This window comes from Pirellulales bacterium (assembly GCA_035939775.1).
Lineage (GTDB): Bacteria > Planctomycetota > Planctomycetia > Pirellulales > DATAWG01 > DASZFO01.
On record DASZFO010000110.1, the window covers coordinates 1 to 43,139 of the forward strand.

Sequence of the window (43,139 nt, forward strand, 5' to 3'; positions counted from 1 at the left end):
CGCCGGCGCTCGTCGATGAACTGGGAAACCCGCCCCCAATGAGAAACCGTCCGGGAGTTAACCTGAGCCCCGCAGTCGCGCCAGAGCTGTCTGACTCCCTCGAATCCGAGGGCAGCTACGGCGCTGGCGTCGGCGGGTGGAGCGATTCGAGCGCCGTGTCAGGCGCAGCGCGCGGCGCGCTCGGCGACGCCGCTGGGATCGATATTCCGCGGGCCGGGTTCGTGGCCTGGATGCTGGCCGCGTATCTCGTCGTGTTGGTGCCCGTGAATTGGGGGCTGTTCAAAACGTTGCGGCGCGTGGAATGGGCCTGGATCGCGGTGCCGCTGATCGCGCTGGCCGGGGCAGTCGTCGTGACGAAAGCGGCGAATCTCAATATCGGCTTCGCCCGCTCGCAGACGGAAATCGGTGTGCTCGAATTGCATTCGGGCTATCCTCGCGGACATCTCACGCGCTACACGGCGCTCTACACATCGCTTTCAACGAGCTACGACGTGCGGTTCAACGATCCGTATGCTCTCGTGCGGCCAATGGTGCTCGAAAGCCAGGTGCGGCCCGGAGCGACTTGGGAACCGACGACCTACACGATCCGCCAGGAGGCCGATCTGCGGCTGGGAGGTTTCGGCGTCTCGTCGAATTCGACCGCGATGCTCCACAGCGAGCAGATGCTGGACCTGCCCGGAGCGCTTTTCTATTCCTCGGCCGACGGTCCGCCGATGGTTTACAATCGAACCGGCCTGACATTCGATCAAGGAGGCGTGGTCCGCTTGGCGCCGAGCGGAGAATTGCAAACTGCCTGGCTCGGCCCATTCGCGCCGGGCGAAGCGGGCCGGCCGTTGGAATTCCATACCGTGCCGGCGGAGACGCCGCCGCTGCCGCAATGGCACGACGACCCAGCGGCCGCGCCTGGCATACCGCCCCTGAGACTGAGAAAGCTCGCGGCGATGGTCGTAGATCGAAACGGTTTGAAACCTGGAGAGATGCGATTGGTCGCGTCGCTCAGTCAGCCGCTAGGCGGAATGGAAGTTGATCCGGCGGCATCGCAAACGACCCGCGCCGCCGTGCTGGTCGTCGCCCATTTGCACTACGCGCCTCTCGACGAGCCGCTAGCCGATCGCAATTCGCGTCAAGAGCCGGTGCCGTCAATCCGCGAGGAACCGCTCGACCCCGACGCTCCCCCCGCGGGTTTATAGGGTGACGGAGTGGCAGATTGAAAAGGTGACAAATTATCCTCATCATCATGGCGACGACCAGCCACACTGCGCCGCGTAAACGCGGCGGCTAACGATTGTCGCTCGCGGTTCTGTTCCGTTTCGTACTTCGTCCTTCGCACTTCTCTAACCCCTCGCCCATTCCGTGATCGAGCTGCGCGACTTCTCGAAGCGCTACGGCGATTTCAAGGCAGTTGACAAACTGAACTTGAAGATCGAGGCCGGGGAAATGTTCGGCTTCATCGGGCCCAATGGGGCCGGCAAGAGCACGACGATCCGCTTTCTCGCCACACTGCTCAAGGCCAGCCACGGCGAAGGGATAGTGAACGGTCACAGCGTCACGCGTGATCCGCTCGGCGTGCGGCGGAGCGTCGGCTACATGCCCGACAACTTCGGCGTCTACGACGGGATGAAGGTTTGGGAGTTTCTGGATTTCTTCGCCGTGGCCTATCAGATTCCGCGGGCGCGGCGGAAGCAAGTGATCGCCGACGTGCTCGAGCTGCTCGATCTGGTTCACAAGCGCGACGACTTCGTCAACGGCCTATCGCGCGGCATGAAGCAGCGGCTCTGCCTCGCCAAGACCCTCGTCCACGATCCGCCCGTGCTGATCCTCGACGAGCCCTCGAGCGGACTCGATCCGCGGGCGCGGTTGGAATTCAAAGCCCTGATGAAAGAGCTGCGGCGGATGGGCAAGACGATCCTGATCTCGAGCCACATCTTGAGCGAATTGGCCGACTGCTGCACGTCGATCGGGATCATCGAGCGAGGTCAGCTTTTGATGCACGGCCCGATTGAGGATGTCTATCGCCGAATTCGCCGCAACCGGCTGATCGAAATCAAATTCGTCGACCGGATGGACGTCGGCCTTTCGATCGTCCGCAGCATGCCGGAAACGCGCGACGTGCGCGTCGAAGACCACCGGGCCACGATCGAGTTGGAAGGGGACGATGCCAAGGTGGCCCAGCTTCTCGACATGCTCATGCAGCAAGGGGTGCGGCTGCGGAGCTTCAACGACAAAGACCCGACGCTGGAAGATGTTTTCATGCTGGTCACCAAGGGGCTGGTGACGTAGGCCAAAAAATTGTTGTGTTTGCCGTAGCGCGTAGGTATAGTGCGGTCAAGCTCGTCCCCTTTGCGACGCACCTTTTGATTGAAGCGAGCCGCTAATGAACCGACGCACCGGCGTAGTATTTTATCGTTTGCGGCGGCGCCGTCTTGCGATGGCATTTCTTTCGGCCGCGCTTTGGATTGGCGCGAGCGCCCGAGCACACGCGGGCCTCATCATCACTCCCGCGTTCGATAGCACCATCACCAGCGATCCCAACAAGGCGGCGATCGAAGGGGTGATCAATCAGGCAATCGGCGTGTACGAAACCCATTTCACCGATCCGATCATAGTCTCGATCGACTTTGCGGAAATGACGAGTGGACTGGGCCAAAGCAGTTACACCGTCTATAAGATTTCCTACCAGCAGTTCATCAACCAGCTTGTTGCCGACGCGAAAACGAGCGACGACGCCACGGCGCTTGCTCATCTGCCCAAGGGCGCGAACAACCCCGTCAACAACTCCACGAGCATCAACGTGAAGCCCGCCAACGCGAGGGCCATTGGAATCTCGCTCGGCGGCGGGTTCGACGGCACCGTTAAGCTCAATACGCACATCACCGATATTGGGAGTCCCGGCACGAGCGGCCAATACAGTTTGTCGGCAGTGGCCGAGCATGAAATCGATGAGGTCCTCGGCCTCGGCTCGGACGCGGGGGGCACCGGCTTCTTCACCGATCCCACTCCCGAAGATCTCTTCCGCTACACATTGGGCCCCGGCGGCGTCCGTAGCTACACGAACACGGGCGACAACGCCTATTTTTCCATCGATGGCGGCACAACCGACTTGGCGCGGTTCAACCAGGGCAACAATGCCGGCGGCGATTACGGCGACTGGTGGAGCAACAACGGCGGCGGCAATCCGGGAACGAATCCTCCGGCTCGCGTGCAAGACGCCTTCGCCTATCCCAATCGACATCCAGTCCTCGGCGTTGAGCTGCGAGCGCTGGACGTCATTGGATACAACTTTGTTCCTGAGCCCGGCTCGGTCACTCTGCTCATCCTGGGATTGGCTTGCTTCGCCCTGCGCTTCGCTAGCAAGCGGTAGACCCAGTCTACGGTCTGCTTCGTTCGTCGCTTCCTCCCTTATACGACTGTACCTTCACGGTGAACGGCCCGGCGCCCCCAACGATCCAGCGGACGTACATTGCCCCCATGCTGGGAATTGTGTCTAGGCGGATCGCGCTCGGCCGGCGTTTTTGCTCCTTGGCGTTCTCGAAGAACTGATCGGTCGCGTTCAAGGCGGCCAGCACCTTGAGTTTCGGTCCCGAGAGTGTGACCAGATCGGGCGGGGTGATCTTGTTGGCCACGTCGGCCGCGGAGTGGGTCGGGATCATCCGCTCGTTCGAGATTACGGCCGTCACTTGTGACAAACCGCCAGCGAGCGGTTTCACTTCGATCTTCTGCACCTTCACCAGCGGCAGTTGGTCAGCGTGATACAGCGAGAATGCCATGTTGCGGTGGCATTCCTCCTCCAACAGAAACGACGGGGGCTGGCGGAGCCAGTTCTTTTTCAGCCCGCCGACCTCGATCCACCCATAGAGCGGATGCTCGACTTCGTGCCAGGGGACGATGCCGTCGCGCATGAGCAGATCGCGATTGAATTCGTGCAGTTTGTCGTCGCCGCCAGAAAAGGTGTCTTCGCTGGATGCGCGCCGATAAAAGTTGAACGGCGTGAACAACTCGTTCGTCAGCGCGAATACACCCCGCAGCTTATAAAGCCAATCGATCTCGCAGCCGTAACATTCATAGAGATCTTTGGCGACGTTCATGTATTTGTAGCCGGGGAGCATTTTTTCGCCGCGATGGCCGATCGCGTCGAAGACCTCCAGATCCGCCGACTCGTACGAATCTCCCTTAACGCCCGGCCCGCAGAGAATCATCCCGCCGGAATTGTGATATGACTGGGCGCCGGCGATGTTGAGGTGGTCGATGATGAAATCGGCGACCATCCGATTCTCGAGGACCGAAAACGGATAGCGATACGCGCCGCTCTGGACGTAGTCCGGCTCCCAATGCCAGCCCCAATCGCGATTGGGATCGTAATAGTCGCGCCGGGCGCGATAGACCTTTCCTTCTCCGGGCCGATCGTATCGCTCTTGGCCGAGCAGCGTGTAGTCTCCTTTCTCGTCCGGCTTGGCGGGGACCATCATCTCGGGAAAACCCGGATCGGGCTTGTAGCGGCCGTTCGGATCGCGGACGCGCATCTCGGTCAGGTTGCCGTCCTTGTCCAGATCGTCGCGCGGGTCGTCGCGCACCGCCCCCTCGCGATCGTCACCGACCGGGCGCTGGCCTGGCCTCGGGCTGTGCGTGCTGTTCGGCCGGTACATGTGGGCGTCGCGCGAGTCGGGGCTCATCATCGACATCAGGTAGAAAGTCCGATCGTCCACTAACTGACGGACAAACGGCACTCGGTCGTACATCTCCAGGAGATACCAGGCGGTGTAGAGCACGACTTCGCTGGCTTGAATCTCGTTGGCATGGATTCCGCCGTCGATCCAGAAAGCGGGCTTGTCCGCATCATTCCCCTTGCGGAAGTTGGTGATGGTGAGCACCCACATCTCGCGGCCGCCGAAGGATTTTCCGAGGATCGAGAGCCGCGCGCGCTCGGGAAACGCCTTGGCCAATTGCTGGAGCAGCTTGCTTGCGGCCGCATGATCGTGATAGCGGTCCCAATGCGCCTCGACCTTGGGAGTGGCCGTCGCGCCTTGCGGCTGATAGGGAACTACGCCTTCGAGCGATGGATGGCTTACCGCTGTCGATGGCGCGTCAGCAGACGCCGGTGAATTGTCCGATGGTTTGTCTTCGCCGTGAGCAGGTAGAGCAGAATTAACGATCGAGCCCAACAGCAACGAAGCGAGGAGTAACAAATCCGGCCTGAAAGGCCGAAGGAGCCCAGCCCAGGGTGCAGTCCGCCGCGGCGGACGGAGCCCTGGGATCGAATCCCCCGGGCGCGCTGCGGCCTGAAAGGCCGCTCGGGGTCCAGCATCAAGCCATTTTGCCATCGGTCGATACGCTCTCGCGCCCTTTCAGGGCTTCTCGCTTTGGGGGCATCGCAACCCAGGGTTGCACTCGCCGTCCTTCCGGACTGCTTCGTTTCACCCTGGGCTTGGTTCCGCCGGCCTTTCAGGCCGAAGTCACTTGTGCCCAATTGATTAATCTGAAGTCACTTCAATTCAACGGTCGTGCTGTCCGAGCCGACCGCCGGGGCGGAGACCGTGATTTTGGCTTCTCCCGGCTTACCGTCGGGCGTGCGGATGAGCCAGGCCCACTCAGTCTTCTCGCCGCCGCGGAGGCGATCGAGTTCTTTCTGTGGCGTTCCCTTGAGGTACGTGCTTCCCTTCTGGGCTTCCAATTTGAGCAATAGCGGCCAGATTTCGCCGGTGATCCGACCCATCTCCGAAGCCGTGGGAAGATAGCCGGTGTTCGCCACGCTGACGGTGATTCGCTGGATGCCGTCGCCAAGCGGTTCGACCTTGGCCTCGTGAATCTTGATCCGCGGCAAGAGGCGAGCCAGCTCGAGCAAGAAATCAGTGTGCTTCTCGGCCAGCGGATCGAGTTGTTCCGCGGGTGGATTCAAGAGCAGAAATGGCTTAAAGCCTCCGACTTCGACCGTCCGATTTGGGAAGTCGGGATGCTTGATGGGGTTCCACGAAACAAAGCCGTCGATCTTCTGCCGCTCGAACCAGCGCAGGGCGTTCACAGAATCCGCGCCACGCGTCTCCTCCGGCTTCTTCTCTTCGCTCTTCTTCGCCTCGGCGGTTTTGTCATCCGCGGATTTCTCCATTGCGATTGCGATCTTCGGAATCCACCAACCGCGGGCGGCAAACGACCAGCGGCCAAATTGAAAGTAGGCCCATTCGGAGAACGAGCCTGCGCCGTTGGGAGACGGCGGCGCGTCGCTGCCCCCGTGCAGCTTGCGATACTTCTCGGCGATGAATTCGTATTCGGCCAGGTCGTCGCGCTGGACGTGGGTTTTGACCCTCCCCTCCTTGTCGTCGGGTTTCCAGAGGTGCATCATGTTGTCTTCCGGTGAAAAGCAGAAGACGACGGCGATGTTGTGGTGGTCAAACGCAAAATCGGCCACCGCCCGGGTTTCGACTTCCGAGACGGCATTCGGCCCGGCGCCCGGTTTGAAGTACGGGTAGCGAAACGGGAAGTTGCGGTTGAACGCCACGCCGCCTCCGCGTGCCGGACGATCGGCATCATCGTCGTCGTGCCGCCCCTCGACGTACAGGTCATACGTACCGTGCTCGTTCTTCAGCGGGTCCGCCTCAATCAGCACGCGCGGGTCGCCGGGGTGCGGCAGGTAGAGGCCGGTCGGATCGGCCACCCGCATCATCGTGATCCAGCCATCGCCGTTGAGATCTTCGGCCTCGTCGCCGCGGCCGGCATCGGGGTCGCGCTCGTCGGCCGCCTTTCGCAGATTTCCCTCGCGCTCGCGAAATGGCTTCTGGAAAAAGGCCTCGCTCGCATCGGGGCTGGGGCGCGGGATGATGTAAATCGTCAACTGGTCGAGCAGCACTTTCACCTCCTTGTCGGCGGCGGAGCGCTCGATGAGCCTCCGCGCCATCCGCACAGCCAACTCGCTCCCTACAAGTTGCGGAGCATGCACATTTCCGACCACCAGGATCGCCGGCTTTTCCGCCGTCTTGCCGGCGCCGATCGTGATCGCCAAAATCTTGCGGCCGCCGAGCGTCGTGCCGAGCGACGAAACTTCGGCGACTCCGTGTTTCGTCAGCGCTTCGACTTGGCGCGCGAATTCAGAATAATCGGCGTAGCCCTCGATCGCGCCCTGCGCAGCGCGCGCGTTTGTCGGCGCGAACGCGAGCAGTAGGATCGAGACGGCGCAAGTCGAGAACCAAACCTGCCGCCCGATTGCGATGAATAACATGATGCCTGAGTCCTTGCATTGCGACTGTCCGCAATTCCGACTCTGCTTTGCCCATGCGAGAAAAGCAAGCCCCGCGGCTTGATTTGCGGGGATTCGAAGAGTGTAGTCCTCACGCTCCGCCGTGAGGTTTGTCCTCACGGCGGAGCGCGAGGAGCCCGCTACTCGATCATGAACGGCTTGCCTGGCCGGTCGCCGTCTTGATCGCGGCGTTCCCATTCGCGGCGGACTTCGCCCAGCCCGTAGACGCAGAGTTCGAATTCGTGGCTCAACCGTTCGAGCAGAGCGTTTTCGTCGAGCTTGTCGTCGCTCGTCGGGATCGTGCTGGCGATGTAATATGCCCGCTTGCCATGCTCGCAGTAGTCGAGGAAGAAATCCTTCCGCGGGCCGCGCTGGAAATACTCGAGCGCCTCAGGATAGAGTCCGGTCCAAAACAGCGTGAAATCGCCGATGTGCCGGTGGACCGCGCGGCGGGCCTCGCCCACGCGGGCCTCCGCCTCGGCCAGCATGTCGGCCACGGCATCGAGCCGCCGCCCGCGGAGATTGCGGACGCTGAAGACCGCGTCGTTGCGGACGAAGCGCGTCAGCAGGTCGCCGAGATACTCGACCAGCGCCGGATCGGCCACGCCCAACCGCGTGCCGAAGGCGTATTCGGTCAAGCCGGCAAAAAAACGCCGCAGATTTCCCGGCTGACTATTCGCTGACGGATACATCGCCCTCTCCACATCTACCGGCCGAAACGGTTAGCGCTACCGCTCGGGCTTTCGCAATCGCGCTCGTCCGCCAATTGCAACTTATCGGCTGCTCGCGTGGTCATTCTTTGGAACAATTCGCCCAAGGAGGTCTTTTGATGGTGGAGCCGGGTCAAGTTGGGAGCTTGGATGCTGCTCCGCATGACTCAGAGCACCACTGTCGCACTCTCCGCCAGCGAGTCGTGTTACACTACTTTGATTGTAATTCGACGACGCGAGAAGTGAACAACGTTCCATGACTGAAATTCAGCTCTTTGCCAGTTCGGACGCCGACGCCTTGCTTCAGGCATTGCGGCATCTGAATCTCGAAAGCATCCTTCTGCCGGTGCTCTTTCAACTGGCGATCATCGTGCTCGCCGCCCGCCTCTTTTTCGTGCTGTTTCGCAAGTTGCGGCAGCCGGGCGTGGTCGGGGAGATTGTGGCCGGATTGGTCCTCGGTCCATCGGTGCTCGGCTATTTTTGGCCGGGTGCGGAGGCGGCCATTTTCCATCCGAAGGTCGCGGGAGTCGATCCCCAGATCTTCGATATCGTCTTGCAGCAGACATTTTCGATGATGGCTCAATTGGGGCTGATCTTCCTCCTGTTTTTGATTGGCCTGGGCTTCGATTTCAGTCATTTACGGCGGCAGGGGCGGGCGGCGGCGGCAATTTCGGCGGCCGGAGTAGCACTGCCGTTTCTCTTGGGCCTGGCGCTCGTGCCGCTGCTCATGCCGCACCTCGAACTGCATCCGGAGGGCGGGCCGGTTCCTCCGCTTGGCTTAGCGCTTTTTCTCGGGACGGCGTTATCGATCACGGCAGTCCCCGTGCTCGGGCGGATCATGATCGAATTGGGCATCACACGAACGCAGCTCGGCGCCGTCACGATCTCCGCCGCCGCGATCGATGACGCCGGCGGGTGGATTCTGCTTTCCACCGTGGCGGCGATCGTGGCGGGACGGTTCGAGATCGGCAGCGTCCTGCTGCGCGTCGGATTAACGGCTGGTTTCGCGATCGCGATGGTATTCGTCGCCCGGCCGCTGTTGTTGAAGTGGACTGCCGGCGCCATGCGTCGCGGCGGCGGCGATCTCGGCCTCAACGATTTGGCCCTGCTCATCGTCCTGATCCTCCTGGCATCGCTGGCCACCAGCTTGATCGGAATCTCGGCCGTGTTCGGGGCGTTTTTCGCGGGGGCGGTCCTGTCGAGCGACGAGCCATTCCGCGAGGCGGTAACTCGCCGGCTCAGCGATTTCATGACGGTCTTCTTCTTGCCGATCTTTTTCACTTATACGGGGCTGCGGACCGACATCGGCTCTCTGCATTCACTTTGGATGTGGATGCTGTGCTTGCTGGTGATCGCCGCGGCAGTCGTCGGCAAGCTCGTCGGCTGCGGCCTGGCGGCACGGTTGAGCGGGTTCTCGGCCCGCGAGTCGGGCTGCATTGGCGCGATGATGAATGCCCGCGGTTTGGTCGAGTTGATCGTGATCAACCTGGGCTACGAAATGCGTGTGATCCCCAAGAGCGTTTTCTGCATGTTGGTGCTGATGGCGGTCGTGACCACAATAATGACCACTCCGATCTTGCTGCGGCTGATGCGCGGGACCGAGTTGGAGCCGTACATCCTGCGCTCGGGATTCCTGGCGAAGACGGTCGCATCGCCAGAGGAGCGCGCCCCACATACTCCCTCTCCCTCTGGGAGAGGGCCGGGGTGAGGGGATGCACCGCCGGCCCTTAAGCAAACCTAAATCAAATGTGCCCTCGCACGGCCGAAGGACACTTCCCCTCACCCAACCTCTCCCAGAGGGAGAGGAGTTCGAACAACGCTCCTTAGCGCGAAGTGAAGGTGCTCGGCGTCACGCCGGATGGTCACGGATTGAGCGCCGCGAGCATCTCCGCGGCGAAGTTGCCGACATCGGCGAGCACCTCGTCGCGCGGCTTGCTCTCGGCCTCGGCAATGCGGCGGACGATCGCCGAACCGATGATCAATCCGTCCGCCACCGGGGCCAGCGTGCGAACGTGCTCCGGACGGCTGATCCCGAAGCCGATACAGATCGGCAGCGGCGTTTGCAGCCGCAGCCAGTTGACGTTGTCGATTAGATCGGGCGGCAACTGGCCGCGCTCGCCGGTGATTCCGGTGACGGAAACATAGTACAAGAAACCGGTGGACGACTCCGCAATCCGCAGCGCCCGCTCGCGCGGCGTCGTCGGCGTGACAAGCTGAATCAAGCTGAAACCTGCCGCGCGGCAGATGCGCGCCAGTGCCGCCGATTCCTCGACGGGCAGATCGGGAACGATTGCCCCGGCGATCCCCGCCCCACCAGCGTCCTTCACATATCGCTCCAATCCGTGGCGATAGATGATCGCATAGCTCAGCATCGTCACCAGCGGCGCCGTGAGCGCCGGCGTGACGCCGTGGGCCATACTCAGAATCTGGGCCAGCTTGACCTTATGGGCGAGGGCTCGGGTGTAAGACGCCTGAATCACCGGCCCATCCGCGATCGGATCGCTATAGGGGATGCCCAGCTCGCAAAGATGGCAGCCTCGCCCGACCAGCTCGCGCAGCAGGGCAGCCGAAAACTCGAGATCGGGATCGCCGGCCGTGATGAACGGCATCAGCGCTTTGCGACCTTCGGCTCGAAGCTGGCGAAACAGCGCATCGATCATAATTGTAGTAGGCACGCTCCGCGTGCCGTAACCGCCGCGGCACACGGAGTGTGCCTGCTACTTCAGTGAATGAGAGCTAATAGGAAACTCCGCGCAACCGCGCGATCTCCGCGGCGTCTTTGTCACCACGGCCGGAGAGACAGACGACAATCACATGATCTTTCGGCCGCTCGGTAGCGAGCCGCGCCGCCTCCGCCACCCCGTGCGAGCTTTCCAGGGCCGGCAGTATTCCCTCCTTGCTGGCGACCAAATCGAACGCCGCCAAAGCGTCCACGTCGCGGCAGCTTGTGTACCGCACTCGGCCCGTGTCTTTCCAATAGCTATGTTCCGGTCCGACTCCCGGATAGTCCAATCCGGCGGAGATGGAATGCACGTCGCAGGTTTGCCCGTCTTCGTCTTGCAACACATAGCTGAAGCTGCCGTGCAGCACGCCGGGGGATCCAAACGACAGGGGCGCGGCATGATCGCCGGACCGGTCCGAGCGGCCACCCGCCTCGACTCCCACAAGCTCGACCCCCGGCACTTCGATGAACGGATAAAACATCCCGGCGGCGTTGCTCCCGCCTCCGACCGACGCCACGACGAGATTTGGCATCCGCCCAAGCTGGGCGCGGCATTGATCGATCGTCTCCTCGCCGATCACCGATTGGAAATCGCGGACAATCCGCGGGAACGGGTGCGGGCCGACCACCGAGCCAAGGATATAATGAGTGGTTTCGACCGAACTCATCCAATCGCGCATGGCTTCGTTGATCGCGTCGCGCAGGGTGCGCGAGCCGCTCGTCACCGGCCGCACCTCCGCCCCGAGCAGCTTCATGCTGAACACATTCGGCTTCTGCCGCCGAATGTCTTCCTCGCCCATGTAGACGACGCATTGCAGGCCAAAGCGCGCACAGGCCGTCGCCGTGGCCACGCCATGTTGCCCAGCCCCCGTTTCGGCGATCACGCGGCGCTTGCCCATCCGCACGGTAAGCAGGGCCTGACCGAGCGTGTTGTTGATCTTGTGCGCGCCGGTGTGATTGAGGTCTTCGCGCTTAAGATAGATTTGCGCCCCACCGCAATGCTCGCTCAGCCGCTCGGCATGATAGAGTGGCGACGGCCGGCCGACGTAGTGCCGCAGCAGCCGCTTCAGTTCATTTCGAAACCGCTCGTCGCCGCGCGCCGCTTCGTATTGCGCCGCCAGTTCGTCGAGCGCTCGAGTCAACGTTTCGGGGACAAATCGCCCGCCATAATCCCCGAACCGTCCGGCCTCGGTCGGCACATGTCTGGCGGCGGGCATGTCGGCGGCGGAGCGGGAAGGCGGCATTGGAAAACCCTAAGCGAGGCGAGCGCGGTGCGTAAGCCCTCCATTGTTAATCGCCCGCCGCGCCGGTCAAGCCCTGCAAGGCGCTTGCGAGCGTGCCATTGTCGGCCCAGTCGGAATTGCCTGTCGACAAACTCCTCTCCCTCAGGGAGAGGCTGGGTGAGGGGAAGCGCCAAACGGCTCCACCGTCGCGTGCTTTGTTATTTCTGCAACGGCAATTTGCTAGAATCGGAAGTCAGTCGCTCAAGCTGATTCTTCGCAGGTCAATCCATGCCGGAAAAATACCGTCTGCAATCACAACAAACCGCCGATCGTGTGCACCGACTCCGCGAACAGGCGTTCGCAGACATTCTTCTCGCATGTGGAATTGATCCAGATTCGGGGCCGCGCCGAGCGGACGCAAGGCACCCTCACCCCGCCCCTCTCCCAGAGGGAGATTCGCATGCCCGAACTGCCTGAAGTCGAGACGATGCGCCGCGGCATCCTGGGGATCGTCGGTAGCCGAATCGCTGGCGTCGAGCGAGCGCGCTGCCGCCGCCGGCCGATCGCGATTGAACCCGCCCTGAATCGATTTCGGCGAACAGCGGTGGGCGCGACGATCGCGGGCATCGGGCGGATCGGCAAGCGAGTCGTCGTCCAGCTCGACCGCGACGCGGCAATTGTCTTCGAGCCGCGGATGACAGGGTTGGTGCTGCTGACCGAGCCGCCGACGCTCGAACACCTGCGGCTACGAATCAAACTGGACGCCGGTCCGGCAAAAGAGTTGCTCTATTGGGACCGCCGTGGTCTCGGTTCCGTGCGGCTGCTCTCCAATGCGGAACTCGCTGATCGCTTTGACGAATCGACCCTCGGCCCGGACGCGCTGGCAATTTCCGCCGAGCAATTGGCCGAGCGACTGGGCGCGAGTCGCCGCGCGATCAAGGTGGCCCTGCTCGATCAGCGAGCCGTCGCCGGAATCGGAAACCTGTACGCCGCCGAAATCCTGCATCGCGCCGGCATTCATCCAGCCCGGCGCTGTGATCGATTGAAAGCCACCCACTGGCGGCAACTCCAGTCAGCCATCGTCGAGATTCTCCAAACGGCCATTCGCTTCGAGGGTTCCACGCTTGGCGACGGCACGTATCGCAACGCCTTGAACCAGTCCGGCGGCTATCAAAACCATCATCGCGTTTACGACCGGGCCGGCGAACCGTGCGTCAACTGCGGCGCGGGCCGAATCGAGCGGATCGTGCAAGCCCAACGCGCCACCTTCTTCTGCCCCAAGTGCCAGCCCCGCCGTCAGAACGCCTAACAAGTCCGGCGGGGACTGTCCCATTTTGCGCAGTCCGCGGAGCAAAACGGGGACTGTCCCCTTCTCCCAGCCGGATTTGTTAGGCGCCGTGAGCACCTGGTGCGAGTTATTCATTGACAAAACCGTCCTATACTTTGATTGCAAGCGGAATGCGCTCCGACCTCTAATCCCCAATTCAATATGGCAACCGACACCCTTGAGCACGCCGAATCGCTGTTGGCGGCGTTGAAGCTCGATGATGGATTTCGCCCTCAAGAACCTCGCTCCGAGGAAGATAGTGGACTGAGTGCGACGCTGATCGAAGATCTGGCATTGAAATACCTCTCAGGAAAAGGCGCGGCGAGCGGTCGGGCAATTGCCGACCATCTTTGCTTGCCGTTGGTCGTGCTCGAAAATCGTTATGCGGCAATGCGGACTCGGCAGGAGATTTCGCCCGTCAGCTCGGGCATGCTAGGCGACCACGTGTACCGATTGACCGACCAAGGTCGCGACAGGGCGCTGCGCGCGATTCATGAATGTGCTTACGCCGGTCCGGCGCCGGTGCCGCTGGAAGATTATGTCAACTCGGTTCGGGCCCAAAACATTCGCAGCGAAAAGCCGCGTCGCAAGCATTTGGAAACGGCGTTCTCCGACATTCTTGTTTCGCCAGAACTTTTGGGCCAACTTGGGCCGGCGATCAATGCGGGCAAAGGAATGTTCATCTATGGCCCTCCGGGAAACGGAAAAACGACCATTGCTCAGCGAATTACCCGTTGTTTCGGGCAAACGATCTTCGTCCCTCACGCGATCGTCGAAGACGGCCAGATCATCAAGCAGTTCGATGGCGCATGTCATCAGCAGGTCCGTTCGGCGACGGAGAGCTTGCTGAGGAACGCCGAATTCGATCGTCGTTGGGTCCGAATCCAACGGCCGACGGTCGTGGTCGGCGGCGAATTGACGATGGATAACTTGGAGTTGAAACACAACGCAGTTTCAAACGTCAGCGAAGCGTCGCTGCAACTTAAGAGCAACTGCGGCTGCCTCTTGATCGACGACTTTGGGCGTCAGCGCGTGAACCCCGACGAGCTATTGAACCGCTGGATCGTGCCGCTCGAAAACCAGGTCGACTACCTGACGCTCGCCAATGGCAAGAAGATCGAGGTGCCGTTCGAGCAACTGATCATTTTCTCGACAAATCTTGAACCGGATAAGCTCGCCGACGATGCGTTCCTGCGCCGCATCCCTTTCAAAATCGAGATCGGGGCTCCGACCAACGAAGAGTTTCACATGCTCTGGCAATTGGTGGCAAACAAACAGCACATCGACTGCCCGCCGGAGATGGTGGATTACCTCATTCGCAAGCACTACGCGGCCTGTTCGCGCCCCTTGCGACGCTGCCATGCTCGCGATTTGCTCGAGCAAATCCAGCATTATTGCGAATACAATGAAACGGATCCGACCGTCAACGAGCAGCATCTCGACTACGCGGTCCGCAACTATTTCACCGCGTTGCGGGGCGACCAGACCGAGCGAGCAGTCCCCGAGCAGGCAAGTGAAACTGCTATTGATCGGTGCCAGACGCTAGCTCGAACTCGTTGACCAGCGAGCCGACGAGGAGGCTTCGAGAATCGTCCAGGGACGGTTCGTCGCTCGAGAAAGTAGCCGAATTGATCGGCTCGATGAGCGATAAGAACCCGCTGCAGGTGAGATATCCGATGGGGCGATGTTCGGCCACGACGACCATGATCAGGCAGCCTTGGGTCGAAAACGCTTCGTAGATCTCGGGAAACGCCGCATTGTGTGCGATGGTGACGGGTTGGGTGAGGGCTTCGCCTCCCTTGGAGTTCGGTTCCCACGCGGCGAATGCGTCGGTCGCCGGCGCCGGCGAGGCAACGCCGACCAATCGACCTTCGCGATCGACGAACGGCCACACGGGCGCCCCACTGCGCCGCAGAGCGGCGAGCATCGCCTGATTCGCTGAATCGCGATCGAGCACCGCGGGAAACGGCTCCATGATGTCTTGCGCGATTACGTTCGCAAACGGGCTGCCAGCGGCGAGTTCGTTCTGCCAACTTGATAGCTCTTGCGCAAACTCGTTTTGTTCAATGGCGCAGTCGCCGCCCGATTGCTTGGCGATCGACAACGTTTCTTGCCCCTGCTCCAAGAGTTGTTCGGAGCTGACGCCGACCCGCCACGGCACGATCGCCGTGGTCACTGATAGCCGAGCGCGCGATTCGCGATCGACCTGAGCGGCACGAAAACCATGAGCGACTTGCTCGGCAATGACGCGGGCCGCGGCCGCCGTTCGGCCCGGCAACAAAACCTGGAAAGTTCCGTCGTCGATGTAAGCCGCAATCGCCTGGCCGCTCGCGTTGTGTTGAATCGACTTTGCCAGCGCCGCGAGCAGGCTCCGTGCGGCGGATTCACCCTCCTCGCGACAAAGTCCCGCGAAGAAATCAATCGACGTGGTGATCAAAGTGTGTCCCAAGGTGACTGATTTTCCTTCGGTTGCAAACTTGCTCAGCTTGCGCAAAAGACCACGCACGGAATACATTCCGGGCAGCCGGCTTCTGGAAGATTGGGACCGCATTCGGTTTTCGAACTCAAGAATTCGGGCGCCGGCTCGAATTCGGGCCAACAGTTCGCCTCGACTGACCGGAACGCGCAAGGCATCGTTCGCGCCGGCGGCAAACCAAGCCGTCAAATCCATGGACGCCGCCGGGTCGTACAGGAAAATCCGATAAACCGGGTTGTCCGAGCGGTGCGCAAGCGTGGCTTGCGTGGGACCGGATATCGAACGTCCGTCGAAAAGGACAAAGTCGGTTTCACCGAATTGCCGCCATGCCGCGCTTTCACCGACGTCTTTGCTCGTTACAACCGTGTAGCCGACGGCGGTCAGCATCCAAGATAAGTCGTGCAGAACGCCTGTATCGGGGGAAACGATCACAATTCTCAAGGGGCGCGCAGGATTCGACATGGATTTACCTATTCAGATGCCCCGGTTTGGCCGTTTGGTCCGCTTTCAACTTTAGCATGGGACGGTCTCGTCCGCCGGAAACCGCCGTAGAATTGCGCCGGAACTCGCGCCGAGTGCTAGAGTTGGATTGAGGCGTTCCACGCCTCCGCTCGAGCGACCGGGAAACTGGCCTCGCGCTAATCTTGCTGAACAACGATTCGGGGACGAACCAACGTGGAGTTCCCCACCGCCTCGCCAACTTCATCGGTCTAGTCGTGCCGCCAATTTCCCTTTCCAGCAGTCCGCCGTCGGCTCCGCGCCTCGAGTTCTTTCAGGACGGAAGCAGCGAGCTGCACCGCGTTACGATCGAGCATAGTCCGTTCAGAATTGGGCGATGCGAAACCTCCGATCTCAGGATCGATTCAGTCCAGGTTTCGCGCGAACATGCCCAACTTTATCAACGAGGAAACATCTGGACCATTCGCGATTTGGGCAGCACCAATGGCACGCAAGTGAACGGTAAGTTGGTGCGAGAATCGTTCTTATCCGACGGGGATATTCTAGCGATTGCGGAAACCGAGTTGACGTTTGTCGCCTCGTCGGTCACACCGTTCCAGAGAATGGCGACGCAGCCGATTCTACCGCGGGAGTCGAGCAGACCGCCTGCGCTCTTGCCGTCCGAAATCGCCATCATGCGCGCGTTGACGGAAGCCACGCTTTGGCAGGCGATTTCACTGCAATTGGCGATGGTCGTTTCGCTAGGAAGTGGCGAGGTCGAAGCCTGTTTCGCACAATTGGCGGAGACGGCGAGCTTCGCCCATCCCGAAATGCACTTCCACGCAGTTCATGCCCTGGGCAGACATTATCGAGAGCTTTCTCGACGCCGCGCGATCGAATTGGCCCAAGCTCAACCCACGGCGAACCGCATTTTTGTGGCCGCCGACGTCGCCGATTTCGAATCGCCGGAGCAACTGTTTTCCGATTTAGAGCCACTGCGAGATCGGATCCCGCTCGATTGCGAGCTGGGAGTTACGATCTCGTTGCCGGGCATTCTCGATCCCACGGCGCTCGACGACGTTTATCGCGAGGTTCGCAGAGCGGAACTATTGCTGGGCTTCGTCAATTTTCAAGGCAGCACGGGTCAAGTGTTGGAACTCGAATCGTGCGCGCCGGATTATTTGGTCTTGTCCGACACGATGTTGAAGGGCGTGACGGCAAGCAGCCAACCTCTGCGTCGGTTGGAACTGGTGCTTTCGACCTGCGAGCAGCTCGGCATCAAGGCGGTTCTTCCGCAGTGCGCCTGCCAGAGAACGATTGCTCAATGCCGACAACTCGGTTACGAGTTTGCCGTGCAGACGATGACGGCGCACGAAAACGCTGACCGCCGCAACGTAGTGGCCCTTGCCGGCTCGCGAGGAGACCGCAACTGGTAGGGTCGGATTGGGATTGTCATGACCACCAGCATTCAACCTCGTGAAGAGGTCTTTCCGGGCTATCTGCTGACGGAACGGCTAGGCTCCGGTGGCTACGCCGAAGTTTGGCGCGCGCGCGCTCCCGGCGGAATCGACAAGGCCGTCAAAATCGTCTACGGCTACTACGACGATCAACTGGCGGCGCAAGAAATGAAGGCGATGGAGCGGATCAAGGACGTCCGTCATCCGTTCGTGCTGTCGCTCGAACGATTCGAAGTGGTCGACGGCCGGCTCGCCATCTTGACCGAACTTGCCGATATGAGCCTGGAACAGCGCGCCCAGCAGTGCCGCGCTCAAGGGTTGCCGGGCATTCCCCGTGACGAGCTGTTGCGGTTCATGGCCGACACGGCCGAAGCTCTAGACTACCTGGCCCAGCGGCATAGCTTGCAACATCTCGACATCAAACCGGCGAATTTGCTGATCTCGGGCGATCACGTGAAGGTCGCCGATTTCGGATTGGTGAAAGAGTTGGCGGCGCGCACCCAAAACTCCATGGTGGCGGGCATGACTCCCACCTACTCTTCGCCGGAAATGTTCGACGATGCGCCGTCGCCGCATAGCGATCAATACAGCCTGGCGATCGTTTATCAGGAAATGCTGACCGGCGTCTTGCCCTTCCCCGGGCGAACGGCTGCGCAGCTTGCCAATCAACATTTGCGATCCCAGCCGCAATTGGCGGCGCTTGCCGAGAGCGACCGGCCAGCGGTAGCTCAAGCTTTGGCCAAGAATCCTGCCGAGCGATTTCCATCGTGTCGTGCATTCGTGAAGGCGTTGGTCGAAGCGGTCGATCGATCCGCCACTCCGGCCGCGGCCACAAGCCAATCGAATGAACGAACTGGGATTCGCGGTCACGATAGGTTTTGCCCGCCAATCGCGACGGTGCCGCGAGGTTCCGACCCCGTATTGCCGTCGAGGTCCTCCGCGAGCGCCGCGACGGCCACGCAGCCGACCGAAGTGCAACCGCACGGTACGATTGACACCAAAGCGGAACTAAGATTCGCAGCCGAGGTGCGGCCCCGGGAAAAAATCGTCGACTTCGCGGCCCCCGTGGTTGCTTCGGCGGTGAAAACGACGCAGCCAACGCTGTATATCGCCGTCGGCGGGGTTGGCATTCGAATTCTTTGCCGGCTTCGCGACTTGCTGGCTCGTCGCGCAGACGCGTCGCAACGATCTTCGGCCGTGGAAATGATCGCGATTGACACGGATCGCGCAGAACTTAAGGATGCGTGCTCGGCGAATTGGACCAACCCACTTCCAGCGACCGACGCACTCTACTTGTCGTTAAAACTGCCCCAAGAGTATCGCGACGAGGGACGAGGCAGTTTCGAATGGTTGAGCCATCGCTGGCTTTACAACATTCCGCGTTCGCTGGAAACACGAGGCTATCGCCCACTTGGCCGACTTGCGTTGGTCGATCATGTTGACAAGGCATTGTCCCTCATCGATCGAAAAGTGGAGGGATTGGCGGCGATCCACACCGACGATGTCGATCAACAAGAGCCGACGGAAATTAGCGTCGTGTTGTTGTTGGGCATGGGGGGCGGCACGGGCGGCGGCATGGCCATCGACCTGGCAAACGCCGTACGGTCTCGCACGCAGGCTTCAGGACTCCGAGCCCAGGTTCAAGGCGTGCTGATTTGCACCTGCCTGGGAAACACCAGCGCTTCGCCATTCTCGGTCGCAAATACTTACGCTTTGCTCACCGAGCTGCAGTTCGTCTCCGTATTTGGCAATCAGGGGCCACAAGGAGAGTCAAGCGGTTTGCAGCAGTTGGAGTCGCGCAATCGGCCATTCGATCTGGTTTACTGCGTGACGACAAAACACGGCGCGGATCAAGCCGTCGACGACGGGCTGTGGTCGATCGCGAAGCAATTGTCTTTGGCGTCAGCCGATGGCGTTCGTCAAATGCTGCAATGTTGCCAACAGGCGGCAACTCCGAAAGAACTGGGAGGGTCGGAGCCCCTATTGTTGCGAACATTTGGAAGCGCCCCGAACCCCGCATTGCAAGCGGACGCGCAGCAAACGCTCGCCAGGGCGGACGTCGATTTGCTGCAATGCGGATATGACCGACGCACTTTGATTATCGTGCCGTCAAGCGCTAAGACGAATGAAGCGATCGACGCGTTGACCAAAGCCCGGCCGACAGCCGCGATCGTTTCCGCCGACGTCGACGAATCCGTTGTCTTTTGCGAAGGTTCGGGCATTAGCCCATCATCGTTGGCGCGCGGATTCGAGCGGGTTTATCCTGGAATCGCCGAGGCCGCCGGCCGTCTCTTCACGCGCATCGACATTGACTGGACTGCTTGGACGTTGTGAAGTCGTCGAGCTGTCCGGTTTAGCTTGAGCCCCCGCATTGCGGCCTGCCTTGCCGTGGTGTTTAATAACGGGTGCTTTGGCCGCCGTTGCGGCCGATGTGCCACGCGCGGCGCTGGTTCGATGAACTCTTGACCCGTCAGGGAGGCTATTGCCATGTCTAAAGCCCAAACGAATCGCCCCTGTCCCGATTGTGACGCGGAAACCGAATGGTTCAATCGCCGGGAATTCATGCGCTCTGCCGGTGTTGCGGTCGCGGCGGGTGCAGTCGGCGCCGCCATCGGCTCGTTGCCGGTGCACGTGCTTGCCGGCGAAACTGCTGGGTCGGTTCCTAGCATTTCGCAAAAACCGGAGTCGATCGTCAAGCAGCTTTACGATTCGCTCAGTGAAAGCCAAAAGGGCAAAATCTGCTTTGATTGGGATTACATGGACAAATTGCCGGGGGCGAAGAACCGCGGCCTGCTGCGAACTCGCGTGTCGAACAACTGGAATATCACTCCCACGATGATCAATTCCGAGTTTTACACCAAAGATCAAAAACAGATGATCCGCGAGGTCTACGAAGGGATCCTCAATCCCGACTGGATCAAGCGGGTGGACAAGCAAATCGAAGACGACGCCCACGGCTACGGCGAGCAGCAGAGCATCGCCATCTTCGGGCATCCGGGCGTTGACAAGTTCGAGTTCGTGATGACCGGCCGCCACATGACGATCCGCTGCGACGGGCATTCGGCCGATCACGTAGCCTTCGGCGGGCCGATCTTTTACGGCCATGCCGCACAAGGGTTCAACGAAAAGGCGGACCATCCGGGCAACGTTTACTGGTATCAGGCTCTGGCCGCCAATAAGGTCTACGGGATGCTCGACGAGCGGCATCGCAAACTGGCGCTGGTCGAGAAGCTGCCCAAGGAAGAGGCCGCCGGCTTCCGCGGTCCCGACGGCCAGTATCCTGGTGTGCCGGTCACCGAGCTTTCGAGCGACCAGAAGGAAGAGCTGCAGAAAGTGCTCGGCAAGTTGGTCGAGCATTATCGCCAGAGCGATCAAGACGACGCCTTGCGCTGCCTGAAGGTCCAGGGCGGGCTCGATAAATGCTCGCTGGCCTTTTATCGCGAAGGAGACATCGGCGACGACCAGGTCTGGGATTGCTGGCGGCTCGAAGGGCCGGCCTTCGTCTGGTATTTCCGCGGCGCGCCGCACGTCCACGTCTGGGTCAACGTGGCCGACGATCCGACAATCAAGTTGAACGCCTAGGAGGGGATTGGGGGCTGGGGACTGGGGGCTGGGGACTCGGGAAAAGGGACGGGAAAAACAACCGCCATCGGCGGCGTTCTTCTCCAGCCCCCAGCCCCTAGTCCCCAGCCCCTGGCCGCTGCGGCTCCGCCGCACCATGCACGATTGCCTGATTGTCGGCGGCGGCGTAATTGGACTTTCGCTGGCCTACGAATTGGCGCGACGCGGGATGAAGGTCCGCGTGGTGGATCGGCAACTCCCCGGCCGCGAGGCCTCGTGGGCGGCCGCCGGAATCATGCCCCCAGCGCCGAGCCGGCCCGATCTCACTCCGCTCGAACGGCTGACGGCGCTGAGCATGCGGCTCCACGCCGATTGGGCCGGACGGCTCCTCGAAGAGACGGAAATCAACTACGGCTATCAGCGGTGCGGCGGATTCCAACTGGCAGACAGTGATGCCGCGGTCGCCGAACTCCAGCGGCAAGCGGCGATCTGGCGGCAAGACGGGGTTGCCGTCGAGTCGCTATCCCCCGCGGCAGTCAGCGAGTTGGAGCCGGCGCTGGCCGAGGCCGCCGAGAGTGGCTTGCTCCGCTCGGCCCTGTTGCTCCCCGATGAAGTGCAAATCCGCAATCCGCGCTTTTTGCAAGCCCTCACCTCCGCCTGCGCCGCTCGCGGAGTCGAGATCACGGCCGGGGCGGAGGTCGAGGAATTCGACTGTGATGGCGGGCGAATGCGCGCCGTGCGAACGCGCCACGGGCAGCTTGTGGCCGATCGGTTTTGCATCACCAGCGGCTGCTGGAGCGGCCTACTGTTGGCACGGCTGGGGATTCCGGTCGCCGTTAAGCCGATCCGCGGGCAGATCGTGTTGCTCTCGATGCCCGATATGATCCTGAAGCGGATCGTTTACGTCGGGCCGCATTATTTCGTCCCGCGCGACGACGGGCGGATTCTGGTCGGCTCGACGCTCGAAGACGTCGGCTTCAATCGGCAGACCACGTCGGCCGTGATTCGCGATCTGCTCGATTTGGCGATGGCTTGGGTTCCCGCCCTCCGTGAGGCCGATTTCGAGCGCTGTTGGGCCGGCTTGCGACCTGCCAGCGGTGACGGACTGCCCTATTTGGGGCGCTTGCCGGGCTTGGATAATGCCTATGTGGCCGCGGGACATTTCCGCAGCGGGCTGATTCTCTCGCCGGCGACCGCCGTGGTGATGGCCCAGTTGATTCAAGGGCAAGAGCCGGCCGTCGATTTGCATCCTTTCCGGGCGGAAAGAGAGTTGGCGCATGGCCGTTGACACGCCTGCCCGAATCGCGATCCTGGGGGCCGGGCCGATCGGGCTGGAAGCGGCGCTCTACGCTCGATACTTGGGCTACGACGTCGATCTTTACGAGCGCGGCCGGGTCGCGGAGCATCTGCGGCAATGGGGGCACGTCCGGCTGTTTACGCCGTTTTCCGCAAACTCCTCTCCGCTCGGCGTAGCCGCTCTGGCGGCACAAGACACCGATTGGAAGCCGCCCGCTGCCGACGCGCTCTTGGCTGCCCGCGAGTTGGTCGAGCGCTATCTCGTGCCGCTCGCGCTATCCGATCTGCTGGCCGATTGTCTTCACGAGCGGAGCGAGATCGTGACAGTCGGGCGCGGCGCTTTGCTCAAGGGAGACCTCTCGGGCGAGGAGCGCGCGGAGGCCGATTTTCGCTTGCTGCTGCGATCGCACGGCGCGGCCGGCGAGCCGCTCGGCGATCGATTCGCCACGGCCGACGTGGTGATCGACGCGACTGGCGTTTTTTGTCAGCACAATTGGCTAGGACAAGGTGGCCTTCCGGCGATCGGCGAATCGGCCGCCGCGCCCCACATCGAGTACGGCCTGCCAGATATCTTGGGGCGCGATCGCGAGCATTATGCGCATCATCATACGCTGGTCGTTGGCGCCGGCCACTCGGCGGCGGCGGCGGTTGTCGCGCTGGCCCGATTAGGACACGAAGCGCCATACACCAGAGTGACCTGGGTGGTGCGGCGCGACAGCGAGGCTGATGGCGGTCCGATTCGCCGGATCGCCGGCGATCCGTGGATCGAGCGCGATCGTTTGGCTTGCTCCGCGAATCAGTTGATCGGCGGCGAGATCGGACATCTGTCGTTTTTGCCCGGCACCGCGGTCGAGCAGATCACGTGGCATGGCAGCGGCCATCCGTTTCAAGTTCGCCTCGCCGGCCGGCAAGCCGTCGAGATGGAGGTGGACCGGATCGTGGGGAACGTTGGATTCCGCCCGAACGGCCAGATTTATGCCGAATTGCAAGTGGCCGAGGATCCGGCAACGGCGGCGCCGACTCGCTGGTTTGCGGAGCAAGAACCGGCAGCGCTCGTGACCGCGGAGCCGGATTTTTACGTTCTGGGCGCGAAGAGCCTCGGCCGAGTTTCGCAGTTCACGATCGCCGACGGGCTGAAGCAAATCCGCCAGTTGTTCACGATCATCGGGGATCGTCCGGATTTGGATTTGTACTCGGGCCAAAGGCTGGCAGCTTATGTCCGAAGGTAGGTCGTGCGATGCACGCCGTGGCCGACGCTGCCAGCGTCGGCGAAAACCCGATGCCAGAGCCAGTTTTCACGTCTTGATTCGCATTCGTCTAAGAGGGAAAATCAGATAAGAGTTCTCGCTATGCGATAGTTTTGAGATCAAGCCGAAGAGGAGGCTGACCATGCTGGCTCCAAACCGGAATCCGACGTGGATAGGCGTCGTAATCGCGAGTATTGCCGCCTTTGGCGCGCTTTCGCTCACCCGCGCCGACGACGCCCCGCCGACGGAAAAGAAAGACGCGGCCAAGTCGCAGCCATCGCGGGCCGAGATTGGGCAGTGGATCAAGGACCTCGATAGCGACACCTTCGCCACTCGTCAGACCGCGGCCGAGATGCTCTATCAGACCGGGAAGCCGGCGATCGAGCCGGTCGCCGAGGCCTCCGTCGGCAGGAGTCTTGAGGTGACGATGCAGGCGATCAATATCCTCCACCGGCTGTCGCAATCCGCCGACAAAGAAACCCATGATGCGGCCAAAGACGTGCTCGAGCGGCTGGCGAAGAGCGAAAGCGCCGCGGCCGCTCCGGCTAAGCAAGCGCTCGCCCCGCCCCCCGCGGCCAATCCACCGATGGCAAACCCGGCCGTCGTTCGCGGCTTCGGCGGTTTCGGCGGCGGCTTCGGCGGAAACATCCAGATCATGCCCGGCGGCGCGATTCCCGCTGGCGGAATGCAGGTGTTTCGCATTCAAGCCAACGGGGCCAACGCCCATCGCGTCTCCGATGTGAACGAAAACGGCAAGCGCACCCACATCGAGGAAGACCAAAACGGGATCGAGGTCAAGGTGACGGAGAAGGTCAATGGGCAAGAAAAGACCGACACGTTCAAGGCCAAGGATGCCGACGAGCTGAAGAAGAAATTCCCCGAGGCACATAAGCTTTACGAGAAGTATATGAATGGTCCCGGCATCCAGATCCAAGCTCAGGCGATTCCAATCCAGATTGGCGGCCTCTTCCCACCCGGTGCTCTTCCGCCCGGATTCGCTCCTCCAGCCGCGCAAAACACCGAGGCGCAAAGACAAGCCGCGCGCGCGATCGCCGAGGCGCAGAAGCGGATCGCCGAGGCGACCGAGAAGCTGAGGAAGAACACCGGCTCGGCGCCCAACGCCGGCGAGTTGAAGCGAGCGGCCGATCAACTCGACGAGGCCCGCAAGCGCCTCGACGAAGCCCGCGACAAACTTGGCGACTAACGCCCCGCAACCCAGCCGAAGAACGGCTAACCGATCCGGCGGGGAGAAGGGGACAGCCCCCGTTTTGCTGCGCCGACCATCGCGGCGATGGTGCCCTCGCAAAAGGGGGACAGTCCCCGCCGGATTGGTTAGGCGTTCTACACGCGCGATTCGTCGATCGCCGCTTTCGGTTTCCCTGGTATCTGCTGCGGCGGGAGCACCACGCCAAAGCTGATGATATAGTGCACCGCTTGATCGACCGTCATGTCGAGATCGAGCACCTGGCTCTTGGGCACGAGGCGAACGTAGCCGCTCACGGGAACGGGGTTCACGTGCACCAGCACGGCGAGCACCGGTTCGCCGGCCAGCTCGCGGACCTCGCGCAGCCCTTCGCTGGCGACGAAGCCGATCTGCCATTGTCCCCGCGAAGGGTGCTCGAAGGCGATCACCCGTTTGAACTCCAGTTCCTTCTCCGTGAACATGTAGTCGGTCACTTGTTTGGCGGCGCCGTACACGCTGCGGACGACCGGAAGCTGCGTGATGCCATACTCGAAATGATCCCAGAATACTCGCCCCACGCCGGCCGCGAATAGGCTGCCGAGCACATACATCACCGCGACGAACACGATCAGAAAGATCGGCACGACGAACACCGGCCGTAGATAAACGATCTCGACATAGCGGCGATAAAACTCGCCGCCGCTCGTCGGCGGAGTCGCCGAGCCGAGCCCCTTGAGCACCGTGGTGTAGACGGCTAGCGGAATGAACTGGCCGTTTTCAAGCTGGCGGTATGACGTCGAATCCAAGACGAACACGCCCGGCTCATCCCCCGGCTTGGCGCCGGGCAGCTCATCCCGCACGTCGGCCAGCTTGAGCGCCAGCAGATTCCGAGTTTCCGTCGTCACCGGCTCGAGGACGTAACCCTTCACGGTCTGCCAAATCCAGACAAGGATCACGATCGTCAACAACGGCGGCAACAGCACGCCGAGGCCGCTGAGCAACGCGCTGCGAAACGGCCGCAGGCGACGCACCGGAATGGCAGGTTGATCGGGCACGAAACAAATTCGAAGTACGAAGGACGAAGGACGAAAACGGGAACTGCACTCAGCTTATATTACGGCTTGCTTCGAGGGGAGCGAAAGGGTAAGACACAGGTCGAAAGCTTATCGGGAAACACTTTTTGGGAGATCGACGATGCGCACCCGTCCTCGCACCGAACGGGCCAAGGGCCTCAAGCGGCGCCGCTGCCCGAAATGCCACGCCCTCTTGCACCCGCAACGCAAGCGCTGCAAGAAATGCAGCAAAGAACTCTAGGAACGCCTAACAAATCCGGCGGGGACTGTCTCCCTTTTGTGCGGGCACCATCGTCACGATGGTCGGCGGAGCGAAACGGGGACTGTCCCCTTCTCTCAGCCGGTTTAGAGCCTATCCGAATTCCGCCGGGGACTGTCCCCCTCTCCGCAGGCGGTATTCGGATAGGCACTTAGTTATGTGCTCTTAGCGCCTCACCACGACGCGGGAGCCCATCGATAGGATGTCGTAGACATCCTCGGCATCGCGGCTGTTGAGGTTCAGCCCGGCCGGGTGGATCGAGGCCGCGTCGGAGGTGCCGACGATCCCCATGTTGTTCCCCAGTCCGATCCAATGATGGATCGGCGAATTGGCTGCGCGGCTGGCGGCGCCGTTGCCGCCCGACCGGCCATCGAGCGATTTCTCGCCCACCTCGAAGTTTCCGTCCAAGCTGCGAGCCATTTCGCCGACCGCGACCAGGCTGAATCGCCCCGCGTAGCAATCTTCGACGATCAACGTAAGCTGCCTCTTTTCGAGATCGACAATCGCCGTGAACGGGCCGCGGACCACTTTCAATTCATCCCCCGGAACCAGCCGGTTTGGATCGTCGATCCCGTTGATCTTCGCCAAGAGCTGCCACGGGACCTTATACTGTGCGGCGATCGTCTCGAGCCGATCGCCCGCCTGTATCTTGTACGCCGGTTGCAGGAGGTGCTGGCGCGAATAGACCACCGTGCCCGCGAGCTGGCTCAGCAATTCGTTGAGCTGTCGAGAGTCTTCGGGGCTGAGCTGCGGGCTGTTGTACCACTTGGTCAACTTGCGAAGCGATTCGACGAGTTTGCCGTCGTTGAGCATCCCCTTCGCGCTCTCGAGCGCAGCGGCGAACGATTCTTGCGCCGGGGCAGGGGCCTTCATCGGGTCGCCGCGCGGCGTGAAGACCGCAGCCGGATCGGGCGGCTGTTGCGAGAACGGTCCTGCCGGCGCGCCTGCCGCGTCGTTTCGCGGCGCCTCGTTCCTCGACGCGTCCCCCTGGTGGAAAGGATCGCCCGCTGAGGGTTTCGACGGGTATCGCGCCGGCGCTTGCGAGACAGCCGGCGCGGCGAATTCGCCTCTGGAATCCGCGGCAGCGGAAGCGTCGGAGTTCGGCCGGCCGTAGGGATCCGATCCGGCCGCGTCCGTCCGCTCGCCGGGACGAGACATGGTCATCGGCGACTGACCGACTCGTGAGTCGTCAGCTTCGCCAGGTTGTATACCGACCGGCTTGGTCCAATCCCGGCCCGCGCCGGCCGGCGGCTCGGGCGCCGGACCTTTGTTGAGCACGACGTACACGCCGTACAAGATCGCGCCCAGCACAACCATCAGCATCATCGGTTTGAGCCAGCTCACAACCTCTCTCCTTGACAGCTTCACCACGGGCCAAAACCTGAAAAAGCGGCGGAATCATAGGAAAACCCGCCGCCTTATGCTATGCCAGTTGCCCTGAAATTAGAGTGCCAATGCGGCAGTTCAGGGCATTTGCGCTGGTGGGCAGCGCGGGCGGCAGTTGATCGACATCGGCGATGCGAAGGACGATTCGCGCGGTTGTCACCCTCGTTCTAGCAATCAACCCCTAGAATCAGAACTGGGATGTCGATGTCGGCGACCCCTCGCGTGTCCAAATCCCAAACGAACTGCTCGAAATAGGAGACGCCAGTCGACATTTCCTGCGAGAACGCTTTGACCGGAACGATTTCGACTCCGCAGTCGATATAGCCGAGTTTGTGGAAGATTGTCATCTTTGCGCACATGCTACAGATCATATGGACGTCGGTTTTAAATTGGACTTCCACCGCCAGTTTTCTCTTTACAAACTCGAATTCACGAAATGCACCGCCGTTTGGAGCATCGCATGCGACGCGAACGGTCTTCCAATCGGAAAACGAATCAAACTCCTTCTTGAGCGACCGACTCAATGATTGCGGATCGTACGGATTGCGTTGGGACGGCGCGCTGCCGTCGCCACTACCCTTGCGATGCTCGGATGCGGCCACGCGCGCGACCGCGTGATTCACCTCCGACAATAGGTCCGGGTAACGACGGGCGATCTCTTCTTTCCCATGCTTGAACGAATAGGTGCCAGCGAGTCGCATCGAAATCCTCCCATGTACGCGAGCAATTCAGCGGAAACGAAGTCGATTGTCTAATCTGTGTCTGCTGCCCCGTCACCGGCGAGGCGCCTCCACCAGTCAAAAACATTGGCGTACTCAAGAAACGTGCATAGCTCGGCAAGGCCGCTGGTCCGGAAAGTCGGCCGATTGACCTGACGCACAAACAGTGATCGCCGCGCATCATTGGAGACAACTGAGAATCTCGGGCGTATCGTCGGGAGCGTGAGGTGAAAGTCATTGAATCGCAAAAGACCTGAATATACCGGAGTCGAATGCTCGACCTCGAAGAGCGCCGCAATGTCGCCGGAGCCGCGCTTCATCCAAATAACGTCGACTTCGCAAAGAACGTCGGCAATCGGCGTCGAGATTGCAGGCAACTCACCGCGAATTGCGAATGGGCTCGCAAGGCCCCAGTCAAGCTTCGCGCGGTCGCTTGCGGGCACCCAGATGTCGTTGCCCTTGCGCGTGCCGATTGCGCCCAAGAGCGTTTGAACTTGCGAGTGCGAAAGCTGAAGTGCCGCAGCCGAGGCTTCCTGACTTGCGCGACTGCTAAGTTCATTCCAACCGAAATAGCTCTCGACATTAAACCGCCCTGCCTTGACGAGATACAACTCCGCGCCTTCGGGTTGTAGATAAACTTGGGCCTTGAATTGACCGTCGTCGGCAGGAGCCACGGTCTGAAACACGTCTTCAAAATCCGCGAACGGCACGAGCAGGGGTTCGCTCTGACCATCCCAAAGAAAACAGATCGTTGAATTATGTCCCTCAAGTTGCAACAGGTCGGTCTTGCGAAGGCCGTAGAATGTCCTTCGCCCAGGATGAACTTTTGAATACCGAATATATACGCGGCCGTTCCCGCCACCGAGATCGTACAGCGATTGGCTGTCCGGCAACTTTTTCGCCGACGGAAACCGTGATAACAAATCGGCGAGGAATTGCGTCTTTATGTCGTTTGGCATATCGGACTTGGCCAGCATCACCGCGACATGGCGGCCGAATAGCAGCAGCCGCGAGCGTGGCATCGCTCGCGAGATTCGACCGATGATACGTGCGACCTCGTCAATTCATCATCGGCCGACGTACCGCCCCGCATTTTGGCGATATGGGTCTGATCATCCCCAGCACGGGTCGGGTTGCAACGTCGGGTTCGATCCGCCGACAGAGTGGACGCGTGGAGTGTCTCATACATCGACATTCCGGTTTTGATTGTCGGGGTCGATTGCGAGAAGCGCCAAAGCCTCGTCAATCGCCAGTCGCGTCTCATCTTCCATATCGTCCATGTTTAGTTCCGTCGTGTCCAATAAGCGACGAAGGCACTTCTCAAGCTGGTTTTCGCGCGATTCCATTCCGCCATCTTGCCGGCGCCAAATTGGCGAGTCAATAGGCGCCACAAGCCATTTCAACTCAAAACAAAAGACAATATCGCATCCGAAATCCCGGTCCATCATTGCCGGAGGCAGGCGATCGTTCGCGCGACCTCGTCAATTCGTCGTCGGTCCCGTGTACCGCCCGAGGAACAGGATGCTGCCGGAATTCGTGTCGCGGATCAGGAAGATGAACGGATGATCGGCGACGAATCGCTCCGGCTCGCGGCGAACCGGCATCGCCATCACCCCGGCGACGATGCCCGTCGCCGCGGCCGCCTCGGTCCCCTTTTCGTCCACCTCGACGTACGCTTTGTGGATCACGGCCGAGATGAACAGGTCGTTGCCGCCGTTCATGCCCGAGAAATCTGCGCTGCCGGGCGTGAACGCCAGCGGCATGCCCATCGCCGAGAGGACATGCGACAACTCGACCTCGCGCGTGACCTTGTATTTGGGCATCGACACCACGACGGATTGATTCTTCAGCCCGCCGATCCATTTCCGAAGGTTTTCCGACGAGAGCGACTTTTCCAAGTCGGCCAGGCCATCGACCTTCGCCGGCAGAAGCACGATCATCGCCAAGTCGCGTCCCTTGTACGGCATCGCGAGGACTTGCAGGTCGGTGAGCCGCTGGTAGCCGAAGCTCGATTGATGGTGCATCATCTGCACATCGGCCGTCTTCGCGGCTGAAACGTGGAACGGTTGGGCGGAAGTGGCTTCCTTCCCGAACGGCGTCTGCCAATCTCCCTTGAAATAGATCGCGTTGGTGAGGACCAGCCGCGTGTCGGCGCCGACCGCGCTGGCGGGAATGAGGTCCTTGATCTTGTCGTTGGTTTGCTTCTCGACCCAAGCGTTGATCGTCTGCCGCGCCGCTTCGGTCTGCCGCGCGAAATCCACTTGGGCCAGCTCCGCGCCGAACTGCTCGCGCGTGACCGTCAGAAACGCGTCGAGAAACTTGTAGCCCTGCTGCGCCCAGAGCCGGTTGGCGATGCTGAGTTGGTACTCGTGCTTGGCGCCCCCGGAGTTCAACTGTTTGAGGATCGTCGCGAACGAGGCATTAAGCTGCTCGGCCGGTTGAGTGAAGTGCATCGTCTGGGCCATTTGTTCGGCCGTTTGACCGCGGGCGCCGGCGTACGTCATCGCCACGGCGAGCGAAATGCTCTCCGGCGAAACGAACACGTCGCCGCTCGATTCGGCCGACAGAAGTCGATACAAGTCGATCGCGAACTGATTGTTTCCCTCGACCAGTGGCGACGGCGCGCCGGCCGGCTTGGCAACCGCCCCCTGTACGCGGGCATTCCAGACAGCGCCAAAGACGCACGACGCTACGAGTAGGACAACGAGGACTTTCATGGGATGCTCCGTGGTAAAGGGTGCGGATTCTTCGATTTTGGATTTGCGATTTTGGATTTTGGATTTGCTCGCATTGGCATTATAGGCAATCTCCGCGGGCTTTGGCTTCTATTGCGGCGGATGGGTGTTGAGGCTAATTATTGTTGCGGCCGTCGATCGAATAGTAAGAAAAGGAACTTGAGCGATCTGCGGAGTTTGACCGTGGCGGGCGAGAATCTCGATCTATCGAGCGACGCATCGCGAGAAGCGGGTGAAAGCACTCGCCGGCGGCGGCCGTACGTCGGCATTCACTTCGCCTGCTGCGGCGTCTACGCCCATATCTCGCTGAATCGCGAGAAAACGGCCTATCTGGGCCACTGCCCGCGATGCCTCAAAAAGGTCGAAATCAAGATCGGCCCCGGCGGCACCGACGCCCGGTTTTTCACGGCCCACTAGAGACCAGAGGCCGGAGGCTAGGGGCCAGAGAGAAGCACGCGGACCTGCGGTCCGCCGCCCCAGCGCATATTGAGCGGATTTCGCGTTTCGCGTACCATCCGCAACCCGAATGATCCGCTCCGTGCGGTTCCGCGTCTGCGTGCCCTCCTCTCGAGTCCCGAGCCCCCAGTCCCGAGCCCCGTTCTTGGACTTCGACGTTCAACGCTTCACCCGATGCTGCATCGTCTCCGGCCGAGAACTCGCGCCGGGAGAGACGTTCTATTCCGCGCTGATCCCGTCGGGCGCGAAGGTGGTGCGGCACGACTATTCGGTCGAAGCCTGGCAGGGTCCGCCCGCCGATGCGCTCGGCTGGTGGAAGTCGCAGGTGCCCACCGCCGAGACGAAGAAGTCGCAGTGGGCGCCGAACGACGTGATGCTCGATCTGTTCGACGAGCTGGCCGACCAGCCGGATCGGGCCGACATGCGCTACGTGCTCGCACTATTGCTCATCCGCCGTCGCGTGCTGCGTCTGGAAGAGACCGAGAAGGACGAGCAGCAGCGCGAAACGCTGCTCGTCTATTGCCCGCGGCGCGAAACGGATTACAAGGTGCCGGTCGTCCTGCCCGACGCCGCACGGGCCGGCGAAATCCAGCAGACGCTGGCCCACCTGTTGTTTCGCGCCGCCGCGTGACTTCAGCAACGATCAAAATGACGAATGTCGAATGACGAATGTCTAAAGAATGCCTAATGACGAATGACCGAATGGGGAAACGGCCACGCGCCGCTCGCGATTCGTCATTAGTGCTTCGTCATTCCTTAGACATTCGTCATTCGTCATTCGGCATTCTCCCAAAACCGGCGATTACCCTCGCGACGCTGCTCTTGCTCTTCACCGCCAGCGGCTCAGCCTGCCCCTGGATGCGGACTGGTGGCGAGATTCTGCCGGTCACGCTCCCCGACACCGCCACTCTCGATCAGCTCACCGCCGCCGTGAACGACAACACAGCCCGAGTTCAGTCGCTCTTGGCGACCCAGGCGACGATTTCGCTGCCGGGCGCTCCTACGCTTCCCGTGAGTTTGGCGCTCGAGCCGCCGTTGCGATTCCGATTGCGAGCGAGCATCGCACTGATTGGCCCGGTGGTCGATCTGGGGAGCAACGACGAGCTGTTCTGGCTCTGGATCAAGCAGAGCCAGCCGCCGGCGCTGTATTACTGCCGGCACGATCAGTTCGCCGGCAGCGCCGCCCGCCGGCTCATGCCGGTCGAGCCGGAGTGGATCGTCGAGGCGCTAGGGCTAGTGCGGTTCGATCCGGCCGACCTGCCGCAGGGACCGACGCCGGTGGGGAGCGGCCGCGTACAGATTCGCTCCGTTCGGCACAGCTCGGTCGGCGAGTTGACGAAGATCACGGTCGTCGATCCGGCTCGCGCGATCGTGCTCGAGCAAGACCTGTACGATGTTCGCGGACAACTCGTCGCCTCCGCGCGCACCAGTGCGCATCGCCGCGATCCCGTGACCGGCGCGATCCTGCCACGGCACATCGAGATCGACTACCCGGGCGCTCAGTTGACGATGAAGATCGACATCGCCGATTTGCAGGTGAACGCGCTCGGGCCGCAGAACGCCCAGTATTGGATCAAGCCGGAATATGCCGGCTTTCCCGACATGAACCTGGCCGACCCGAACATCCTTGCCCAGCCGGGCGGATTCGCGCCGCAGCCCAGTGGATTCGCGCCGCAGCCAGGCCCGACGCCTTTGCCCGGCGCACAGTTCGGTCCGCCGTCGTCCGTGCCCGCCTGGCAACCATCGGCGCCGCCGACCTCCGGCTATGCTCCGCCGCAGGGCTCAACTCCGGCGACGCCAACCGGCTATCGCAGCCCGCGCTTCGCGCCCTATCCGTGACGTGGGGTTACGGCACACGGAGCGTGCCTACTACGTAGCACGCACACTCCGCGTGCCGTCCGCCGCGACGGGGTAGCACTCGCCAGCGCAGTCGGCCAGTGCCGGGGCCAGCCGAGCGGTGGCACTGGCCAGCAGCGTCGGCCAGTGCTGAATCTCCATGCAACGTCGGCCGGACCCAACCCTGTCGAGGTGCGGCAATCCATTAGGTCGTTAATTGGGGTGGGGGCCCGGCACTGGCAGACTGCGCTTGCCAGTGCCACCCGCCGCTCGCACTACCCGATCGCCGGATCGACCCCCGCTCGGCGCATCTTTTGGCGGGCCCGCGAGAGGGTCGGGCCGATGCTGTTTTCCGGCATCCCGACCAGCGAACTGATCTCTTGATACGTCTTCCCTTCGAGGTGGTACATTCGCACCACGTCGGCCTCGGGCCGCTCGAGTTCTTGCATCAGGCGGGCGATTTCCTCGCGATCGTGAAGCCGCTCGATTTCATCCGAAGCGCCGCCGTGATTCGAGGCCCCGCCGTGATTGGAGTCAAGGCCGTGGTTCGCGTCGACGGCGGTATCGTTCAGCCGCGAGGCCGATTTGCGCTTGAGCAGGTGATGCACCACCGCCCGCCGGCTGACGACCGTCAGATACGTCGCCAAGCTGCTCTCACCGCGAAAATGGCGGAGCACGGCAAAATCGTCGCGCACCAAAGCCAGAAACACCTCGGCACAGAGATCTTCGCGGTCTTCAGACGAAAGCCGGATCGAGCGCGATTGGGCGGAGTGGTTGATCACATGGATCACCAAGCCCATGAACCGATCGACGAAATCTTCCCAAGCACGAGGCTTTCGGGCCAGGCAACGAGCCAGTAGGTTGCGATCAATTTCGGAAAGCGCCACGGTGTCGATTCCCCCTTGCCCGGTAACTCCGGGGGGCAGGTCCGTGCCCGACTGGTATGATCCCCTGCGCGCACGCCGATTAACGGCGAACCGTTCAGATGCTGGCCAGCATCCGTCATAGAACCCTCTGATTTTACGCTCCCCCGCAGTTTGAAGCAAGACCGGAGAAGCAGGAGGCAGGCGGCAGCGCGGAGACGGGAGTCTGAATTGCGAACGTATGCGTGCGGCTTACGCCACGTAGCCTTTGCCCCAACGGGGCTACGTCCTCCAGCCCAAGGGTTTTCCGCCGCCGGCGGGCTACCCTGGGACACCGAAGCAAATCGCTACGTCGACCCCAAGGGGGTTGCGCCCGCGCCGCGCGCCACTTCGGCGCAACTCCATTGGGGTAGGAAAAAGAGTTTGACGTGATCGCGGACCCAGGGTAGGCCGCTGGTGCGGCCAACCCTTGGGCTGGAGGGCGCAACGCCTTTGGCGTAGGAACGCGGCGCAAAAAAAACTGCCCCGGAGCGAACTCCGGGGCAGCGATGGGTTCAAGATACATTGCACTCATGGCGGGCACTGGCCGACTTCGCTGGCCAGTGCCACACAACCGACGCTGGCAGCGTCGGCAACGCACTAGTTGATCTTCGTATCGTCGATCGCTTCCGAGCCGTTGCGGGTGACCAGGCCGAGGTAGGTTTGCCCGTCGCATTGGTCGGTGATGCCTTGGGTGTGGATATCGGCGAACACATGGCTGACGATGCCGCTGCCGTGGTCGCTCGACGGTCCCCACCATTCATCGTTCTGCAGCGTGATCGCCGTCGGGACCTTGGCCTTCGCCAAATAGGGCACGTTGGGAATGGCGCCACCCGAGGGGATCGACGGATTATAGCCCTTGTTGATGGCGATATTCGGCGTGGTCCAAGGAGCGGTGTCCACGTTGTTGATCGGGGCGTTGCCGGTCCCTGGAGCAACCGCGTTCGGGTCGTTCCCCACCAGCCAGCACATGGTGCCGTCGTACCAAGAGGCGTAGCCCGATTCCTTCGTCTCGGCGACGAGGATGGTCTTCGAGGTGCCGTCGGCGAAAGCTCCGTAGGTCAAGCCGCTGGCGGCGGTCAAGGCGAAGCCGCCGTTCTCCTTGATCACCTTGTTGTTGATGTGGGTGCCGAGCATCGCCTTGTAGTTCGTCGGGGCGACCTTGCCCTTGTAGGCGTTCTGGCCGGTGCCGGGCTGGTTCGAATCGATGTTTGCATATTCCGGAGCACCGTAGTTGGCGGGAGCGCCGCCGGCGGTGCCGATATCAATGGTCGTGTTCGAATTCGTGTAACCGTCGCCCGCCCACGAGGGGCAGACGAATGCCGGCAGCGTCACGCACGAGACGTGCTGATAGGTCGCGTTGCCGTTAACAATCGGCGGGTCGAAGGGACCGTTCGTGTCGGTAAAGCGGCTCGAGTTCTGGGAAATGGCCGAGTAGAGGTTATTCTCTTCGAGCTGGGGCAGGATGGAAACAATCCAGCTATAACCGGCCACGGTGGCGGCCGACTTGCTGGCCGGGAGCGACTTGAGCGGATTGAACGTGGGAATCTTGCTCATGCTGGCCAGGGGAAACTGCTTCTTGCCGCTCTCGAAATTGCTCAGGGCCAAACCGATCTGCCGCAACTTGTTCAAGCACGAATTGCGGTTGGCCGCCTCGCGCGCCGCCTGAATGGCGGGCAACAGCAGGGCGATCAGGATGCCGATGATGGCGATCACCACCAGCAGCTCGACGAGGGTAAACCCTCGCTTGACGTTACGCGTGGACATAATCCACCTCCTAGGAAAGAAAGAATGAGACAAGATGCGGCAACGCGCCGCTTCGGACTCAATAGATAAGAAACTCCCGCCAGTAGCAACAGATTGCGGCGGATGCCTCTCCGCCTATGTTCCCTCAAGGTCGGACGCCAGTCTATCGGTTAATCCGGGGATTGTCAACAATTTGCGATGATTTTCCCAAAGGAGGGGAAAACCGCGGCGGAGATCGTGGGAGGCGGTCCAGCCGCCCAATGGCGGCCCTTGCGGAGGTCAATGTGTGGCACTGGCCAGCGCAGTCGGCCAGTGCCGAGGCGGCTGATATACTGCCGGCTGCGAACCACGGTCCATCTCGTCGCCCTTCGGGTCTGAGCCTCTCTTCGAGCCTGAGCCTCAGAGCCGAAGGCAGGGTCGAGTACAAGCGACGGGGCTAACGAGGCCGACTTCCGACATCCGACCTCCGACTTTCCGGCAACATTTCATACTTCGTACTTGCTACTTCGTACTTCACGCCCATGCCCCTCATTCCCGCCAAGCAGCGGCAATTTGCCGTCGAAGTCGTCGCCGAGCTGCGGTCCCAAGGGTTTGCCGCCTATTGGGCTGGGGGGTGCGTGCGCGATCAGCTTTTGCACCGCATTCCCTGGGACTACGACGTGGCGACCGACGCCAAGCCGGACGATGTCCGCCGCGTGTTCGGCCGCCGCCGCACGCTGGCGATCGGGGCGGCCTTCGGAGTGATTGCCGTGCTCGGGCCGAAAGAGGCCGGGCAGGTCGAGGTGACCACCTTCCGCCGCGACGATGCCTATAGCGACGGCCGGCATCCCGACCACGTCACCTTCAGCTCGCCCGAGGAAGACGCCCGCCGCCGCGATTTCACGATCAACGGCATGTTCTACGATCCGGTCGCCGAGCAGGTCATCGATTTCGTCGGCGGAGCGGACGATCTGCGCGCGGGGATCGTGCGCGCGATCGGCGCGCCGACCGAGCGATTTCGCGAAGACAAATTGCGGATGCTGCGAGCGGTGCGGTTCGCGGCCATCTTCGACTTTCAACTCGAATCGGCCACGCGGGCGGCGATCCACGAAATGGCCGCCGAGATCACGATCGTCAGCGCCGAGCGGATCGCCGCCGAGATCGAGATCATGCTGGTGCATTCCAGCCGAGCGCGGGCCGTGCGGCTGCTCGACGAGACGGGCCTGCTGGCGGCGGTGTTGCCGGAGGTCGGAGACGTGAAGTATGAAGTGCGAAGTACGAAGTATGAAACGTTGCCGGAAGTGGGAGGTCGGGGGGCGGAGGTCGGGGGTCGGAGAATTCTCCCTCTCCCAAAGGGAGAGGGGACCGACAACGCCAACGATTCGAATTCCTGGCAGCGCACGCTCGCGATTCTGGATCGCTTGCGCGAGCCCACATTCGCGCTGGCGCTGGCGGTGCTGCTGGGCCCCAAAAAAGGGGTCGGGAGTCATTTGTGGTTGGACGCCGGCAGAGTCAGGCCGTTCCATAAAATGACTCCCGACCCCTTTTTTCGGGCCCGCCAGGTCGGCGCGCGGTGGAAGCTGGCGAAGAAAGATTCCGAGCGGGCGGCTTGGCTGCTCGAGCATTGGGGCGCGCTCGCCGATGCGCGGCGGATGCCGTGGTCGCGGTTGCAGCCGCTGTTGATCAGCGACGGCATCGCCGAATTGCTCGCGCTGCACGACGTGCTCGCGGCGATCGGCGAAATCGATCCGGCCGAGATCGCCTATTGCCGCCAGCGGCTCGCGCTGCCGCCGGACGAATTGAACCCACCGCCGCTCGTGACCGGCGCCGACTTGATCGCGCTGGGCATTCCGCGGGGCAAGATCTATGCGCGAATCCTGCGCGAGCTTCGCGCCGTCCAGCTCGATGCTCAAGTGCAGACGCAGGAAGAAGCGCTGCGATTGGCGGAGAAGATGTGGCGCGAGCAGGAGGAGTGACGGTTGTAAGAATGAAGGCGGAAGGATAAAGGCTGAATGTGCTGCCGCGACTCGTTTGACAGTCGTGACCGAATGCTCCAAACTTGCGGCTCGTCACCTGCTTCGTCGTGCTTCATCCTTCATCCTTCCTATTTCATCCTTCATCGTTCTCCCCATGGACTTCCTCGCTCTCCTCTTCCGCTGGCTGCACATTCTGGCCGCGATCGCGGCCCTGGGCGGACCGATGTTCATGCGGCTGGCGCTCATTCCGGCCGCGGCCGAATTGCCGCCGGAGCAACGGCAGGCGCTCAACGAAGGGATCCGCCGGCGATGGTCGAAGGTGGTGATGGCGGCGATCCTGTTGCTGCTCGTGACCGGGCTCTACAACTTCATCTGGTTCGTCAAGCTCTCACACACGTGGGGTCCGGCCTGGGAAACCGGCTCGGACAACGCGACGCTGTACCAAGCCTTATTCGGCGTGAAGTTTCTGCTCGCGTTGGCGGTCTTCTTCATCGCCAGCGCCCTCGTCGGGCGGAGCGCGGCGCTGGCGCGGTTTCGAGAACAGGCGCGATTCTGGGTCACCGTGAATCTCCTGCTCGGGATCCTTGTCGTGTGCATCGCCGGGCAAATGCGGATGATGCACGCCGGGCCGAACAGACCGCCGCCGGCGATCGCGACCGAGAAGGATTAAAAAAAATGCCCCCGGAAAGGCCGGGTCCCAGGGGGGCAAAGGACACCATCCTTTTCCGGGAGCGATTGGACGCTCGCGAGTGATCGATCGGCGGGCCATAGATTGCCCGCCGAGTGCCAGCCGATTCTCCTCCTTGAGCCGCGCGAGCCATGACGCTGGCGCGGTTGCTAGAATCCCGCCCGGAAGCCCCTCACTCGTTGTAATCGAAGCGTGCGGCATGCATCCTTGCCGCCGACACGGCTTCGCTGGTCCGCAGGCAGTCGCAAGCGACTCCCAGAGGCAGACCCATCCACGTGTGGATACGCTCGTGTGCTGTGGTCGTGAAACGGCCCGATTTGTCGGGCCGTTGCACATGTCGTGGCGGGAAGATATGAGAATCGCCGGAGCGGGTCAAGGGCGGTTTTGGGCGATTTTTCGGCACTGTTCGAGTTGAGTGGCTTGAAGGAGAGAACCACGGATTTCACCGATAAGATCGTGCCTGAAATGGAGCTAGCCCAGTTCAAAAAATCCGTGTCATCCGCGATATCCGTGGTTTGCCGCATTCGGCTAATGAGTTACGATCTGTTAAGGCTTGAGGGCTATCCTCTGCCCCGAGTCATCTCAACTTCCTCACCATCGATCCGGAGCTTCTCACCGTTATGAAAGGCCTGCTTTCCGTCGTTCTCTCGATTCTTCTGACGGTCATCTGCTGGGGACTCTACGGGCCGGTCTTGAAGCTTGGCCAAGACGCGTTTTCACCTTCGCCCGCGGTGCATGGCGGCGGACTGCTTTCGTTCATTTGCGTTGGGTTGGCCTATTTCGTCATTGCCGTCGTCGCCCCCATTGTCATGCTTAAGTCGACGGGCGAAAAAGGACACTGGAGCGCGACGGGATTGTTCTGGAGTATTTTGGCCGGAGTTGTGACCGCGGTCGGTGCGCTCGGGATCATCCTGGCCTTCACGTTTCACGGCAGCCCGGTCTATGTCATGCCGCTCGTATTTGGCGGGGCGCCGGTCGTCAATACGTTCGTGACGATCCATTTCGCGCGAGCGTACAAGCAGATCGGCCCGATCTTCGTCGCCGGATTGATTTTAGTGGTTGCCGGCGCGATTACCGTCATGCTTTCCGCTCCGCATCCGACACCTCCTGCGGCAACCACTGCCGCCGCGCAGCCGGATGCAAAGATTGCGACCCCCGCGGTTGCGCCGTCGCACGAATTTCGCGACAAGGCATTGGTGATCCTGTTTACGCTGATGACTGCGGTTTGCTGGGGCATCTACGGGCCGACGCTGCACAAGGGCCAAATGGCGATGGCCGGCAGTCGCTTGCGGCCATTTCTCTGCGTCGGACTGGCCTACTTTCTAATCGCCGTGATCGTGCCATATCTCCTTCTCGCGATCGCGCCCGATCTCGATCCGGGAAGATGGAGTGCGAGCGGCGTATTCTGGAGCCTGGCTGGAGGCGCCGCCGGCGCGTTCGGAGCGCTGGGCGTCATCCTGGCATTCAACTTCGGCGGCAAACCGATATACGTGATGCCGCTCGTATTCGGCGGCGCCCCGGTCATCAACACGTTTGCCGCGCTCACCAAGAGCGGCATGGTCAGCCAGATCGGACCCATATTTGTCGCTGGGCTGATTCTGGTCGCCGCCGGGGCTGTTACCGTGCTCATCTTTGCCCCACGAGCGCCGGCGCACGCCCCGCCCCATGCCGAGGAGTCGGCGAAGAAACAGAAGGAACCCGCGGCGCTCGGCTCGGGCGATCGCCCGCGAGCACAATGATCGATTCCCCTCCGGAACAGTGCTTCGCCGTGAGGAATGATCAGATGCTCGGGATTCGCTTCGAGGTCGCGCAATAGTCGGCGGACGAGGTGCCGCTGGGGAGTCCGGACAAGTCCGTCGGCGAATTCGACAAGCACCCAAGCCGTCGTAAGCAGGGGGCCGTGATTCTGCTGAGAATAACGGATTGCTCGCTCATGGACGGCGTCATTTGGATTGAGCAGGGCGAAGAAGTCAAACGAATCGGCGAATACGCGGCTCATCGCTTCGCCGCTCCGTGAACGTAATGGTCGTGCTGTTCAGCCATGTCGGGGGGCAGATCAGTCGCCTTGCCGATCACATCGGCGAACTGGTCCGCAAGTGATTTCGCCAAAGGCGGAATCGGTTCCACCCGCACTTCCATTCCATCGGGAAGCGCGACTGAATCATCAAATACCACGACGCCATTTTGTACGTGTCCGCGATAGGTCATTGCCGGTTCCCGTTTCCGTTGCGGAGTTTGATGCGTCCCACACGAATTACAACATGCAGGACGGACTCGCACATGCCGGCGTAGGTAGACTTTGTTCGGCGCATGGGGTTGCGATTAACTACGTGCACGTAATGGTCGCCCCCCGGTCACGTGCCGCGGGCATATCCGTACCACTCGATCTGCCGCCGCGGGCAGAAGCAGAATCCACGCTCGGTGCAAAGCGGCTCGAGCCAAATGCTTCTCTCGGCCAGCGATTCGCAATCGGTTCCTTGCGGCATCAGCAGCACGCGGCTGCGGTCCGCCTCGGGGAATTCATGGAGATACGCTTCGACTTCGTCGCAATCGGCCGGCGCGTCGATCACGAATTTTATCTGATAGGCGTGGTCCGCCAACAGCCGATGCACGACCTCGGGCACGTAACGCGATTGCTCATGTCGCTCGTGCCAGCGCGGATCGCGCTCGGCCGAGGGGGTCGAGTTCGAGAGCTTCGGGCTGATCGACATCAGATCGCACTCGACCGGCAGATGCAGCGTGCCGGCCGTTTCGATCGTGATGTGAAAGCCCAGGCAGTGCAACTGGTGCGTGAGAGGAATCAGTTCAGCGAACAACATCGGCTCGCCGCCGGTCAGCACGGCATGGCGGAGGTCGGAGGTCGGAAGTCGGAGGTCAGAAGTCGGAGGTCGGTCGGCGGAGCACGCAGGACGTCCGTTAGCCGGTTCGCTTGCGAACCGAAGTGTTGGACTCCAGCCATCAGGCTGCTCGTAGCAGGCTAAAGCCTGAACTCCAACAGTCGGCCGCAACTCGGCCACGCGACGCATGATCTCGTCGACCGACAGATCCTCTCCTTCCGGCTTCCAGGAGGCATACGGCGTGTCGCAGAACCAGCAGCGCAGATTGCAGCCGCTGGCGCGAACAAACACGCTCGGCGTGCCGGTCAGCAGACCTTCCCCTTGCAGCGATTGGTAAATCTCGACAACTCTCATCGGGTCAATTCACAAACATTTCTCACTTCGATCCAGCGGATCGACTTGCCCGGCCTCGGCGAAGCCTTGGCGGCGAAGCAGGCAAGAATCGCAGCTTCCGCAGGGGCGGCCGGATGGATCGGGATCGTAACAACTGTGAGTCAGGCCGTAATCGACACCGAGATCCGTGCCGCGGCGGATGATCTGGGCCTTGGTCATCTGGACCAGCGGGGCGTGGACCTTGAATTGTAGCGAGCCTTCAACTCCTGACTTCGTGCCCAGATTTGCCAGCCGCTCGAAAGCCGCGATGAACTCCGGCCGGCAATCGGGATAGCCGCTGTAATCGACGGCGTTCACTCCGACGAAGATGTCGGCCGCGCCGAGCACCTCCGCATAGCCCAAAGCGAGAGCGAGAAAAATCGTATTGCGGGCCGGAACGTACGTGATGGGAATCCCCGCCTCCATCTCCTCGCGCGAGCGGGCCTTCGGCACGTCGATCGGCGCGGTGAGCGCGCTGGCCCCGAATTGCGTCAGATCGATCTTGAGCGTCACATGCCGCTTCACCCCGAGCGCCGACGCCACCCGCGCGGCCGCTTCCAGCTCCTGGCGATGCCGCTGCCCATAGTCGATCGTCAGCGCGCACAACTCAAACCCCTCGGCGCGCGCCACAGCCGCGGCCGTCGCCGAATCCAACCCGCCGGACAAAAGCACCACCGCAGGTTTTGACATAGCTTCCCTCGTTCCTATCATGGCACAATGAGGTTTTCGCGAAAAGGAGCTAGTCGTGCCCGCCGAGTTCCGCGCCGCGCTCGAGACGTTTGAGAATCAGTATCCCGGCCGGGATTATACGATCGAAATCGTGTGCCCGGAGTTCACTTCCGTCTGTCCGAAGACCGGGCAGCCGGATTTCGGCACGCTGACGATCCACTACGTGCCCGCTGCTCGCTGCGTCGAACTGAAAAGCCTAAAGCTCTATCTTCAGCAATTCCGCAGCGAGGGGATTTTTTACGAGCACGCGACGAATCGGATTCTGGATGACCTCGTGGCCGTGCTTCAACCGCGCTCGATAACGCTCGTTGCCGCCTTCACGCCGCGTGGCGGGATCACGACGACAGTGACCGCACGGCACGAGGCCAAGTGAAATGGTAGGGCACGCTGTGCGTGCCGGCATCGGCGCGTCATGTATCCGGCGCGGCACGCGCAGCGTGCCCTTCTATGAAAGCTCGTTGCGTGTCAACTACTGCATTTTCAGAATTCGAATCAGTGTAAGTCCATTCTTCTATCCGAGCATAGCGCCGGGGGCGCGTAGCCCATGTGGGTGTTTCGAAATTGGGGGAAGACTGCCCCAT

The 43,139-nt window shown here is 61.6% G+C and carries 36 protein-coding genes; 19 read left to right on the top strand and 17 right to left on the bottom strand.

Going from position 1 to position 43,139, the window contains the following annotated elements:
• The 3 genes from VGY55_06865 to VGY55_06875 all read left to right on the top strand — a co-directional run.
• The coding region (locus tag VGY55_06865) for a hypothetical protein (protein HEV2969693.1) at nucleotides 1–1,190 on the top strand (1,190 nt) is incomplete at its 5' end.
• Nucleotides 1,191–1,353: 163 nt separating this feature from the next.
• Nucleotides 1,354–2,280 carry an ABC transporter ATP-binding protein gene (locus tag VGY55_06870; protein ID HEV2969694.1) on the top strand — a complete coding sequence of 309 codons (927 nt, stop codon included), beginning with the start codon at nucleotides 1,354–1,356 and terminating at the stop codon, nucleotides 2,278–2,280.
• Between the two features lie 94 nt (nucleotides 2,281–2,374).
• On the top strand, nucleotides 2,375–3,361 hold the full coding sequence (locus VGY55_06875) for an NF038122 family metalloprotease (protein HEV2969695.1): 987 nt from the start codon (nucleotides 2,375–2,377) through the stop codon (nucleotides 3,359–3,361).
• A gap of 7 nt (nucleotides 3,362–3,368) precedes the next feature.
• Here VGY55_06875 and VGY55_06880 read toward each other — a convergent pair whose 3' ends face one another.
• The 3 genes from VGY55_06880 to VGY55_06890 all read right to left on the bottom strand — a co-directional run bounded on the left by VGY55_06880 (nucleotide 3,369) and on the right by VGY55_06890 (nucleotide 7,917).
• The gene (locus VGY55_06880; protein HEV2969696.1) at nucleotides 3,369–5,183 is read right to left on the bottom strand and encodes a M14 family metallopeptidase; all 1,815 of its coding nucleotides are present in this window, start codon (nucleotides 5,181–5,183) and stop codon (nucleotides 3,369–3,371) included.
• Between the two features lie 296 nt (nucleotides 5,184–5,479).
• Nucleotides 5,480–7,207 (bottom strand): M14 family metallopeptidase, encoded by a 1,728-nt coding sequence (locus VGY55_06885; GenBank protein ID HEV2969697.1) that lies wholly within the window; start codon nucleotides 7,205–7,207, stop codon nucleotides 5,480–5,482.
• 158 nt (nucleotides 7,208–7,365) lie between these two features.
• Entirely contained in the window at nucleotides 7,366–7,917 is a 552-nt protein-coding gene (locus VGY55_06890) for a hypothetical protein (protein ID HEV2969698.1), read from the bottom strand.
• A gap of 274 nt (nucleotides 7,918–8,191) precedes the next feature.
• On the opposite strand from VGY55_06890, the gene VGY55_06895 reads away from it, so the two are divergent.
• Entirely contained in the window at nucleotides 8,192–9,643 is a 1,452-nt protein-coding gene (locus VGY55_06895; GenBank protein ID HEV2969699.1) for a cation:proton antiporter, read from the top strand.
• Between the two features lie 154 nt (nucleotides 9,644–9,797).
• Here the strand turns inward: VGY55_06895 and trpA are convergent, their stop codons facing one another.
• Both trpA and trpB read right to left on the bottom strand, forming a co-directional pair.
• Entirely contained in the window at nucleotides 9,798–10,595 is a 798-nt protein-coding gene (gene trpA, locus VGY55_06900; GenBank protein ID HEV2969700.1) for a tryptophan synthase subunit alpha, read from the bottom strand.
• 76 nt (nucleotides 10,596–10,671) lie between these two features.
• A complete protein-coding gene (gene trpB / locus VGY55_06905) occupies nucleotides 10,672–11,874 on the bottom strand; it encodes a tryptophan synthase subunit beta (GenBank protein ID HEV2969701.1) in 1,203 nt (400 codons plus the stop codon).
• A gap of 466 nt (nucleotides 11,875–12,340) precedes the next feature.
• Here trpB and mutM point away from each other — a divergent pair, with 466 nt between their 5' ends.
• Both mutM and VGY55_06915 read left to right on the top strand, forming a co-directional pair.
• Nucleotides 12,341–13,189 carry a bifunctional DNA-formamidopyrimidine glycosylase/DNA-(apurinic or apyrimidinic site) lyase gene (mutM, locus tag VGY55_06910; protein ID HEV2969702.1) on the top strand — a complete coding sequence of 283 codons (849 nt, stop codon included), beginning with the start codon at nucleotides 12,341–12,343 and terminating at the stop codon, nucleotides 13,187–13,189.
• A gap of 180 nt (nucleotides 13,190–13,369) precedes the next feature.
• Nucleotides 13,370–14,767, top strand: a complete 1,398-nt coding sequence (locus VGY55_06915) for an AAA family ATPase (protein HEV2969703.1) — start codon at nucleotides 13,370–13,372, stop codon at nucleotides 14,765–14,767.
• Here VGY55_06915 and VGY55_06920 read toward each other — a convergent pair.
• Nucleotides 14,730–16,145 (bottom strand): diguanylate cyclase, encoded by a 1,416-nt coding sequence (locus VGY55_06920; GenBank protein ID HEV2969704.1) that lies wholly within the window; start codon nucleotides 16,143–16,145, stop codon nucleotides 14,730–14,732. The genes VGY55_06915 and VGY55_06920 overlap by 38 nt on opposite strands.
• 254 nt (nucleotides 16,146–16,399) lie before the next feature.
• On the opposite strand from VGY55_06920, the gene VGY55_06925 reads away from it, so the two are divergent.
• From VGY55_06925 to VGY55_06950, 6 genes are all read left to right on the top strand, one after another.
• Complete coding sequence (locus VGY55_06925) at nucleotides 16,400–17,557, top strand: FHA domain-containing protein (GenBank protein HEV2969705.1); 1,158 nt, start codon at nucleotides 16,400–16,402, stop codon at nucleotides 17,555–17,557.
• 18 nt (nucleotides 17,558–17,575) lie between these two features.
• Nucleotides 17,576–19,912 carry a tubulin-like doman-containing protein gene (locus VGY55_06930; protein HEV2969706.1) on the top strand — a complete coding sequence of 779 codons (2,337 nt, stop codon included), beginning with the start codon at nucleotides 17,576–17,578 and terminating at the stop codon, nucleotides 19,910–19,912.
• A 153-nt stretch (nucleotides 19,913–20,065) separates the two neighbouring features.
• The gene (locus tag VGY55_06935) at nucleotides 20,066–21,160 is read left to right on the top strand and encodes a DUF3500 domain-containing protein (protein ID HEV2969707.1); all 1,095 of its coding nucleotides are present in this window, start codon (nucleotides 20,066–20,068) and stop codon (nucleotides 21,158–21,160) included.
• A gap of 7 nt (nucleotides 21,161–21,167) precedes the next feature.
• Nucleotides 21,168–22,427: a glycine oxidase ThiO gene (gene thiO, locus VGY55_06940; protein ID HEV2969708.1), complete on the top strand. Its 1,260-nt coding sequence runs from the start codon at nucleotides 21,168–21,170 to the stop codon at nucleotides 22,425–22,427.
• Entirely contained in the window at nucleotides 22,417–23,664 is a 1,248-nt protein-coding gene (locus tag VGY55_06945) for a hypothetical protein (GenBank protein ID HEV2969709.1), read from the top strand. Before thiO ends, VGY55_06945 begins: the two co-directional genes overlap by 11 nt.
• Before the next feature lie 160 nt (nucleotides 23,665–23,824).
• On the top strand, nucleotides 23,825–24,886 hold the full coding sequence (locus VGY55_06950; protein ID HEV2969710.1) for a hypothetical protein: 1,062 nt from the start codon (nucleotides 23,825–23,827) through the stop codon (nucleotides 24,884–24,886).
• A gap of 137 nt (nucleotides 24,887–25,023) precedes the next feature.
• Here the strand turns inward: VGY55_06950 and VGY55_06955 are convergent, their stop codons facing one another.
• The 6 genes from VGY55_06955 to VGY55_06980 form a co-directional block, all read right to left on the bottom strand.
• On the bottom strand, nucleotides 25,024–25,920 hold the full coding sequence (locus tag VGY55_06955) for a DUF502 domain-containing protein (GenBank protein ID HEV2969711.1): 897 nt from the start codon (nucleotides 25,918–25,920) through the stop codon (nucleotides 25,024–25,026).
• Nucleotides 25,921–26,362: 442 nt separating this feature from the next.
• Complete coding sequence (locus VGY55_06960) at nucleotides 26,363–27,541, bottom strand: LysM peptidoglycan-binding domain-containing protein (protein ID HEV2969712.1); 1,179 nt, start codon at nucleotides 27,539–27,541, stop codon at nucleotides 26,363–26,365.
• A 209-nt stretch (nucleotides 27,542–27,750) separates the two neighbouring features.
• On the bottom strand, nucleotides 27,751–28,284 hold the full coding sequence (locus tag VGY55_06965; GenBank protein HEV2969713.1) for a BglII/BstYI family type II restriction endonuclease: 534 nt from the start codon (nucleotides 28,282–28,284) through the stop codon (nucleotides 27,751–27,753).
• A gap of 50 nt (nucleotides 28,285–28,334) precedes the next feature.
• Nucleotides 28,335–29,324, bottom strand: a complete 990-nt coding sequence (locus VGY55_06970; GenBank protein HEV2969714.1) for a hypothetical protein — start codon at nucleotides 29,322–29,324, stop codon at nucleotides 28,335–28,337.
• Nucleotides 29,325–29,483: 159 nt separating this feature from the next.
• A complete protein-coding gene (locus VGY55_06975) occupies nucleotides 29,484–29,648 on the bottom strand; it encodes a hypothetical protein (protein ID HEV2969715.1) in 165 nt (54 codons plus the stop codon).
• A gap of 135 nt (nucleotides 29,649–29,783) precedes the next feature.
• Nucleotides 29,784–31,019, bottom strand: a complete 1,236-nt coding sequence (locus VGY55_06980; GenBank protein ID HEV2969716.1) for a serpin family protein — start codon at nucleotides 31,017–31,019, stop codon at nucleotides 29,784–29,786.
• Between the two features lie 177 nt (nucleotides 31,020–31,196).
• Between VGY55_06980 and VGY55_06985 the strand changes: the two genes are divergently transcribed.
• The 3 genes from VGY55_06985 to VGY55_06995 all read left to right on the top strand — a co-directional run bounded on the left by VGY55_06985 (nucleotide 31,197) and on the right by VGY55_06995 (nucleotide 33,332).
• Nucleotides 31,197–31,454 (top strand): hypothetical protein, encoded by a 258-nt coding sequence (locus VGY55_06985; protein HEV2969717.1) that lies wholly within the window; start codon nucleotides 31,197–31,199, stop codon nucleotides 31,452–31,454.
• A 184-nt stretch (nucleotides 31,455–31,638) separates the two neighbouring features.
• Entirely contained in the window at nucleotides 31,639–32,124 is a 486-nt protein-coding gene (locus VGY55_06990) for a hypothetical protein (protein ID HEV2969718.1), read from the top strand.
• A gap of 110 nt (nucleotides 32,125–32,234) precedes the next feature.
• Nucleotides 32,235–33,332, top strand: coding sequence for a hypothetical protein (locus VGY55_06995; protein ID HEV2969719.1), 1,098 nt, complete (start codon nucleotides 32,235–32,237; stop codon nucleotides 33,330–33,332).
• Between the two features lie 272 nt (nucleotides 33,333–33,604).
• On the opposite strand, the gene VGY55_07000 is transcribed toward VGY55_06995, so the two are convergent.
• A complete protein-coding gene (locus VGY55_07000) occupies nucleotides 33,605–34,216 on the bottom strand; it encodes a sigma-70 family RNA polymerase sigma factor (protein ID HEV2969720.1) in 612 nt (203 codons plus the stop codon).
• A gap of 615 nt (nucleotides 34,217–34,831) precedes the next feature.
• Nucleotides 34,832–35,998, bottom strand: a complete 1,167-nt coding sequence (locus VGY55_07005; protein ID HEV2969721.1) for a DUF1559 domain-containing protein — start codon at nucleotides 35,996–35,998, stop codon at nucleotides 34,832–34,834.
• Nucleotides 35,999–36,498: 500 nt separating this feature from the next.
• Here VGY55_07005 and VGY55_07010 point away from each other — a divergent pair, with 500 nt between their 5' ends.
• From VGY55_07010 to VGY55_07020, 3 genes are all read left to right on the top strand, one after another.
• On the top strand, nucleotides 36,499–37,932 hold the full coding sequence (locus VGY55_07010) for a CCA tRNA nucleotidyltransferase (GenBank protein ID HEV2969722.1): 1,434 nt from the start codon (nucleotides 36,499–36,501) through the stop codon (nucleotides 37,930–37,932).
• Between the two features lie 154 nt (nucleotides 37,933–38,086).
• The gene (locus VGY55_07015; GenBank protein HEV2969723.1) at nucleotides 38,087–38,602 is read left to right on the top strand and encodes a hypothetical protein; all 516 of its coding nucleotides are present in this window, start codon (nucleotides 38,087–38,089) and stop codon (nucleotides 38,600–38,602) included.
• 638 nt (nucleotides 38,603–39,240) lie between these two features.
• Nucleotides 39,241–40,359, top strand: a complete 1,119-nt coding sequence (locus VGY55_07020; GenBank protein HEV2969724.1) for a hypothetical protein — start codon at nucleotides 39,241–39,243, stop codon at nucleotides 40,357–40,359.
• Nucleotides 40,360–40,615: 256 nt separating this feature from the next.
• Here VGY55_07020 and VGY55_07025 read toward each other — a convergent pair whose 3' ends face one another.
• The 3 genes from VGY55_07025 to queC form a co-directional block, all read right to left on the bottom strand.
• A complete protein-coding gene (locus VGY55_07025) occupies nucleotides 40,616–40,828 on the bottom strand; it encodes a hypothetical protein (GenBank protein ID HEV2969725.1) in 213 nt (70 codons plus the stop codon).
• A gap of 146 nt (nucleotides 40,829–40,974) precedes the next feature.
• Nucleotides 40,975–41,811: a 7-carboxy-7-deazaguanine synthase QueE gene (locus VGY55_07030; protein ID HEV2969726.1), complete on the bottom strand. Its 837-nt coding sequence runs from the start codon at nucleotides 41,809–41,811 to the stop codon at nucleotides 40,975–40,977.
• Between the two features lie 9 nt (nucleotides 41,812–41,820).
• A complete protein-coding gene (gene queC / locus VGY55_07035; protein HEV2969727.1) occupies nucleotides 41,821–42,519 on the bottom strand; it encodes a 7-cyano-7-deazaguanine synthase QueC in 699 nt (232 codons plus the stop codon).
• Between the two features lie 55 nt (nucleotides 42,520–42,574).
• Here queC and queF point away from each other — a divergent pair, with 55 nt between their 5' ends.
• Nucleotides 42,575–42,931: a preQ(1) synthase gene (gene queF, locus VGY55_07040; protein HEV2969728.1), complete on the top strand. Its 357-nt coding sequence runs from the start codon at nucleotides 42,575–42,577 to the stop codon at nucleotides 42,929–42,931.
• Nucleotides 42,932–43,139 lie beyond the last annotated feature (208 nt).

Excerpts from the sequence above, each read along its gene's own strand:
- VGY55_06875 (HEV2969695.1), top strand. The coding sequence starts at position 2,375 with ATGAACCGACGCACCGGCGTAGTATTTTATCGTTTGCGGCGGCGCCGT.
- VGY55_06885 (HEV2969697.1), bottom strand. The coding sequence starts at position 7,207 with ATGTTATTCATCGCAATCGGGCGGCAGGTTTGGTTCTCGACTTGCGCC.
- VGY55_06890 (HEV2969698.1), bottom strand. The coding sequence starts at position 7,917 with ATGTATCCGTCAGCGAATAGTCAGCCGGGAAATCTGCGGCGTTTTTTT.
- VGY55_06895 (HEV2969699.1), top strand. The coding sequence starts at position 8,192 with ATGACTGAAATTCAGCTCTTTGCCAGTTCGGACGCCGACGCCTTGCTT.
- trpA (HEV2969700.1), bottom strand. The coding sequence starts at position 10,595 with ATGATCGATGCGCTGTTTCGCCAGCTTCGAGCCGAAGGTCGCAAAGCG.
- trpB (HEV2969701.1), bottom strand. The coding sequence starts at position 11,874 with ATGCCCGCCGCCAGACATGTGCCGACCGAGGCCGGACGGTTCGGGGAT.
- mutM (HEV2969702.1), top strand. The coding sequence starts at position 12,341 with ATGCCCGAACTGCCTGAAGTCGAGACGATGCGCCGCGGCATCCTGGGG.
- VGY55_06915 (HEV2969703.1), top strand. The coding sequence starts at position 13,370 with ATGGCAACCGACACCCTTGAGCACGCCGAATCGCTGTTGGCGGCGTTG.
- VGY55_06920 (HEV2969704.1), bottom strand. The coding sequence starts at position 16,145 with ATGTCGAATCCTGCGCGCCCCTTGAGAATTGTGATCGTTTCCCCCGAT.
- VGY55_06930 (HEV2969706.1), top strand. The coding sequence starts at position 17,576 with ATGACCACCAGCATTCAACCTCGTGAAGAGGTCTTTCCGGGCTATCTG.
- VGY55_06935 (HEV2969707.1), top strand. The coding sequence starts at position 20,066 with ATGTCTAAAGCCCAAACGAATCGCCCCTGTCCCGATTGTGACGCGGAA.
- VGY55_06945 (HEV2969709.1), top strand. The coding sequence starts at position 22,417 with ATGGCCGTTGACACGCCTGCCCGAATCGCGATCCTGGGGGCCGGGCCG.
- VGY55_06950 (HEV2969710.1), top strand. The coding sequence starts at position 23,825 with ATGCTGGCTCCAAACCGGAATCCGACGTGGATAGGCGTCGTAATCGCG.
- VGY55_06965 (HEV2969713.1), bottom strand. The coding sequence starts at position 28,284 with ATGCGACTCGCTGGCACCTATTCGTTCAAGCATGGGAAAGAAGAGATC.
- VGY55_06970 (HEV2969714.1), bottom strand. The coding sequence starts at position 29,324 with ATGCCACGCTCGCGGCTGCTGCTATTCGGCCGCCATGTCGCGGTGATG.
- VGY55_06975 (HEV2969715.1), bottom strand. The coding sequence starts at position 29,648 with ATGGAATCGCGCGAAAACCAGCTTGAGAAGTGCCTTCGTCGCTTATTG.
- VGY55_06980 (HEV2969716.1), bottom strand. The coding sequence starts at position 31,019 with ATGAAAGTCCTCGTTGTCCTACTCGTAGCGTCGTGCGTCTTTGGCGCT.
- VGY55_07005 (HEV2969721.1), bottom strand. The coding sequence starts at position 35,998 with ATGTCCACGCGTAACGTCAAGCGAGGGTTTACCCTCGTCGAGCTGCTG.
- VGY55_07010 (HEV2969722.1), top strand. The coding sequence starts at position 36,499 with ATGCCCCTCATTCCCGCCAAGCAGCGGCAATTTGCCGTCGAAGTCGTC.
- VGY55_07015 (HEV2969723.1), top strand. The coding sequence starts at position 38,087 with ATGGACTTCCTCGCTCTCCTCTTCCGCTGGCTGCACATTCTGGCCGCG.
- VGY55_07020 (HEV2969724.1), top strand. The coding sequence starts at position 39,241 with ATGAAAGGCCTGCTTTCCGTCGTTCTCTCGATTCTTCTGACGGTCATC.
- VGY55_07025 (HEV2969725.1), bottom strand. The coding sequence starts at position 40,828 with ATGACCTATCGCGGACACGTACAAAATGGCGTCGTGGTATTTGATGAT.
- VGY55_07030 (HEV2969726.1), bottom strand. The coding sequence starts at position 41,811 with ATGAGAGTTGTCGAGATTTACCAATCGCTGCAAGGGGAAGGTCTGCTG.
- queC (HEV2969727.1), bottom strand. The coding sequence starts at position 42,519 with ATGTCAAAACCTGCGGTGGTGCTTTTGTCCGGCGGGTTGGATTCGGCG.